The sequence below is a fragment of the Paraburkholderia sp. Tr-20389 genome (genome assembly GCF_017104565.1).
GTDB lineage: Bacteria > Pseudomonadota > Gammaproteobacteria > Burkholderiales > Burkholderiaceae > Paraburkholderia.
On record NZ_JAAGPD010000049.1, the window covers coordinates 1 to 57094 of the forward strand.

General features: G+C 64.7%; 51 protein-coding genes, 1 tRNA gene, 1 pseudogene and 1 riboswitch. Of the genes and pseudogenes, 19 read left to right on the forward strand and 34 right to left on the reverse strand.

Annotated elements, in window-relative coordinates; genetic code table 11:
* Together G3N95_RS33430 and G3N95_RS33435 are read right to left on the reverse strand one after the other, a co-directional pair.
* Positions 1-335: pseudogene (locus G3N95_RS33430) on the reverse strand (peptidase C26); the annotation flags it as partial.
* A 157-nt stretch (positions 336-492) separates the two neighbouring features.
* Positions 493-2250: a cation:proton antiporter gene (locus G3N95_RS33435; protein WP_205974375.1), complete on the reverse strand. Its 1758-nt coding sequence runs from the start codon at positions 2248-2250 to the stop codon at positions 493-495.
* 228 nt (positions 2251-2478) lie between these two features.
* On the opposite strand from G3N95_RS33435, the gene G3N95_RS33440 reads away from it, so the two are divergent.
* The 7 genes from G3N95_RS33440 (at position 2479) to guaD (ending at position 12492) form a co-directional block, all read left to right on the forward strand.
* On the forward strand, positions 2479-3867 hold the full coding sequence (locus tag G3N95_RS33440) for an amidase (protein WP_205974376.1): 1389 nt from the start codon (positions 2479-2481) through the stop codon (positions 3865-3867).
* A gap of 105 nt (positions 3868-3972) precedes the next feature.
* Positions 3973-4479, forward strand: coding sequence for a disulfide bond formation protein B (locus G3N95_RS33445; protein ID WP_205974377.1), 507 nt, complete (start codon positions 3973-3975; stop codon positions 4477-4479).
* Between the two features lie 401 nt (positions 4480-4880).
* Positions 4881-6422 carry a xanthine dehydrogenase small subunit gene (gene xdhA, locus G3N95_RS33450; RefSeq protein WP_205974378.1) on the forward strand — a complete coding sequence of 514 codons (1542 nt, stop codon included), beginning with the start codon at positions 4881-4883 and terminating at the stop codon, positions 6420-6422.
* On the forward strand, positions 6419-8875 hold the full coding sequence (gene xdhB, locus G3N95_RS33455; protein ID WP_205974379.1) for a xanthine dehydrogenase molybdopterin binding subunit: 2457 nt from the start codon (positions 6419-6421) through the stop codon (positions 8873-8875). The genes xdhA and xdhB overlap by 4 nt, the downstream gene beginning before the upstream one ends.
* 94 nt (positions 8876-8969) lie before the next feature.
* The gene (gene xdhC / locus G3N95_RS33460; RefSeq protein ID WP_205974380.1) at positions 8970-9980 is read left to right on the forward strand and encodes a xanthine dehydrogenase accessory protein XdhC; all 1011 of its coding nucleotides are present in this window, start codon (positions 8970-8972) and stop codon (positions 9978-9980) included.
* A gap of 104 nt (positions 9981-10084) precedes the next feature.
* On the forward strand, positions 10085-11125 hold the full coding sequence (locus G3N95_RS33465) for an adenosine deaminase (protein ID WP_205974381.1): 1041 nt from the start codon (positions 10085-10087) through the stop codon (positions 11123-11125).
* Between the two features lie 29 nt (positions 11126-11154).
* Complete coding sequence (gene guaD / locus G3N95_RS33470) at positions 11155-12492, forward strand: guanine deaminase (protein ID WP_205974382.1); 1338 nt, start codon at positions 11155-11157, stop codon at positions 12490-12492.
* 98 nt (positions 12493-12590) lie between these two features.
* On the opposite strand, the gene G3N95_RS33475 is transcribed toward guaD, so the two are convergent.
* The 5 genes from G3N95_RS33475 to G3N95_RS33495 all read right to left on the reverse strand — a co-directional run bounded on the left by G3N95_RS33475 (position 12591) and on the right by G3N95_RS33495 (position 19949).
* Positions 12591-13136 (reverse strand): hypothetical protein, encoded by a 546-nt coding sequence (locus tag G3N95_RS33475; RefSeq protein ID WP_241019098.1) that lies wholly within the window; start codon positions 13134-13136, stop codon positions 12591-12593.
* Entirely contained in the window at positions 13123-14931 is a 1809-nt protein-coding gene (locus G3N95_RS33480; protein WP_205974383.1) for a TIGR02594 family protein, read from the reverse strand. The genes G3N95_RS33475 and G3N95_RS33480 overlap by 14 nt, the downstream gene beginning before the upstream one ends.
* A gap of 45 nt (positions 14932-14976) precedes the next feature.
* Positions 14977-15519 carry a hypothetical protein gene (locus tag G3N95_RS33485; RefSeq protein ID WP_241019099.1) on the reverse strand — a complete coding sequence of 181 codons (543 nt, stop codon included), beginning with the start codon at positions 15517-15519 and terminating at the stop codon, positions 14977-14979.
* A 30-nt stretch (positions 15520-15549) separates the two neighbouring features.
* Positions 15550-18429 (reverse strand): type VI secretion system Vgr family protein, encoded by a 2880-nt coding sequence (locus G3N95_RS33490; RefSeq protein ID WP_205974384.1) that lies wholly within the window; start codon positions 18427-18429, stop codon positions 15550-15552.
* Positions 18430-18701: 272 nt separating this feature from the next.
* On the reverse strand, positions 18702-19949 hold the full coding sequence (locus G3N95_RS33495) for an NAD(P)/FAD-dependent oxidoreductase (protein WP_205974385.1): 1248 nt from the start codon (positions 19947-19949) through the stop codon (positions 18702-18704).
* A 120-nt stretch (positions 19950-20069) separates the two neighbouring features.
* On the opposite strand from G3N95_RS33495, the gene G3N95_RS33500 reads away from it, so the two are divergent.
* Positions 20070-20822 carry a class I SAM-dependent methyltransferase gene (locus G3N95_RS33500; protein WP_205974386.1) on the forward strand — a complete coding sequence of 251 codons (753 nt, stop codon included), beginning with the start codon at positions 20070-20072 and terminating at the stop codon, positions 20820-20822.
* 45 nt (positions 20823-20867) lie between these two features.
* On the opposite strand, the gene G3N95_RS33505 is transcribed toward G3N95_RS33500, so the two are convergent.
* The 18 genes from G3N95_RS33505 to G3N95_RS33590 are packed head-to-tail and all read right to left on the reverse strand — an operon-like array spanning position 20868 to position 37929.
* Positions 20868-21299, reverse strand: a complete 432-nt coding sequence (locus tag G3N95_RS33505) for an excinuclease ABC subunit A (RefSeq protein WP_205974387.1) — start codon at positions 21297-21299, stop codon at positions 20868-20870.
* 27 nt (positions 21300-21326) lie between these two features.
* Positions 21327-21755: a hypothetical protein gene (locus G3N95_RS33510; protein WP_205974388.1), complete on the reverse strand. Its 429-nt coding sequence runs from the start codon at positions 21753-21755 to the stop codon at positions 21327-21329.
* A 43-nt stretch (positions 21756-21798) separates the two neighbouring features.
* The gene (locus G3N95_RS33515) at positions 21799-23025 is read right to left on the reverse strand and encodes a beta-ketoacyl synthase N-terminal-like domain-containing protein (RefSeq protein ID WP_205974389.1); all 1227 of its coding nucleotides are present in this window, start codon (positions 23023-23025) and stop codon (positions 21799-21801) included.
* Entirely contained in the window at positions 23022-24248 is a 1227-nt protein-coding gene (locus tag G3N95_RS33520) for a beta-ketoacyl-ACP synthase (RefSeq protein WP_205974390.1), read from the reverse strand. Before G3N95_RS33520 ends, G3N95_RS33515 begins: the two co-directional genes overlap by 4 nt.
* Entirely contained in the window at positions 24248-24973 is a 726-nt protein-coding gene (locus G3N95_RS33525; RefSeq protein WP_205974391.1) for a 3-ketoacyl-ACP reductase FabG2, read from the reverse strand. Before G3N95_RS33525 ends, G3N95_RS33520 begins: the two co-directional genes overlap by 1 nt.
* Complete coding sequence (locus G3N95_RS33530; RefSeq protein ID WP_205974392.1) at positions 24970-25452, reverse strand: hotdog family protein; 483 nt, start codon at positions 25450-25452, stop codon at positions 24970-24972. Before G3N95_RS33530 ends, G3N95_RS33525 begins: the two co-directional genes overlap by 4 nt.
* 33 nt (positions 25453-25485) lie before the next feature.
* Positions 25486-26667: a beta-ketoacyl-[acyl-carrier-protein] synthase family protein gene (locus G3N95_RS33535; protein ID WP_205974393.1), complete on the reverse strand. Its 1182-nt coding sequence runs from the start codon at positions 26665-26667 to the stop codon at positions 25486-25488.
* Positions 26664-29081: an MMPL family transporter gene (locus G3N95_RS33540; protein ID WP_205974444.1), complete on the reverse strand. Its 2418-nt coding sequence runs from the start codon at positions 29079-29081 to the stop codon at positions 26664-26666. The genes G3N95_RS33535 and G3N95_RS33540 overlap by 4 nt, the downstream gene beginning before the upstream one ends.
* Positions 29081-29749, reverse strand: coding sequence for an outer membrane lipoprotein carrier protein LolA (locus tag G3N95_RS33545; protein WP_205974394.1), 669 nt, complete (start codon positions 29747-29749; stop codon positions 29081-29083). Before G3N95_RS33545 ends, G3N95_RS33540 begins: the two co-directional genes overlap by 1 nt.
* Positions 29737-30174 carry a thioesterase family protein gene (locus G3N95_RS33550; protein ID WP_205974395.1) on the reverse strand — a complete coding sequence of 146 codons (438 nt, stop codon included), beginning with the start codon at positions 30172-30174 and terminating at the stop codon, positions 29737-29739. Before G3N95_RS33550 ends, G3N95_RS33545 begins: the two co-directional genes overlap by 13 nt.
* A complete protein-coding gene (locus G3N95_RS33555) occupies positions 30167-31762 on the reverse strand; it encodes an aromatic amino acid ammonia-lyase (RefSeq protein ID WP_205974396.1) in 1596 nt (531 codons plus the stop codon). The genes G3N95_RS33550 and G3N95_RS33555 overlap by 8 nt, the downstream gene beginning before the upstream one ends.
* On the reverse strand, positions 31749-33527 hold the full coding sequence (locus tag G3N95_RS33560) for a glycosyltransferase family 2 protein (protein WP_205974397.1): 1779 nt from the start codon (positions 33525-33527) through the stop codon (positions 31749-31751). Before G3N95_RS33560 ends, G3N95_RS33555 begins: the two co-directional genes overlap by 14 nt.
* Entirely contained in the window at positions 33524-35212 is a 1689-nt protein-coding gene (locus G3N95_RS33565; protein WP_205974398.1) for an AMP-binding protein, read from the reverse strand. Before G3N95_RS33565 ends, G3N95_RS33560 begins: the two co-directional genes overlap by 4 nt.
* On the reverse strand, positions 35209-35913 hold the full coding sequence (locus G3N95_RS33570; RefSeq protein ID WP_205974399.1) for a hypothetical protein: 705 nt from the start codon (positions 35911-35913) through the stop codon (positions 35209-35211). Before G3N95_RS33570 ends, G3N95_RS33565 begins: the two co-directional genes overlap by 4 nt.
* Positions 35913-36164: an acyl carrier protein gene (locus tag G3N95_RS33575; protein WP_028369852.1), complete on the reverse strand. Its 252-nt coding sequence runs from the start codon at positions 36162-36164 to the stop codon at positions 35913-35915. The genes G3N95_RS33570 and G3N95_RS33575 overlap by 1 nt, the downstream gene beginning before the upstream one ends.
* A 2-nt stretch (positions 36165-36166) precedes the next feature.
* Positions 36167-36466: a phosphopantetheine-binding protein gene (locus G3N95_RS33580; protein WP_012400100.1), complete on the reverse strand. Its 300-nt coding sequence runs from the start codon at positions 36464-36466 to the stop codon at positions 36167-36169.
* On the reverse strand, positions 36447-37241 hold the full coding sequence (locus tag G3N95_RS33585) for a lysophospholipid acyltransferase family protein (RefSeq protein ID WP_205974400.1): 795 nt from the start codon (positions 37239-37241) through the stop codon (positions 36447-36449). Before G3N95_RS33585 ends, G3N95_RS33580 begins: the two co-directional genes overlap by 20 nt.
* The gene (locus G3N95_RS33590; protein WP_205974401.1) at positions 37225-37929 is read right to left on the reverse strand and encodes a beta-ketoacyl synthase chain length factor; all 705 of its coding nucleotides are present in this window, start codon (positions 37927-37929) and stop codon (positions 37225-37227) included. The genes G3N95_RS33585 and G3N95_RS33590 overlap by 17 nt, the downstream gene beginning before the upstream one ends.
* A 528-nt stretch (positions 37930-38457) precedes the next feature.
* Positions 38458-38640, forward strand: a riboswitch (yybP-ykoY riboswitch).
* A gap of 54 nt (positions 38641-38694) precedes the next feature.
* On the opposite strand from G3N95_RS33590, the gene G3N95_RS33595 reads away from it, so the two are divergent.
* Complete coding sequence (locus tag G3N95_RS33595) at positions 38695-39267, forward strand: TMEM165/GDT1 family protein (RefSeq protein ID WP_205974402.1); 573 nt, start codon at positions 38695-38697, stop codon at positions 39265-39267.
* Positions 39268-39375: 108 nt separating this feature from the next.
* Here G3N95_RS33595 and G3N95_RS33600 read toward each other — a convergent pair whose 3' ends face one another.
* Positions 39376-40068 carry a DUF4136 domain-containing protein gene (locus tag G3N95_RS33600; RefSeq protein WP_205974403.1) on the reverse strand — a complete coding sequence of 231 codons (693 nt, stop codon included), beginning with the start codon at positions 40066-40068 and terminating at the stop codon, positions 39376-39378.
* A 195-nt stretch (positions 40069-40263) separates the two neighbouring features.
* Here G3N95_RS33600 and pepN point away from each other — a divergent pair, with 195 nt between their 5' ends.
* The 5 genes from pepN to G3N95_RS33625 all read left to right on the forward strand — a co-directional run bounded on the left by pepN (position 40264) and on the right by G3N95_RS33625 (position 45191).
* Positions 40264-42966 carry an aminopeptidase N gene (pepN, locus tag G3N95_RS33605; RefSeq protein ID WP_205974404.1) on the forward strand — a complete coding sequence of 901 codons (2703 nt, stop codon included), beginning with the start codon at positions 40264-40266 and terminating at the stop codon, positions 42964-42966.
* A gap of 171 nt (positions 42967-43137) precedes the next feature.
* Positions 43138-43419, forward strand: a complete 282-nt coding sequence (locus G3N95_RS33610; RefSeq protein ID WP_205974405.1) for a type II toxin-antitoxin system RelE/ParE family toxin — start codon at positions 43138-43140, stop codon at positions 43417-43419.
* A gap of 17 nt (positions 43420-43436) precedes the next feature.
* Positions 43437-43877, forward strand: coding sequence for a HigA family addiction module antitoxin (locus G3N95_RS33615; RefSeq protein WP_205974406.1), 441 nt, complete (start codon positions 43437-43439; stop codon positions 43875-43877).
* Between the two features lie 140 nt (positions 43878-44017).
* Positions 44018-45034, forward strand: a complete 1017-nt coding sequence (locus G3N95_RS33620; protein ID WP_205974407.1) for a class 1 fructose-bisphosphatase — start codon at positions 44018-44020, stop codon at positions 45032-45034.
* A gap of 81 nt (positions 45035-45115) precedes the next feature.
* Positions 45116-45191, forward strand: a tRNA-Thr gene (locus G3N95_RS33625).
* 105 nt (positions 45192-45296) lie between these two features.
* Here the strand turns inward: G3N95_RS33625 and G3N95_RS33630 are convergent.
* Both G3N95_RS33630 and G3N95_RS33635 read right to left on the reverse strand, forming a co-directional pair.
* Complete coding sequence (locus G3N95_RS33630) at positions 45297-46436, reverse strand: acyl-CoA dehydrogenase family protein (RefSeq protein ID WP_205974408.1); 1140 nt, start codon at positions 46434-46436, stop codon at positions 45297-45299.
* Positions 46429-47679 carry a CoA transferase gene (locus G3N95_RS33635; protein WP_205974409.1) on the reverse strand — a complete coding sequence of 417 codons (1251 nt, stop codon included), beginning with the start codon at positions 47677-47679 and terminating at the stop codon, positions 46429-46431. The genes G3N95_RS33630 and G3N95_RS33635 overlap by 8 nt, the downstream gene beginning before the upstream one ends.
* Before the next feature lie 93 nt (positions 47680-47772).
* Here G3N95_RS33635 and G3N95_RS33640 point away from each other — a divergent pair, with 93 nt between their 5' ends.
* Positions 47773-48720 carry a LysR family transcriptional regulator gene (locus tag G3N95_RS33640; RefSeq protein WP_205974410.1) on the forward strand — a complete coding sequence of 316 codons (948 nt, stop codon included), beginning with the start codon at positions 47773-47775 and terminating at the stop codon, positions 48718-48720.
* 6 nt (positions 48721-48726) lie between these two features.
* Here the strand turns inward: G3N95_RS33640 and G3N95_RS33645 are convergent, their stop codons facing one another.
* The 3 genes from G3N95_RS33645 to G3N95_RS33655 all read right to left on the reverse strand — a co-directional run bounded on the left by G3N95_RS33645 (position 48727) and on the right by G3N95_RS33655 (position 52870).
* Positions 48727-49194, reverse strand: a complete 468-nt coding sequence (locus tag G3N95_RS33645) for a TlpA disulfide reductase family protein (protein WP_205974445.1) — start codon at positions 49192-49194, stop codon at positions 48727-48729.
* Entirely contained in the window at positions 49194-50405 is a 1212-nt protein-coding gene (locus G3N95_RS33650; RefSeq protein ID WP_241019102.1) for a glycoside hydrolase, read from the reverse strand. The genes G3N95_RS33645 and G3N95_RS33650 overlap by 1 nt, the downstream gene beginning before the upstream one ends.
* Before the next feature lie 83 nt (positions 50406-50488).
* A complete protein-coding gene (locus G3N95_RS33655; RefSeq protein ID WP_205974412.1) occupies positions 50489-52870 on the reverse strand; it encodes a TonB-dependent receptor in 2382 nt (793 codons plus the stop codon).
* Between G3N95_RS33655 and G3N95_RS33660 the strand changes: the two genes are divergently transcribed.
* The gene (locus G3N95_RS33660; RefSeq protein WP_205974413.1) at positions 52869-53027 is read left to right on the forward strand and encodes a hypothetical protein; all 159 of its coding nucleotides are present in this window, start codon (positions 52869-52871) and stop codon (positions 53025-53027) included. The two genes, G3N95_RS33655 and G3N95_RS33660, sit on opposite strands and share 2 nt — an antisense overlap.
* Before the next feature lie 7 nt (positions 53028-53034).
* Here the strand turns inward: G3N95_RS33660 and G3N95_RS33665 are convergent, their stop codons facing one another.
* Positions 53035-53415, reverse strand: coding sequence for a DUF2946 domain-containing protein (locus G3N95_RS33665; protein WP_205974414.1), 381 nt, complete (start codon positions 53413-53415; stop codon positions 53035-53037).
* A gap of 223 nt (positions 53416-53638) precedes the next feature.
* Here G3N95_RS33665 and G3N95_RS33670 point away from each other — a divergent pair, with 223 nt between their 5' ends.
* A complete protein-coding gene (locus tag G3N95_RS33670) occupies positions 53639-53788 on the forward strand; it encodes a hypothetical protein (RefSeq protein WP_012400089.1) in 150 nt (49 codons plus the stop codon).
* Positions 53789-54115: 327 nt separating this feature from the next.
* Positions 54116-54712: a chorismate mutase gene (locus G3N95_RS33675; RefSeq protein ID WP_205974415.1), complete on the forward strand. Its 597-nt coding sequence runs from the start codon at positions 54116-54118 to the stop codon at positions 54710-54712.
* On the opposite strand, the gene G3N95_RS33680 is transcribed toward G3N95_RS33675, so the two are convergent.
* Both G3N95_RS33680 and G3N95_RS33685 read right to left on the reverse strand, forming a co-directional pair.
* Positions 54709-55887, reverse strand: coding sequence for an exonuclease domain-containing protein (locus G3N95_RS33680; RefSeq protein ID WP_205974416.1), 1179 nt, complete (start codon positions 55885-55887; stop codon positions 54709-54711). The two genes, G3N95_RS33675 and G3N95_RS33680, sit on opposite strands and share 4 nt — an antisense overlap.
* Before the next feature lie 320 nt (positions 55888-56207).
* On the reverse strand, positions 56208-56411 hold the full coding sequence (locus G3N95_RS33685) for a cold-shock protein (protein WP_205974417.1): 204 nt from the start codon (positions 56409-56411) through the stop codon (positions 56208-56210).
* Between the two features lie 406 nt (positions 56412-56817).
* On the opposite strand from G3N95_RS33685, the gene G3N95_RS33690 reads away from it, so the two are divergent.
* Entirely contained in the window at positions 56818-57060 is a 243-nt protein-coding gene (locus tag G3N95_RS33690; protein WP_205974418.1) for a hypothetical protein, read from the forward strand.
* Positions 57061-57094: the final 34 nt, after the last annotated feature.

The following is a 57094-nucleotide window of genomic DNA, read 5'->3' on the forward strand; positions in this document are numbered from 1 at the left end:
GCCGCCGCTTCCTGCTGCGCGGTCGCCTGCGCGGCGCTCGCGCGCGCCTGCTCGGCTTCGCGGCGCTGTGCTGCGGCGTCGCTGGGCACGTGAGAGGGCGGCTGAGCGGGCGCCTGGGCCGACACCTGAGGCGATTCAGGCGTCACATTGGAGGCGCTTTCGGGGGAATCGGTGGAAGCCGCTTCTTTGGCTTCCCTTGCGGGAGTGGGCGTCGGAGCCGGACCGGGTATCGGCCCAGGAGCCGGAGCCGGCGGCGATCCCGCTGCGCCGGACTGGCCCGTGGAAGAAGATGGATTGCCGGGAGCACCGGCGTTATCGGAATTGTTCTCGCTCATGACTGTTTGACAGACGCGTCTTCGCGCGTGAACGAATAGACATGTCTCATTATCCGCCTCGCGCCCCGCTGCGGCAAACGAGCACACATTTCGTCACATCAGGACACAACATGCAACCTCGCGCAAACGCTTCTCAGCCGGGCGGTCACGCACCGCATCATGGATCCGGCTGTTCCTCGAAAGTCTCGCGCAGCGCGATCTGCATCGTCGCGTGAATCCGCACGCACCAGCGCCACAACAGCGTCAGCAGCAGCGCGGCGCACAGCAGCACGGCGACGAGCAGGCCCGTCGGCGGCAGGATCGTGCTGGAGAGCGCCGCCACGAGCAGAAACACGCCGAGCATTGAGACCACGGGCACGAGATCCGAAATGGCGTAGCGGATCGCACTCGTGAAGCGCCCTGCCTTCGCCGGCTGCACGCTGATTTCGGCGAGCAGCAGCGCCAGCGACTTGGTCTTCCGGTAGACGGCGACGAGAAACGGCATCGACACGAGCAGCGCCGCGCTCCACAGCACGACGCGCTGCATCGGCTCGGACGGCAGCCACTTCTCGACGAAGCCGGTCCCATACGGCGCCCCGTACGACGCGCCCAGAAAGATCGCCGCGACGATCGCCAGATTCACGGCGATCTGCAGAATGATGCGGCGCGTGAGACCGAATATGGTCGGCTCGCCGGACGCCGGCCGCAGGCTGCCGAGCCACTGCCCGTACATGCCGAACACGTTGGCGACCGTACGGGGCATCGCGCGGCCGAGGCGCTGGGTGAGCGGGTCCGCGGCGCGGATCAGGTACGGCGTGAAGAGCGTCGTCAGCGCGGAAACGGCAACGGCGATCGGGTAGAGGAACGCGCTCGTCACCTTCAGCGTGAGGCCGAGCGACGCGATGATGAACGAGAACTCGCCGATCTGCGAAACCGTCATGCCGACGCGCATCGCCGTGCGGCCGTCCTTGCCTGCGAGGAAGGTGCCGAGCCCGCACGAGACGATCTTGCCGAGGATCACCGCGACCGTGATGACGGCGATCGGCCACGCGTAGTCGACCAGCACGGCCGGGTTGAGCATCAGGCCGATGGTCACGAAGAAGATCGCGGAGAACGCGTCGCGCAGCGGCGCGATCAGATGTTCGATCCGGTGCAGATGGCGCGATTCGGCCATGATCGCGCCGATCAGGAACGCACCCAGCGCGATGCTGTAGTCGAGCTTGACGACCAGCAGGCAGAACGCGAAGCAGAAGCCGAGCACCGACACGAGCAGCATCTCGTCGCTTTGCGACTTGGCGACGTAGTTGAGCGCGCGCGGCACGACGAGGATGCCGACCACCAGCGACACCGTCATGAACAGCAGCAGCTTGCCGAGCGTGACGAACGCGATGCCCGCCGACAGCTCGCCCGTCTGCGCGATGCCCGACAGCAGCACCAGCATCGCGATCGCGAGGATGTCCTCGACGATCAGAATGCCGAACACCAGCTGCGCAAAACTTTCGCGCTTCAGGCCCAGTTCGGAGAGCGCCTTGACGATGATCGTCGTCGACGAAATGGCGAGGATCGCGCCGAGGAACAGCGAATCCATCGGGCTCCAGCCAAACGCGCTGCCGATCTCGTAGCCGATCCACAGCATCAGCACGATCTCCGACAGCGCTGCCACGACGGCCGTCGCGCCGACCTTGAACAGCTTGCGCAGGCTGAATTCGAGCCCGAGCGAAAACATCAGGAACACGACGCCCAGCTCGCCGAGCGTCTGGATGGTCTGCTCGTCGTGGATCAGCTGGAACGGCGGCGTATACGGCCCGATGATCACGCCCGCTGCGATATAACCGAGCACCACCGGCTGTCTCAGGCGATGGAACAGCACGGTGACGACGCCGGCAAGCGCCATCACGACTGCCAGATCCTGAATGAAGCCGATGCCGTGGTGCATGGTGTCTTTCCTTACAAAGAGTAATCTTGAAAACGCGATGGTAACGCACGAACGGTTAAAAACGATTTAGCGTGACGCGACGAAAGCACGCAAAACCCGCCGGCGAGCGTTCGCCGCGAAACTCAGGGGCTCCCGCGCGGTCTTCACCCCATTCGCACCGCGCGTGACGCCGAAGCCGCCCGAAGCGTCACAATACGGTTCCCGACTACCGACCTGCCGATTCACGCCATGACCACCGCCACGTCACCCGAACCCACACCGTTTCCGTCGCTCGCCCAACTTGCCGCCGATCTCGCCGCGGGCCGCACGACGAGCCGCGCGCTTGTCGAAGCCGCGCTCGAACGCATCGCCGATCCGGCGGGCCAGGGCGCGGCCGTCTTCATGCAGGTGGACGCCGGCAACGCGCGCGCCACGGCCGACGCGCACGACCGGCTGCGCGCCGCCGGCACCGTGCTGTCGCCGCTCGCGGGCATTCCCGTGTCCGTGAAAGACCTGTTCGACGTCGAAGGACAGGTGACGCGCGCAGGCTCGAAAGTGCTGGCGAACGCCGCGCCCGCGACGGCGGACGCACCCGCCGTCGCGCGCCTGAAGCGCGCGGGCGCGGTGATCGTCGGCCGCACGAACATGAGCGAGTTTGCGTTCTCCGGCCTCGGCCTCAATCCGCACTACGGCAATCCGCTATCGCCCTACCGGCGCGGCGTCACGGGCGACGAACGGGTGTCGGGCGGCTCGTCGTCGGGTGCGGCTGCTTCAGTGGCGGACGGCATGGCGGCTGTCGCGCTCGGCAGCGACACGGGCGGCTCGCTGCGCATTCCCGCCGCGCTGTGCGGCCTCACCGGCTTCAAGCCCACAGCCGACCGCGTGCCGAAACAGGGCGGCGTGCCGCTGTCGCCGACCCTCGATGCATTCGGTCCGATCGGCGCGACGGTCGCGTGCTGCGCGCTGGTCGACCGGATTCTCGCCGGGCTGGAACCCGTCATCCCGGCTGCGCGGCCGCTCGAAGGGGTGCGGCTCGGCGTGCTGAACCATTACGTGACGGATGGCGTCGAGCCGGAAGTCGCCGAGGCTTACGATGCCGCGCTCAAGCATCTGGAAGCGGCGGGCGCGATCGTCAGCGATGTGCGTTTTGCCCCGCTCGACCGTCTCGCCGAGATCAACCGCTTCGGCTTTTCGCCCATCGAAGCCTACGCGTGGCACAGGCCGCTGCTCGACGCGCACCGGGACGCCTACGATCCGCGCGTGCTGACACGCATCCTCAAAGGCCAGCCGGCGACGGCCGCCGACTATCTCGACCTGCTCGCCGAGCGCGCCGCCGTGCTGGCCGAGGCGCGCACCATGTGGCAACGCTTCGATGCCCTCGTCGCGCCGACGGTGCCGATCGTGCCGCCGCGCGTGGCCGAACTGGTGAATGACGACGACGCGTTCTTCCGCGCGAACGGCCTCGTGCTGCGCAATCCGAGCGCGTTCAACTTCCTCGATGCGTGCGCGATCTCGCTGCCGTGTCATCCGCGCGGCGGCGCGCCCGTCGGGCTGATGCTGGCCGCCGCGCCGCATGCCGACGACGCACTGCTGGGAATAGGACGGGCCGTCGAAGCGGTATTGAACACGATCCGCTGACGCGTGCGGCGGAACACGCGCGACCGTTCCGGGGCGCCGGCATGCGCCGCGGGCTTCGGCTAGAATCGCCGCACCCTTTACCGAACTTCCACCGCCAGCAGGATCATGAATATCGATAACGTTAAATTGCGCCGTGAGCGCAGTCTGCTCGTTCTACTGGGTCTCGTCTGTCTCGCGCTCGTGGGTGGCGCGTTGTATCTGCAGTTCGTCGAGCACGAAGATCCGTGCCCGTTGTGCATCATCCAGCGCTATTTCTATCTACTGATCGCGATCTTCGCGTTCCTCGGTGCGCGGATACGCGGCTGGACAGGCGTGCGGCTACTCGAAGTGCTGGCGTTGCTGTCGGCGCTCGGCGGCCTGCTGACGGCCGCGCGCCACGTGTATGTTCAGTCGCATCCGAATTTCAGCTGCGGGTTCGATGCATTGCAGCCGATCGTCGACGGGCTGCCGCCTGCGCACTGGCTGCCTAGTGTGTTCAAGGTCGCGGGGCTGTGCGAAACGCCCTATCCGCCGATTCTCGGCATTTCGCTGCCGGGCTGGTCGCTGATCGGCTTCGTGGTGGTTTTTGTCGCGCTGGCGATCAGCCTCTGGCGTAATCGGCGGGCTCGGTAAGTTCCGGCTTCCTCGCGCCGGGGCCGGCAATTTCGCGGCCCGGCGCGTAGCGCAGCACCAGCGCGCCCTCTTCCCACCTGATGACGCTTCCCCAGCGTCAACGCCAGGCCAGCCAGCTCGCAGCCCCCCCCAACGCCGCTTCCGGCGCCTGGGCACAGCGACCCAATCCCCACCCAGCAAGCCTTTGCGCGAATGACGCCGAGCATCGCGCCGATCCGCACGCTTCATCCGCCCCTCCCGTCATGCCCCACCCCGCATAACCCCCATTCGCGCCGTAAAATATTTTTGGGACAAAGTGGTGTTATGTTCGGGCTTGGATGGCGATCTACGTGCGCGAGGCCGGCTACGGCTCGACCCCATGCGTAACGCGCGCCTGGTCCGCAATGTCTTCAGGATTCGCCGTGACAACGCAAACCATCCGCTTCTATCACCAGGGAACCGTCCGCGAGGTCCGCGGCGTGCCCGCCTCGCGCACCGTGCTCCAGCACCTGCGCGACGACCTGCACTGCACGGGCACCAAGGAAGGCTGCGCCGAAGGCGATTGCGGCGCGTGCACCGTCGTCGTCGGTGAAGCCGATTCGCACGGACAGCTCACGCTCAAGGCCGTCAACGCGTGCATCCAGTTCCTGCCGACGCTCGACGGCAAAGCCCTCTTCACCGTCGAAGACCTGCGCCCGGCCGGCGGCGCGCTGCACCCGGTGCAACAGGCGATGGTCGATTGCCACGGCTCGCAATGCGGCTTCTGTACGCCCGGGTTCGTGATGTCGATGTGGGCGCTCTACGAGAATCAACGCAATGGCGCCGGCCTGCCGACGCGCGACGAGATCAACACCGCGCTATCCGGCAATCTGTGCCGCTGCACGGGCTACCGGCCGATCGTCGAAGCGTCGCAGAAGATGTTCGACGAGCAGCAGTACCCGCGCGTCGCGCTCGACCGCGCGGCTGTCGTCAGGGCGCTCCAGTCGATCCAGCGCAACGGCACGTTCGAATACGTCGCGCCCGACGCGCGCGGCGCCGCGTTCGGCTCGCCGGCGTTCTACGCGCCCGTCACGCTCGACGCCTTCGCCACGCTGCGAGCGCAACATCCGCAAGCCCGGCTGCTCGCAGGCAGCACCGACGTCGGCTTGTGGGTCACGAAGCAGTTCCGCGATCTCGGCGACATCCTGTACATCGGCAACGTCGCCGAACTGAAGACCATCGAACGCGACGCGCAAACGCTGACGATCGGCGCGGCGGCCTCACTGGAAGACGCGTACGCCGCGCTCGCCGTCGACTATCCCGAACTCGCCGAACTGTGGACGCGCTTCGCGTCGCTGCCGATCCGCAACGCGGGCACGCTCGGCGGCAACGTCGCAAACGGCTCGCCCATCGGCGATTCGATGCCCGCGCTGATCGCGCTCGATGCACTCGTCGTGCTGCAGCGCGAGCGCAGGACGCGCACGCTGCCGCTCGATGCGTTCTACCTCGGTTATCAGAAGACGGCGCTCGAAGCAGGCGAATTCGTCGCGGCGATCCGCGTGCCGCGTCCCGCGCCCGATCTGCGCTTTCGCACCTACAAGGTCTCGAAGCGTTACGACCAGGACATCTCGGCCGTATGCGGCGCGTTTGCGCTGCGCATCGCGGACGGCGTGATCGCCGACGCGCGCATCGCGTTCGGCGGCATGGCCGCGACGCCGAAACGCGCGCAGCAGGCAGAAGCCGTGCTCAAGGGCGCGCCATGGGACGCCGCCACGGCGCAACGCGCGATGACGGCGCTCGCCGCCGACTACCAGCCGCTCACCGACATGCGCGCATCGAGTGCGTACCGGCTGAAGGTCGCGTGCAATCTGCTGTGGCGCTTCCATCTGGAAACGCGCGATACCGATCCGCTCGCGCTGTGCGACGTCAATGCATTCGCCTTCGACGCCGCCGCGCTGCAAGCCGCGCAGGAGCCGATGTCATGAACAGGCAGACCGATGCGTTCCTTCATCGCGCAGAACTGACGCAAGCCGCCGGAGACGAGACGCCCACCGCGATCGGTGTGCCGCTGCCGCACGAGTCGGCGGCGCTGCATGTGAGCGGCGAAGCGACCTACACCGACGATATTCCCGAACTCCAGCAGACGCTGCATGCGGCGCTCGGCTTGTCGCGGCATGCGCACGCGCGCATCGTGTCGCTCGATCTCGATAGCGTGCGCGCGGCGCCCGGCGTGGTCGCCGTGCTGACGGCCGACGACATCCCAGGCGAAAACAACTGTGGCCCGGTGCTGCACGACGACCCGATTCTCGCGGACGGCGAAGTGCTGTATCTCGGCCAGCCCGTGTTCATCGTCGTCGCGCACAGCCACGAACTCGCAAGACAGGCGGCGGCGCTTGCGAAGAGCGATGACGTCGTGCGTTACGAACCGCTCGAAGCCGTGCTGACAGCCGCCGAAGCGAAGGCGAAAAAGCAGTATGTGCTGCCGCCGCTGCATCTGAAACGCGGCGCGCCCGCCGAAAAAATCGCCCAGGCGCCGCACCGGATCGCGGGCACGTTCGAGGTCGGCGGACAGGAGCAGTTCTATCTGGAAGGCCAGGTCGCATATGCCGTACCGAAGGAAATGGACAGCATGCTCGTCTACAGCTCGACGCAGCATCCGAGCGAAATGCAGCATGTCGTCGCGCATATGTTCGGCTGGCCGACGCATAGCGTGCTGTGCGAATGCCGCCGGATGGGCGGCGGCTTCGGCGGCAAGGAATCGCAATCGGCGCTCTTTGCGTGCGCGGCGTCGCTGGCCGCGCACCTGCTGCGCCGTCCCGTGAAGCTGCGCGCCGATCGCGACGACGACTTCATGATCACGGGCAAGCGCCACGACGCGATCTACGACTACGAAGCCGGCTTCGACGACGACGGCCGCATTCTCGGCGCGCGGGTCGAGATCGCGCTGCGCGCGGGCTTTTCGGCTGACCTGTCGGGCGCCGTCGCGACGCGCGCCGTGTGCCACTTCGACAACGCGTACTACCTGTCGGACGTCGATATCGTCGCGCTGCCGTGCAAGACGAACACGCAGTCGAACACCGCGTTTCGCGGCTTCGGCGGCCCGCAAGGCGCGCTCGTGATGGAAGTGATGATGGACGGCATCGCGCGCGAACTGCAGCGCGATCCACTCGACGTGCGCCGCGCGAATTTCTACGGTATCGGCGAGCGCAACGTCACGCCCTACGGTCAAACGGTCACGGACAACGTGATCGCGCCGCTCACCGACGAACTGATCGGATCGAGCGGCTATCGCGCGCGGCGCGACGCGATCGCCGCGTTCAATGCGACGAGTCCCGTGCTCAAGCGCGGCATCGCGTATTCGCCCGTCAAGTTCGGCATCTCGTTCAACGTGCCGTTCCTGAACCAGGCCGGTGCGCTCGTGCATGTCTACAAGGACGGCTCGGTGCTCGTGAATCATGGCGGCACCGAAATGGGCCAGGGCTTGAACACGAAGGTCGCGCAAGTGGTCGCGAGCGTGTTCGGGCTGCCGCTGGCTCGCGTGCGCGTGACGGCGACGGATACATCGAAGGTCGCGAACACGTCGGCGACGGCGGCCTCGACGGGCAGCGACCTGAACGGCAAGGCCGCCGAAGCCGCCGCGCACACGATCCGCACGCGCCTGGCCTCGCTCGCCGCGAAAGAACTCGGCGGCACACCCGACGAGGTCAGGTTCGAGCATGGCGAAGCGCATGCGAACGGTGCGTCGATACCGTTCCCGCAACTCGTCAACGCGGCCTATCTCGCGCGCATCCAGCTGTGGTCCGACGGCTTCTATGCGACGCCGAAAGTGCATTGGGACGCGAAGACGCTGACGGGTCATCCGTTCTACTACTTCGCGTACGGCGCGGCCGTCTCCGAAGTCGTGATCGACACGCTGACGGGTGAATGGAAACTGGTGCGCGCCGACGTGCTGCACGACGCCGGCCAGTCGATCAACCCCGCCATCGATCTCGGCCAGGTGGAAGGCGCGTTCATTCAGGGCATGGGCTGGCTCACGACGGAAGAGCTCTGGTGGAATCGCGACGGCCGACTGATGACGCACGCGCCGTCGACGTACAAGATTCCCGCCGTCAGCGACACGCCCGCCGCGTTCAACGTGAAGCTGTACCGCAATGAAAACGCCGAGCCGACCGTGTTCCGCTCGAAGGCCGTCGGCGAGCCGCCTTTGTTGCTGCCGTTCTCGGTGTTTCTCGCGATTCGCGATGCCGTCGCGGCCACCGCGCCCGAAGCCGCGCACGCGCCGCCGTTGCGCGCACCCGCGACGCCCGAAGCGATTCTCGACGCCATCGAAGCCATCGACGCGACTACCGCACTGACGGCTGGCGCGCGTGCTGCAACGAGTTCGGGGGCGACCGGTCCCACTTCGCCGGAACCGGCGGGCGCAGGCACGACGGCATAGCAACTACACAGGTGCTGCGCGACACGACCGCGCCGCGCCTACGATCAACCGGCTGCGCGGCCAACCCGCGCGGCCTTGCATGGAGAACGGCCGGATGCATGCATGGCTCACCGATCTGCAACACCTGCTCGCTCACGGCGACGCCGTCGTGCTCGTGACGGTTGCCCGCGCCGAAGGTTCGGCGCCGCGCGACGCCGGTACGAAGATGATCGTCACGCGCGACTCGGCGCGTCACACGATCGGCGGCGGGCATCTCGAATGGAAAGCGATCGAAAGCGCGCGCCAGGTGCTGCGCGACGGCATGCGCGCGCCGAACATGCGGCGGCTCGAGCGGTTCGCGCTCGGACCGAGCCTCGGCCAGTGCTGCGGCGGCGCCGTGGTGCTCGCCTTCGAACGGCTGGATATCGCCGATCTGGGCTGGGTAACGTCGCTCGCGAAGCGCATCGCGGCGGGTCAATCGGTGGTGCGTAGCGTATCATTCGGGCCCGCCCCCGATGCCGTGATGCTGTCCGATCCGGAGCCGGGCGTCGAAAGCGCCGACTGCCTGCTATGGGACGGCGCCGGTTTCGACGACAGCAGCGCACTGCTCACCGAAACTATCGCGCCGCGCGACTTCCCCGTCGTGCTGTTCGGCGCGGGGCACGTGGGCGCCGCGCTCGTGCGCGTGCTCGCGACCCTGCCCTGCCATGTGCGCTGGGTCGACGAACGCGATGCGCAGTTCCCCGAGCCCGGCATGCTGGGCGCGGCGAACGTGACGATCGACGCGAACGACGCACCCGACGAAGCCGTCGACAAGGCCGCGCCGCACACGTATTTCATCGTGATGACGCACAACCACGCGCGCGACCTCGATCTCGCCGAACGCATCCTGCGGCGCGGCGACTTCGCGTTCTTCGGCATGATCGGCTCGCACACGAAGCGCAAGCAGTTCGAGCACCGGCTCGCCGCGCGCGGCTTCGATCCCGTCGCGATTGCGCGGATGAAATGTCCGCTCGGCGTGGACGGCATCGTCGACAAGTCGCCGGAGATCATTGCGATTTCGGCGGCGGCGCAACTGCTGCAGGCCGTCGAGGCCAACGCGGCGCATGCGGTGCAGACGGCGTGAGCATGAAACCCGCATCGACCCACGCATTGCAAACACATTGGGGACGTCCGACCAGCCATCGGACGTCGAATAAATCCATCGATAACCCGAATCACTGACCGACCATGACGACAACCACACTGTCCCCGCTAGCTCACAAGACCAACGGCGCACCCAAGGCCGAGTTGCACATTCATATCGAAGGCTCGCTGGAACCCGAGCTGATCTTCAAGCTCGCCGAACGCAACGGCGTGAAGCTCGCGTATGAATCGATCGATGCGCTGCGTGCCGCGTACGCGTTCACCGATCTGCAGTCGTTCCTCGACATCTACTACGCGGGCGCCAGCGTGCTGCTGAAGGAAGAGGACTTCTACGACATGACGATGGCTTACGTCGAGCGCGCGCTCGCGGACAACGTCGTGCATACGGAAATCTTCTTCGATCCGCAGACGCATACGGAGCGCGGCGTGCCGATTGCGACCGTGGTCGCGGGCATCGAACGCGCACTGGCCGAAGCCGAAACGCGCGGCCTCACGAGCAAGCTGATCTTGTGCTTCCTGCGGCATCTGTCCGAAGAGGACGCGCTGGCCACGTTCGACGCGGCGCTGCCCCTGTTCGATCAGTACCGGCACCGGCTGATCGGCGTCGGCCTCGATTCGTCGGAGCATGGCCATCCGCCGTCGAAGTTCGAGCGCGTGTTCGCGAAGGCACGCGCCAAAGGGCTGAAGCTCGTCGCGCACGCCGGCGAGGAAGGCCCGCCGTCGTACATCTACGAAGCGCTCGATCTGCTGAAGGTCGACCGCGTCGATCACGGCGTGCGCAGCATCGAAGACCCGGCGCTCGTCACGCGTCTCGCCGATTCGCGCGTCGCGTTGACGGTGTGCCCGCTGTCGAACCTGAAGCTGTGCGTGTTCGACGATCTGACCAAACACACGCTGAAGGCGCTGCTCGACAAGGGCGTCGCCGTCACGGTGAATTCCGACGACCCCGCGTATTTCGGCGGTTACGTCAACGAAAACTACCTCGCGACGATCGACGCCCTCAAGCTCGACGACGCCGAGGTGTACACGATCATCCGCAACGGCTTCGAGGCGTCGTTCGTGACGCCCGCGGAGCGCGACGCGATGATCGCGAAACTCGATGCGCACTGGCGCGCATCCGCTTGATCCTCATAAGTTCGGAGACGGTTTCACTCATGACTCAAACAGCTTTTCGCGCGCAACTGCTGACGTTCAACGGCGATCCTGCGCAATCGTCCAACGCTGCAGTCTTCAACGAAGACGGCCTTTTGATCGTCGAAGACGGACACGTCGTCGCGGCGGGCGCGTATGCGTCCGTCGCTGCACAGCTCGCACCCGGAACGCAGGTGGTCGAGATGCGCGACAAGCTGATCGTCCCCGGTTTCATCGACACGCATATTCATTTCCCGCAGACGGACATGATCGCGTCGCCTGCGCCGGGTCTGCTGCCGTGGCTCGACACCTACACGTTCCCGACCGAGCGCGGGTTCAGCGACACCGCCGTCGCACAGGACACGGCGCGCTTTTTCGTCGACGAGCTGCTCGCGAGCGGCACGACGACGGCGCTGGTCTACTGCACGGTGCACAAGCAATCGGCCGATGCGCTCTTCACGGAAGCGCAGCGGCGCAATGTGCGGATGATCGGCGGCAAGGTGCTGATGGATCGCAACTGCCCCGAGTTTCTGCGCGACACCGCGCAATCGGGCTATGACGACAGCGCCGAGCTGATCGCGCGCTGGCACAACAAGGGACGCCAGATGTACGCGCTCACGCCGCGCTTCGCGCCGACCTCGACGGAAGCGCAACTCGAAGCGACCGGCGCGCTCGCGAAGCTGCATCCCGACGTGTTCATCCAGAGCCACGTCGCGGAGAATCATGACGAAGTGAAGTGGGTGGCGAGCCTGTTTCCCGGTCACCGCAGCTACCTCGACATCTACGATCACTATGGTCTGTTGCGACCGCGCGCCGTGTACGGGCACTGCATTCACCTCGATGCCGAGGACCGTCGCCGGATGGCGGAGACGCGCGCGGTCGCCGCGCACTGCCCGACGTCGAATCTGTTTCTCGGCAGCGGCCTGTTCGATTTCGACAAGGCGGCCGAGTCGGGCATGCCTGTGGCGCTCGCGACCGACGTCGGCGGCGGCACGTCGTTCTCGATGCTGCAGACGATGAACGAAGCGCACAAGGTTGCGCGTCTGGGCGGGCATCATCTGACGGCGACGCGCATGTTCTGGCTGGCGACGGCGGGCGCAGCCGAAGCGCTCGATCTGGGCGACCTGATCGGCACGCTGAAGCCGAAGGCCGAAGCCGACTTCGTGGTGCTCGATCCGCACGCGACGCCGCTGCTCGCGCGACGCACCGCGCGCACCGGGACGCTGGAAGAACTGCTGTTCGCGTTCGCACTGCTGGGCGACGATCGTGCCGTGTATGAGACGTATGCAGCGGGGCAGCGTGTGCATCGGCGCGACGATGCGCGCCAGCATGTGACGGGGAAGGCGCGCATCGCGGCCTGATCTGATGCGATGTTCGCGTAGGCGGGTACGCTGCACAAATAGCAAAACGGCGCTTCACATGAAGCGCCGTTTTGCTTTCTGGCGTCACCGCTTGCCGCTCACGGGCACGCTTCCATCGCGACCTGCACCACGCGCAGCGTGAGCTTGCCTGCTTCCTTCACGAACGACAGGCGCAGCGCACGCACGCGCTGACCCGCGGTGCACTGGCTTTGCGCGAGATCGTAGTGGAACATCGACACGCACTGCCCCGCCGGATACGTCGATACGGTCTTCAGCGCATCGGGATGACGGTCGCGTCCGGGGTAATAGAGAAACGTCGCGTCATGTGCCGTCTTGAACGAGCCGAAGTACTCGGGATGATCGGCGAAAAACGATGCCAGTTGGCCCGCTCGCGCCGGCCCTGTCTTCTGTGTCTCGTTGATGTTCGCGACGTCGGCGACATTGGAGGCGATCTTCATGTCGGGTGCCGCATAGCGCGTGAAGGCGTCGGTGGACGGATAGTGCTTCCAGAAGGTCTCGTCGAGCGACTTGATGTCGGTCTTCGTCACGCACTCGGCGGCATTCGGCGCGGCGAAGGCTACGGCACCGCACCCGAGCAGGGCCAGCAAAACGGTAACGCGTGCAAGCGTATTAGCGATCGGCATGATCTTTCTTCTTCTTGAATTCGATGTGGAAGGCGTCGTTGAGTTCGTCGGCGGTCGAGGTTTCGAGTACGGCGCCCTTGGCAAGTTCAGCCTGCGCGAACTTGAGATAGCTCGCGGGCACATAAAAGCCCTTTAGCTCCGACGCTTTCTGCGTGCCGAAGTTGATCGCGTCGCTCTGGTTGCCGCCCAGCAGGATCGGGCCGCCCGCTTTCGTCTTCGCGTAGACGAAAGCAGCGTGGCCGCCCTTCGGATGCTTGTAGACGGCTACCGCGCCGAACACCGGATGATCGATCTTCACGAAGTTCTTGCTGTTGCGAAACGACTGCGAATCCATCGGGCTCGCGGTGATCGGGTAGCCCGCCTGCATCAGACACCAGTTCACGAACGACGCGCACCACGGATTGCCGTTGCCGACCAGCGACTTCAGATTGCCGCCCACTTCCTTGTGATAGTTGATCGTCTTCGTGATCACGTCTTCCTTCTGGCCATGCCAGAGCTTCGCCTGGTCCAGCGCCTTTTCCATCCACGGCGCCTGCGGCGAGACGGCGGGAATCAGCGCAAGCGGATGTCCCTGCCCCTGCTTGCTGCGGTCCGGCGTCACGGCGGATGAAGCGCCTTGCGGCGCAGCGGCGGCCGATGCAGGCGCGGGTGCGCTGGCGGCGGGCGTACTCTTTGGCGTCGATGCGGGTGTCGATGCCGTTGCAGTAGCCGCTGTCGATGCCGGCGCGGACTTCGGCGCGGACGCATCGTGTCCCAGCGACGACAGACTGCCGTGCGAGCCGCTTTGCATCGCGTCACCGGCTTCGGATGAAGCGGGCTTCGCCTTCGCGGCACTCGCGTGCTCAGGCGCAGCCTGCTCCTGCGGCTTCGAGCCATGAATCGTCAGATAGTCGCCCGCGAAAATGCGCGCCGATTTCAGATGATTGTCCTGCTTCAGCTGATCGACGCTCGTCTTGAACTTCGCGGCGATCTTGCCGAGCGTGTCGCCCGACACGATCTTGTAGCGAAACGGCGTCTTCGCGTCGTTGCGCGTCGAGTCCTTTGCATAGTGAGTCTGCGTGGCCGCCGTGCTGACGAACAGATCGCGGAAGAACACATGCGCCGACGACACCGCCTGCGTCGTGATCGTGCCGATCTCCTTCAGACCGTCCTGCGTGTCGTGCATCAGCAGCTGGATCTGCTGGCCCGCCTGCTCGAACGGCAACAACGGCAACTGGCCGAGAGGGTTGGTCTGCAGCGTCTGCTGCTTGCCGTTCGTCTTCACGACCACGGGCTGATTCGGGATCGGCTGCGCGCCGTTGGACAGCGTGACGGACGCCGTCTTCACCCACTTCTCATGCCGCGTCTCGACCCGCGCGTAGTAGCCCTCGCGCTTTTCCATCGCCGACATCATCGAGTCGAGTTCGCCGTCGTTCATCGAGCTGAGCTGCCGATCGCGTGCAAAGCCGGTGTGATCGCAGATCCACTTGATGTACGCGTCGGTGTCGTTCTCGCTGCGCGGCGCGTAGATTTCCATCGCCGACGCGATCGTCTCGTTGTTGTACTTGCGGCGCAGCAGCGCCTTCTTCTCGGCGCGCCCGGTGTCGTAGTCGGGGAAGATGAAGAACTTGCCGCTCTTCGAATCGCCCACGCCGATCGACGTCGTCACGTATTTCGACGGCGGCCGCATGTTGCCCGGATTGTTGAAGCGCCACGCGATCGTGCCGCCGCTGCGCAACAGGATGTCCCCGTTGTCGGCGACGTATTGCACCGTCAGCGTCGATTTGTCGTGAGTCGCGGATACGAATCTAGTCATGGCGCACCGCACGGGCAGGCATGGGCAAAAGGGAAACCGGCATCATCAGTGCAGCGCTTTCGCCGTTTCGGCCAGCGCGCGCTCCACCGTGTAGTTCTGCTGCTCCGTATAGTCGCCCTTGGCCACGGGCGCGAAGTAGTACTTCCATTGCACCTCGCCGCCCGCGAACAGTCGATACGTCTGCGTGCTGACAGGCCCCGGGCTGTTGTAACCGTGCACGGCATTCTTGTGCGCCGTCACGAGCCATGTGTTGCCCCCTTTCACGACGACCATCGCGTCGGTGATGATGTCGTCGCCGCCGTTGAAGGTCGAGAAGTTCAGGCTGTAGTCGTTGAGCTTCGCCTTGTCCTTGACGATGGGAATCAGCGTCAGCGTGTTGTCGCGCCCTTCCAGATAGAACGCATAGTTGAGGTAGTACAGCCGCGAATTGTCGGTCAGTACGCCGGCGACCAGCATCAGCTTGCCGTCCTTGACGTCCCAGCGGGTCACGCCGCTTTCGTATTGCTCGGCACGCGCGGCGCCGTGCGCGAGCACGCCGCTCGCCAGCAGCAACGCGGCTGCCATCGTTCGAAAGTTGTTTCGCTTCATGCGCTTTATCAGGCTCGTGTGAGGCCTACATCAGGCTTCGCCCCGGCTCGTCTGAGCAAGGACACTGGATGAAAGGAGTGCCGTCAGGTCCGCTTGCGTGAGGAACTGCGCGGCCGTCATATCGACGGGATAGGGGTTGTCGTCTTCGGCCAGTTCCGCCGCTTCGGGGGCATCGTCCACCTGCGCGGCTTGCACGGGATGGGCGTCCCAGTTGTCGGAACCGACCTTCAGCGTGAGCGAATCGGACGCCTCTAGCATCGTGCGCGGCAGACGGCCGTCGCTGGCGATCTGCCCCGACTGCACCACCGTGCCGCTGCCGTCGACGATGCTGAACGGCTTGCCGACCCAGCCGATATCCTGCGCGAGCTGGTCCGAACCGTAAGTCGCAAAACGCAGACTTTGCATGCCCGTCAGCGCGCCCTGCGGCAACGCAGGAAGCGCATAGTCGTTGCTCACGGGACCGGCGAACGCGTGCTGCGCGCCCTTGATGTCGATGTTGCCCGGCGCGTGGATTTCGATGTTGCCGCCCTTGATGCGGATATACGCGCCGCCCGAGGTCAGCAACACCTCCTGCTGCGCGGCGGCCTCGATCGTGTCGGTCGCCGAGATCACTTTCACGCTCTTTTGCGCGGTCAGTTCGATGTTGTCGGAATGCGCGCGAATCTCGATCTTTCCCTTTGCCGCGAACAGCTTCATGCCTGCGTTCTGCACGAACAGGCTGATGCGTTCCGTGACGCCCGCGAGCAGCGACTTGCCCGTCGCAATGTGCACGCTCTGCCCCGCGACGAGGTTCACATGCCGGTCCGCGCTGACCTGCGTGGAAGCCTGCGTCGACAACGCGATGCCCGACGGACTGCCGAACAGCATCACCGGCTTGTCGAACGCATTCGCGCTGCCCGTGCCGCCGCCCGCCGTCAGGCCGCCGCCCGCCGCACCCGTGACGCTGGATTGCGTCGCATCGCTGAAGGCCTTCAGCGCATCGTGCCCATCGTTCAGGCTTTCGGCCTGGTGCGTCTGACTCGCCTGCGACATCGCATCGATCACGCTTTGCGCATTCACCAGTTGCGTGTGCGAGTCGGAGACATCGAGCGGTTGACTCGTCGCGGCTTTCGCATAGGTCGACACGTACAAGCCGCGGCCCGCGCGCACCGCGCCCCATGCGTCCGACTTGAGATCGAAACCCGAGCCCAGATACGCGCCGCGTGTGTTGCCGTTCTGTTCGATCAGATAGCCGAGATGCAGCAGCGAATTGGCGCTGCTGCTGTAGAGTTGCGCGCGGCTCTGCCCGGTGGCGTCGTCCATCACGAAGTGGTTGTAGCCGCTGCCCTGATACTCTTTCGAGCGATAGCCCGACAGCAATCCATTCGAGTGCCACTGCGGACGCTTCGCGCCGTTGTACACGCGGCCCGTGACGATCGGCCGGTCGCAATCGCCGTCTACCCAGTCGACGATCACCTCTTCGCCGACGCGCGGCACGTGCACGCTGCCATAGCCGCTGCCCGTATCGGAGAACGCGACGCGCATCCAGCAGGAAGACTGCGGGCCGTCTTCGGCGCGGCGATCCCAGTGCATGCGTACCTTGATGCGGTTCAGCTCGTCGGTGTAGACCTCTTCGTTTTCCGGTCCGACGACGATCGCCGTCTGCAGCGACATCGCAGGCTTGTGGTGTTCGAGCGGGCTGCGAAAAGGCACCGCGCGCCGCTGCGCTTCGATTTCGACCAGTACGAAGCCGACGCTGCCGTCCGCATGCTCGATGTCCGGAAGGCCCGCCGCGCGTAGTTGCGCCTTCGCCTCCGCGAGACGCGACGCGAGGCTATGCGGGAACGGCTGCGCCGACACGCTGACGGGCAGGTTGTTCTCGATGTACCACGCAACGTCGATCACCGCGAACTTCCGTTCAGCGCGATCGCCGCCACCGTGCTCCGGATGTCCATCGAGCTCGAACCAGTGCCCGACTTCCGCGCGGCGCAGCGCGCCCACGCCATGAAAGCGCTTGGCGCGCGACTCCCACTCTTCCATGCGCAGCGTCGACAACTGATCGCCGCGCGTCTGCTCGCCGTAGGTGTAGGCGCCCGTGTATTCGTAGACCTCGGCCTGGGCCGGCAGCGTGCCCTGGCCCGGATGCGTCGGAACCGACGTGCCCTGCGGATTGAACGCCGACGAGGGCCGCTTGTAGTCGAACGTGCGCGTCGTCAGCGTCGTGCTTTGCAGCGTCCGCGAACCGCTCCATTGCACGAGCGCGTCGGTTTCGCTGTTCGTGCCCGCGCGATAAAAATTCACGGCGGAAGGTTCGAGCGTGTCGAGCGAGCCGATATCGTCGGTCACGATCAATGTATGCGATTTACCGTCTTTCGCCTGCTCGAAATAAGTAAACAGACCTTCGCTTTCCATCAACCGGTGACAGAAATTCCAGTCGTCCTCATATTGGAGACAGAAAGAACGCATCGGCAAAGCTTTTGACAACGCGAACCGAAACGCGCCGCGTGCCTGCGGATGCTCGTTAAAGACGTCAGTGAGAATTTCGTCCGCGGGTTTGTCCTGCCAGATTCGCGCATCTTTTCTGAAGCGCAGAAAATGCAGCCATGAAGCAAAACCGATCTGATAGCTCGTCAAACCGCTATCGGAACCCAGCCGGCGGGCAGTATGCACATAGCCATGATGCGGCAGATAGCTCTTGTCGGCTTGCTGGAGCCACAGCGTGACAGGCTGGGCAATGAGCTTTTTCAGTTCGACGCCGGCAGACAGCGAAATTGCGTCAACCGTGAACTCGTATTGACGGCCAAGCCGTGCGTGACCAATCGCCCTTTGTGCCAATAACGTTTCATCGCATGAGGGCGTGTCGAGTTTTAGCAAGCGATCTTGCTGTGACAAGCCGCCGTTTAATGCACTGATTATGTCTTGTGCCCCCATACCGCCCCGTTATGCTCTGAATACGCAATCGCGCTTGCGCGCAATGGTACAGAGAAATAACCAGAGTCCGCAATCGCCTCATTAAGACGAAATGTTAATTCTTCTTTTAAATTTTTTAATGCATGGCAATGCAATCGGCATAGCGGAAAATAATTCACCATTGCAATGCGGTTGGGTTATTTCTACATCCGCGGCATTGCGCGGCTTTTAAAGCGGAGCATGGCAAGCGGCGCGTCATGGACGCCGCTCGCCGCACATGACGCGCTCTCGCGTCAATGCTGCATACCGATTACTTCATGCAGCGAGTTCAACCGCCGAACGGGATCGGCGACATAAGGATTCGTCTCGTCCCACGCATAGCCCGCCAGCACGGCGCTGATCATGCGCCGGATCAGCGGCGTCTGATGCGGGTAGAAGATGATGTCCTGCAATTCACCCGTGTACCACCGCTCGACGAACGCGCGGAACGTGTCGATGCCCTTGCGCAGCGGAATGTCGTACGCCGACTGCCAGTCGACGGTTTCGCCGTTCAACTGGCGCGCCAGTGTCTGCACGGCCAGATGCGCGGACCGCAGCGCGATCGTCACACCCGACGAGAACACGGGGTCGAGAAACTCGCCCGCGTTGCCGAGCAATGCGTACCCAGGCCCATGCAGCCGCTCGACATTCGCCGAATAGCCGCCGATATGCCGCACGGGCATCAGGAACGGCGCATGGCCGATCAGTCGATTCAGCGTCGGCTCGCTCTGGATCAGCGCACGCAGCTTCGCTTCTCGCTCGGCTTCAGGCACATCGAGGAACGCAGCTTCCGCCACGCAACCTACCGACGAGCGCCCGTTCGCGAGCGGAATCATCCAGTACCACACGTCGCGATGCTCGGGATGCACGGCCACCGTAATCTTGCTGCGATCGTGTGCTTCGACGGGAATACCGTCGCGCACGTGCGTGAAAATCGCGGCGCGGGTCGGCATGCGCGTCGGCGCTTCGAGATTCAGCAGACGCGGCAGCACGCGTCCAAAGCCGCTTGCGTCGAGCACGAAGCGCGCATGTACCTGGTAGGCGTTGCCCGCTTCGTCGACGACGTCGAGCACGGGCTCGTCACCCGTTTTCATCGCGAGCACCGTGTGGCCGAAGCGCACGTCGGCGCCCTGCTCCGCCGCGCAGCGGATCAGCAGGTCATCGAAGACGGCACGCTCGACCTGATACGTCGTGCCCCAACCCGTCGAATGCTTGTCGCGGAAGTCGTACGCACACGCCTGGTCGCGATACACGAAATGCGCGCCGTTCTTGTACTGGAAGCCCGCTTCGACGACGGCCTGCAGCATGCCCGCTTCTTCGAGGTAAGCCATGCTCTGCGGCAACAGGCTCTCGCCGATCGAAAAGCGCGGAAAGTGCTGGCGCTCCAGCACGAGCACCGACCGCCCCGCCTTGCGCAGCAGCGCCGCAGCGACGGCGCCCGACGGTCCTGCTCCGATGATGGCCACATCCACCGCTGCGTTCATCGACGAATCCATATTCATTGAATTTCCTTCAAATAGCGTATTGCGCGCGCAACGCTTTGCATCCTTACCAGCGATTACAATGTCGCACAACCATTCCAATCAAAGACCACCCAGCACCATCACCGTCCGGGGAATAACGTGCAGTCCACCGAAACAGCCAGCGTATCGAGCGGCGTGCCCTTCGTACCGGAGACGTCGTTCGGCGTCTGGTTCCTCCGTACTCACACGTGGGAACACCACGTGCTGCGCGTCGCGATCAACGACCTCAAACGCCTGATCGACACGCCGATTCCCACGTCGCCCGTGATCGTCGATGTCGGTTGCGGCCAGGGCATTTCATTCCGGCTGCTCGCGCAAACGTTCAAACCAGAACGCATCGTCGGCATCGACTTTCACGAGCCGTCGCTCGAACTGGCGATGAACGCCGCGCGCGCCTGCCGCGATCATGCCGACACGCGCGCGACCAGCATCGACGTGCTGCATGGCGACTGCGCCAGCCTGCCGCTGCCCGATGCCAGCGCCGACATCGTGTTCTGCCACCAGACGTTTCATCATCTCGTCGAGCAGGAACGCGCGCTCGCTGAGTTCCGTCGTGTGCTGAAGCCGGGCGGCGTGCTGCTGTTCGCCGAATCGACGGATGCGTACATCAAGTCGTGGGTGATCCGCCTGCTCTTTCGTCATCCGATGCAGGTGCAGAAGAGCGCGGACGGCTATCTCGACATGATCCGTCACGGCGGCTTCGCCTTCGGTGCGCACAACGTGTCGCTGCCGTACCTGTGGTGGAGCCGCGCAAAAGACTTCGGCCTGCTGGAGCGCCTCGGCATCTACACGCCGAAGGTCGGCAAGCGCCGCGAAACCCTCGTTAACGTCGCGGCCGTCAAGACGGACTGACACGACAGGCGGCAACCGCGCACGCGCGATGCCGCCTCTTCAGCCTTACTTCTTCAGCGTCACCACTTCGCCCTTCAACGCGACACCAGCAATCACCGCACCCGCCCCACAGGTGAACTCCGTCGCGCTCTCGCGCACTTCGTTCTTGTAGTTGCTCTTGATGTTGATGACGGCATTGCCGCCTTCCTTGCGCGCGCGCTCCTGAAGCTCGATCACGGCCGACAGGAACACGTGCTGGCACGCCGTCTCGTCGCTCTTGCCGAATGCGTTGGTCTTCTTGTTCGTCGCGAACTCGCCGAAGTTCTTCACGACGCCGGGATGTTTCTGACCCGCGAAATACAGCGGAATATCGTCGCCGACTTTACCCGGCTCGCTCGTCAGCGCTTCGGCGACGGGATAGTTGGCGACGGTGTCGCGCGCGAACGCGTGCGAGGCGAGACATGCGACGACAGCTGCACAGATCAGGTGACGCTTCATGGTTATTACCCTCGTGGTTGGATATTCTTATTGCGTTTCCAGCTTGACGACGTCGCCGCGCACGGCGAGTGTCGATCCGTTCAGGCTTGCGCCGCACGTGAACTCGGTCGACGAAGCCGATTCGTTGTGTTGAAAGCGTGTCTTGATGCCGATGACGGCATTCGCGTGCTGCGCGCGTGCGTAGTCGCGCAGGTCTTGCAGCGCCTTCGCGAGCGCGTTGTTGCAGTTGGCCTCGGGGCTGACATCGGGCTTGCGCGGCACGCGCGCGGCGAACTCCTTGCTGCCGAACGACTGCTGCACCGACGCATGCGCCTGATCGCCGAAATAAAGCGCCACGTCCTGGCCGCTCTGCGTCTGGACCGAGGCCGGCATCGGCAGCGACTTGATCTTCGTGGTACAGCCCGCCTGCGTCAGCACGACGGCCGCCACCAACCCCATTGCGATTCTGTTCTTCATTCTTCGTATTCCCTTTGTCGTTGTTTATTGTGCGTACTACGTTTCAAACCCTGGCGAACATCAGGCTCGCGCAACTACCCCCGAAACCGAACGACACCGACAACGCGCGATCGATCGTCGCTTCGCGCGTGGCTTGCACCAGCGGCAACTGTTGCGCGAGCGGCTCGATCTGTTCGATGCCCGCCGTCCCCGCGATGAAACCGTCGCGCATCATCAGCAGCGTGTAGATCGCTTCATGTGCGCCGCACGCGCCGAGCGGATGCCCCGTCAGCCCCTTCGTCGACGAAAACGGCGGCACGTCTGCGCCGAACACCGTTTGCAACGCGCGCAGTTCCTCGATGTCGCCGAGCGGCGTCGACGGCGCGTGCGCATTCACGTAATCGGGCATCGCGCCCGCTTCGTCGAGTGCGGCCTGCATCGCGCGCGCGATGCCCGGCGCGTGCGGCGACACCATGCTCGCGCCATCCGTGCCGTGGCCGAACCCCGTCAGCTCTGCGTAGATGCGCGCGCCGCGCGCGAGCGCATGATCGAGCGCTTCGAGCACGAGCACACCGCCGCCCGACGCGATCACGAAGCCGTCGCGCGCCGTATCGTAGGGTCGCGACGCGCGCGCGGGCGTGTCGTTGAAGCGGCGCGACAGCGCATGCATCGCGTCGAACATCAGCGTCATGTTGTCGTGCAGGCACTCGCTGCCGCCTGCGAGAACGATCCGTTGACGTCCCGTTTGAATCAGTTGCATTGCCTGGCCGATCGCGAGCGCCGACGTCGTGCACGCCGACGACGGCGAATACGTGACGCCTTCGATGCCGAACACCTGCGCGACATTCGCGGAGGCCGTGCTGCTCATCGCCTGCGGCACGGTGTACGGCGGCGTTTTCTCGACACCACGCGTGTTCGCAACGGCCATCGCCGCGTCATACGCGGACATCGTGCCGACACCCGAGCCCAGCACCGCACCGACTTCGGGCGAACGCAGCGCGGCGAGATCGAGACCTGCGTCGTCGATGGCCTTGCGCGCCGCATGGCAGGCGAAGCGCGCGGTATCGCCCATGAAGCGTTCCAGCTTGCGGTCAAACGGCGGCTCGCCGTTCACCGACGCCACGCCCGCGACCTGCGTGCCGAAGCCGCGCTCGCGCCACGCGTCGATTCGCGTGATGCCGCTGCGCCCATCGCGCAACGCGGCGCTCACGTCGTCGAGCGTATTGCCGATGCACGACACGATGCCCATGCCCGTGACGACGACGCGTTGCAAGCCTTGCACACGCGTCATCGAACGCGCCTGAAAATCAGCGACGTGTTGATGCCGCCAAACGCGAAGTTGTTGCTCATCACGTATTCGGCATCGATCGCACGTGCTTCGCCTCGAATGTAATCGAGCGGCGCGCAGGCGGGATCGATCTCCGTCAAATTAAGCGTCGGTGCGTACCAGTTGCGCTTCATCATTTCGATCGTCCACCACGCTTCGAGTGCGCCGCATGCGCCGAGCGTATGGCCGACGTAGCTTTTCAGCGACGAGATCGGCATGCGCTCGCCGAAGGTCTGGGCCGTTGCCTGGCTCTCCGCAACGTCGCCGCGATCCGTCGACGTGCCATGCGCATTCACATACGCAATCGCGCTTGCGTCGAGCTTCGCGTCGTCGAGCGCGAGCTGCATCGCGCGCGCCATCGTGTTCGCCGTCGGCTGCGTCATGTGCGCGCCGTCCGAATTGCAGCCGAAGCCGACGATCTCCGCGTGGATCGTCGCGCCGCGCGCCTTCGCGTGCTCGTATTCTTCGAGTACGAGCGTCGCCGCGCCCTCGCCGACCACGAGACCGTCGCGCTTCGCGTCGAACGGACGCGGCGTCAGGTGCGGCTCGTCGTTGCGCGTGCTGGTCGCATAGAGCGTGTCGAACACGGCGACGGCCGGCCCCGACAATTCTTCCGCACCGCCCGCGAGCATCAGCGTCTGCTTGCCCATGGCGATGTTCTCGTACGCGTAGCCGATCGCCTGGCTGCCCGACGCACACGCCGACGAGGTCGGCAAGATACGTCCCTTCAGATCCCAGAACAGGCTCACGTTGACGGCCGTCGTGTGCGGCATCATCTGCACGTAGCTGTTCGACGTGACATCGGCCATCGAGCCCGATTCGAGCATCGTGCCGAATGCGCGGATCGGCTCGACGGAACCCGACGACGAGCCGTATGCGACGCCCATGCGGCCGTCGCTGATCGATTCGTCGCCCGCGAGACCCGCGTCGGCGAGCGCCAGTTCGCTTGCGCGTACCGCGTACATCGATACCGTGCCCATCGAGCGCGTCTTCTTGCGCGGCCAGGCGGCGGGCTGTGCGAATGCAGGCAGCGGCGCAGCGAGGCGCGTATGCAGCGACTCGAAGTAATCCCACTCCGGCATGCGCCGCACCGCGTTGCGGCCCGCCTTCAATGCCGCTTCGATCTCGTCCCAGCGGCTGCCGAGCGCCGTGACGCCCCCCATGCCCGTAATGACGACGCGCTTCATCAGATCATCCCGCCATTGACGCCGATCACCTGGCGCGTCACGTAAGAGGCTGCATCCGACATCAGAAAGCTGACGACTGACGCGACTTCAGCCGGCTGACCGACACGGTTCATCGGCACGGTCTTCAATGCATGTTCGAGCGGCATGTCTTCGAGCATGCCCGTTTCGATCAGCCCCGGCGCCACGCAGTTGACCGTGATGCTGCGCGATGCAAGTTCGACGGCCAGCGCCTTCGTCGCGCCGATCAGCCCCGCTTTCGCCGCGCTGTAGTTGACCTGCCCGCGATTGCCGATCACGCCGGACACCGATGCGATCGTCACGATGCGGCCGCCTTTTTTCGCGCGAACCATCGGCATGGTGAGCGGATGGATCACGTTGTAGAACGCATCGAGGCCCGTTTCGATCACCACGTCCCAGTCTTCGTCGGTGAGCGCGGGGAAGGCCGCGTCGCGCGTCACGCCCGCGCTGCTCACGATGCCGTAGTAAGGGCCATGCGCGGCGACATCCGCTTCGAGCGCGTCGCGGCACGCGGTGCGGTCGCGCACGTCGAACTGCAGCACGCGCGCCGAGCCGCCCTGCGCCGCAATGCCCGCCGTGACGGCTTCGGCTTCCGTGCGACCCGTGCGGCAATGCACGGACACGGCGAAACCGTCGGCAGCGAGCTGATAGGCAATCGCGCGGCCGATGCCGCGGCTCGCGCCCGTTACGAGAACTCGGCGGCTCATGAACTGATACTCCCTTCGATGAACGTCTGAAAATCGCCCGGTTGAAACACCTTGATGACGGCGTCCGCATAACGCGCGCCTTGGTGATCGATCGTGCATTCGTAGGCGCTGTGGCCTTCGTCGCCGCGCAGCACTTCCTGCACGTTGACGCTCAGATGCGCGTCGCGCGCGAATGCGCTCGCGTGCGCCTTGTAGCTGCGCGTGCCGAGCAGCACGCCGGGACGCGCGCGGCCGCCCGCGCGCATGGCCAGCAACGCGATATGCGCGGCGACACCCTGCGCCATCAGCTCGATGCCGATCCACGCGGGCATCGCGCCGCTTTCGTCCGCATACCATGCGTCGCCGCGCACGGCCGTGTAGGCCGTCAGCGTTTCGTCGCCGCATGCGCTCACGCCGTCGAGCAACAGCATCGTGCCGCGATGCGGCAGGATCGTCTCGATGGGCGGAAATACTTCCTTGGTCTCAGGTGTGGCCTTCATGTCGTTATGTTTGTCGCGTCGCGTTCGAACCGTTCAGCGCGCCAGTATCAGGCTGACGTTGCTGCCGCCGAACGCGAACGAATTGCTCATCACGTATTGCGTGCCGCCGCGTGGAATGCGCCGCTCGTTCTGCACGAGATCGAGCATGGGCAACGCCGGGTCCGCCTCGCCGTCCCACTGATGACGCGGCATCGGCACGTCGTCGCGCGCGAGCGTGAGCCACGCGAAGCCCAGTTCCGTCGCGCCCGCCGCGCCGAGCTGATGCCCCGTGAGCGGCTTCGTGCCGCTGACGGGCACGCCGTCCGCGAACACGCGCGACATCAGATGCGCTTCCATGTCGTCGTTCTTGCGCGTGGCCGTTGCGTGCAGATTCACATACGCAATCGCCGGCGGTTCGACGCCCGCATCCCTGAGCGCCTCGCGCAGCGCCAGTTCGCCGCCGACACCTTGCGGGTCCGGTGCCGACACATGATGCGCGTCGCTCGATTCGCCCGCGCCCGCCAGCCGCACCGCCCCTTCTTCGCGCGTCATCAGGAACACGGCGGCGCCTTCGCCGACGTTGATGCCGTTGCGGTTGCGGCTCATCGGATTGGTGCGCGTGACGCTCGTCGATTCGAGTGACGCGAAGCCCTGCACCGTCAGCTCGCACAGCGTATCCACACCGCCGACGACCATCGCGTCGCACAGTCCAAGCTGTAGTAAACGGCGCGCCGACACGAAGGCTTTAGCGCTCGACGTGCAAGCCGTCGACACCGTGAACGCCGGCCCCTGCACATTCAGCGCAGCGGCCGCGAACGGCGCAGCCGTGCCGATCTCCATCTGCCGGTAGTTGAAGTCTTCGGGTAGCTGGCCCGCCTGCGCCTGATGCACGAACGCGACTTCGGCCGCGTCGATGCCCGATGTGCTCGTGCCGAGCACGATGCCGATGCGGTGCGAACCATAACGCTCGCGCGCCGCCTCGAGCTCCGGACGGATCTGTTCGAGCGCGGCGAGCAGCATGCGATTGTTGCGGCAATCGAAGCGCTTGAGCGCGGCGGGCGGCGCGATGTCGAGCGGCGTCGCGACGCGGCCCACATACGCATCGCCGATACCCGTATGCATCAGTCCCATGCCGGGCGAATGCGCGGCGCCGAGCGCGGGCACGATCGAAGCGACGTCGCCGCCGAGCGCGTTGACCATGCCGAGCGCATGCAGATAAACGGGTGGCAAGGTCATACGACTCTCCTTCTTTCCGGCGGCATGCCGATCGGCGCGAGCAGCACCGACACGAGAATACCGAGCGCCAGCGTGGCGCCGAAACTCTTCAGGGCGGGCATTGCGCTTAAGGCCAGCATGCCGAACGACAGCAATGTGGTCGCCGCGGACAGCAGCACGCCCGTCCAGACCGCGCCGAGATCGGCGTGATCGCGCAGGCAGCCTTCGCGCAGGAATACCGCATAGTTTGCGCCGACGCCGAGCACGAGCATGAGCGCGAGGCAGTTGAACAGATTCAGCGGCACGCGTGCATAGCCGAACGCGGCGAGCGTCACGCCGATCGCGAGCAGCACGGGCAGCGTCGTCACGATGCCGCCGCGCGGCGTGTAGCGCACCATCAGCAGAATCAGCACGAGCAGCAGCGCGCCCGCGAGCCAGATGCCGCTATCGATGCGATACGCGCCGAACAGCTTCGACACGCTCGCGGCCTTGTCGACGAATACGACGCCTTCGAGCGAACGCGCGGTGTCGATCAGCGCCGTCACGTTTTGCGGCGTCACACGCTGCGGAATCACGATGGCCGCGTAGCCATGCCCGCCGCGTGCATCGACCTCGCCGAGCCACAGATGACGATACGGCTGCGACCACGGCGTGGCGAGCCAGCGTTCGACCGTCAGCGGCGCGGCGTTCGACTTCGCGTAGGAAGCAAGCCACGCATCGGCGACTTCATCGCGAAAGCCCGCTTGCAGCAGCATCGAGCGAAGCGCGGCGGGATCGTTGAACACATGTTGCGCGAGGGTCGCGCGCGCATCGGCCTGACGTCGCGCCGACGGCACGAACTGCGTCACCGATTGCCAGCCGTTCACCGATTGCGCGCCGCTCAACACATCGAGCTTCGCGCCGAGCGCTTCCGCACGCTGCAACACGACTTCCTGCGACGCACCGCGCACGACGAAGAACTGCGCGGTGTTGTCGACACCGATCGCATTGCGCACCTGATCTTCCTGCGCAACCAACGCAGGGTCGCGCTGGATCAGCAGATGGATATCGTCGTCGCTGGCGAGGCGCAGCCAGCCCGGAATCGCGATCAGCACCAGCACACCCGCGACGATCCATGCACGTCTCCCGCCGATCGTCGCGTGCCAGCGCGCGAGCAACGTCGCGGCGCGCAGGAAGAGACGCCGTTGCGCGCGCTTCGGCCCCTTCACGAGCAGCACGGGCAGCAGCCACAGCACGGACGCGAACGCGGTGCAAATGCCGACGATCGCGAAGCACGCGATCTGCTTGAGCGCCGGGAACGGCACCCACGCGAGGATCGCGTAGCCGAGCAGGCTCGTCGCAAGCGCCACGCTCAGCGCGGCACGCACCGAGCGCGCGCCCTGCCGTGCGTTCCAGCCGCCGCGTTGCCCAGGCCCTGCGCCGAGATAAACAACGAAGTATTGAATCGAATAATCGACGGCCTCGCCGATCAGACTCGCGCCGAACACCAGCGTCAGCAGATGCAGCTTGCCGAACACGAGCATCGTCGCGGCCAGCGCGCACACGATGCCGAGCGCCGTCGACACGAAGCCGAACAGCAGCAGGCGCGGCGAGCGGAACACCCACAGCATCAGCAACGCAATGCCGCAGGCGGACGCGACGCCGATCAGGTGCACTTCGCGCTCCGATGCGCTGCGCGCCGATTCCGCATAGAACACGGCGCCCGTGCGCGCGACGCTCGCATCGGGCCACGCCGTCTTCAGCTGATCCTGCGCCGCTGCAACGACCGACAGCACCGCGCGCTGTGTTTGCGTTTCATACGCGGAGCCCGGCAGCGTCGTGACGACGAGCACGCTCGTCGTGTCGCCGCGATGCGCGACCAGCATGTTGTCTTCGAGATCGAGATTCGACGTGGCGAGCGGCAGCGCCGACAGCCAATGTTCCAGCCAGCCGAACGGATCGTCGGCGAGTTGCGTCGCGAGCGGGCCGCGCACCGGATTGTAGAGGCGCTGCATCAGTGCATCGCGCAGCGATGCGGTGTTGGTCGCGAGCGCGTCTCGGTCATCGCGCGTCAGCAGATTGAAGCGATACGGCATGTACAGCGCGCCGATCTGCGACATGTCGAACGGCGGCAACTCCGCCGTCACCGATGCGAACGCCCCGCTCTTCTGCAAGGCGGCGCCGAACTGCTTCGCCGCCGCCTTCGCATGATCGGCGTTCCTGCTCGTCACAAGAAACACCGTGCGATCGCCGAGCGCGTTGGCAAGCGTATCGACGGCTTTCTCCGCGACGGGATCGGCTTCCGTCGCGGGCAACAGCGCGAGCAGGTTCGTCTCCAGCGGAGACGGCCCGATGAAGCGCCAGGCGCAGTACAGCGAAGCGACGAGCGCGAGCACGAGCCATGCGGCCCGCATGCTCCACAACTGCGTCTTCGTCCACTGTCGCGCCATCAGCATCATTGTGCTCCTAGCAGCGAGCGCTCGCCGGGCGCCAGATCGGTGATCGCCTCGCTCTTCGCGAAGTCGATCTGCGTGACGTCGCCGTTCGCGAGCGTGATGCGCAGCGTCTGCAGGAATTCGCCGCCCGTCATCTGCAGGCCTTTGATCGATTGCGCGAGCTGCGGCTGGTTCGGCTTCAGGTCGAGCCTCCATTGCGACGGCGTGCCCTGCGCGTCGACGTCGAACTGCGAATACAGCGCGGACAGATCGCCGCCGAGCATCGCGCGCATCATCTTCGAAACCTGCGCGACGCCGCGCACGCCCTGCGCGCTCTTCGTATTGATGCGCTTGCCGTTCGCGTCGACTTCGCTCACGCCGGCATCGCCGATCACGTAGGTGGCCTTGTACGGCGTATCCACGCGCCAGATCACGCCGCGCTCGCGGAAGAACACGAGCGTGCCCGTGCTGACGAGCGGCTGCTTCATCGCGGAGAGCGTCTGCGTCTGCGTGAACTGCGCGCGCACGCCTTTGGCTTGTGCGAGTCGCGCCGCAACCTGCGACACGAGCGCCGCATTGCCGTTCTGCGCCTGCGCTTGCGTGGCTGCCTGCACGGCGCCGAACGGACTCCCGCTTGCAGCGACGAGCAGCGCCGCAGTCAACGCAGCGCGAAGATTCAACGTGCCCATGCGCGCTCCAGCTTCTCGAACACGACGGGCGGTGACACGAACTGCGTTTCCTGGGTGGCGGCTTCGATCGCGACCTGGATCGTGTAGCCCTTCGTCAGCCGCGTGCCCGTCGCGCAATCGACGATTTCATAGCCTATTTTCAGGCGGTTTTCGAATTCGAGCAGCTCGGTGCGCACGTCGATCTGCTGGCCATACGTCGCGGGCCGCACGTACTTGAGATGCGCCTCGACGATCGGCCATAGATAACCCGAGGCCTGCATCTCGCGATAGTCGTAATCGAAGGCACGCAACAGCGCCGCGCGGCCGATCTCGAAGTACTTCAGATAGTGGCCGTGCCAGCAGACGTTCATCGCGTCGACATCATGAAACGGCACTTCGACGATCGCACTTGCCTTCAGTGTCTTGTGCGGATGGCGTTCATTCATGCTGCGCGCCTCCTTCGATCAATGCGCAATCGGCGATGCGCGCCGTCAACGCACGCAGATCGCTTTCGAGCGCGCGGTCTTCGTCGACGAACGGCGACAGCGCCGCGACGCTGTCCGCGAACGCGCGCAGCGGCGCGGGCACGAGCGTCGCTTCGTTGAGACGCACACGCAGTTTCAGCGCCTGCACGGCGGCTAGCGTGTGCGCGGCAGCGACCTGCTCCGTCAGTTCGAGCACGCGCAGGCAGTCGCGCGCGGCGATCGTGCCCATGCTGACCTTGTCCTGATTGTGCGCTTCCGTCGAACGCGAGAACACGCTCGCGGGCATCGTGTGCTTCAGCGCTTCCGCCGTCCATGCCGACGACGAAATCTGCACTGCCTTGAAGCCGTGATTGATCGGCGCACGCGCCGAGGTCGCGCCCGTCAGATTGCGCGGCAAACCGTTGTTGAACTTGTCGTCGACGATCAGCGCGAGTTGCCGGTCCATCAGATCGGCGAGATTGGCGACGGCCGTCTTCAACGCGTCCATCGCGAACGCGATATGGCCGCCGTAGAAGTTGCCGCCATGCAGCACGCGCTCGCCATCGGGATCGATCAGCGGATTGTCGTTCGCGCTATTGAGTTCGTTCTCGACGTCGCGTCGCACCCACGACAGCGCATCGACTGCCACGCCGATCACATGCGGCGCGCAGCGGATCGAATAACGATCCTGCAACCGGTGGCCCGGCGTATCGTCGCGGCCCGCGAGGTCCGCGCGGATCCATGCAGCGGCATCGGCCTGGCCCGCGTGCGGCTTCGCTTCGAAAATCATCGCGTCGAAGTGCGCTGCGCGGCCGTCGAGCGCGACCGTCGACAGCGCCGTCAAACGCGCCGCCAGACGCGCGAGATGTTCGGCGCGCGCGAACGCGAGACAGGCAAGCCCTGTCATCACGGCCGTACCGTTCATCAACGCGAGACCTTCCTTCGGCGCGAGCGTCAACGGCGCGTGGCCGAGTTGTGCCCACACGCCGGCGGCATCGCGCAGCGTGCCGTCGAACATCACGTCGCGTTCGCCGACGAGCGCGGCGGCCACATACGACAGCGGCGTCAGATCGCCGCTCGCGCCTACCGAACCTTCGGACGGAATGCGCGGCAGCACGCGATGATTGACGAGATCGGCGAGCCGTTCGAGCAGCACCGGGCGCACGCCGGAAAAGCCATACGCGAGCGAGTTCAGGCGCGCGGCGATCACCGCGAGCGTTTGTGCGTCGTCGAGATACGCGCCCATCCCGCAGCCGTGATAGCGCGTGAGCTGCAGCGGCAGCGCTTCGACGAGTTCCATCGGCACGTCGACCACGCACGCGTCGCCATAACCCGTGTTCACGCCGTACACCGTTTCGCCTGCGGCGAGATGACGGCGCAGAAAATCCGCGCCGCGCTGGATGCGCGAACGCCATGCGGGATCGCCGCTCAGCGCGACCTGCGCGCGTCCCTTTGCAATCGCGACGACCTCTTCGATCGACAGCTTGCGCCCGCCGATCGTCACCTTGCGTGACGCGGCAGCGCGTGCAGCATGCGTGTGTGCATCGTCGATCAGATCATGTTCCGACATTCGCGTCTCCGTTCGGGATTGCACCCGTTATCGCTTTTCGGGGACGCGCCCAGAAATCGAAAAAATTGAACCATTGATACGGTGCCTTGCGGCAATAGTGTTCGAGCCGTGACGCATAGCGCTGCGCCCATGCCGCAATATGCTGCGCGCGTTCGCGGCGCGGCAGGTCGATGCGCTCGGCGAACGGCTCGAAGTACAGCCTGTAGCGCTCGCGCTTGCGCTCATCGCGCTCTTTCAGGCAGAAGAACAGATACACCGGGCAGCCAAGCGCATGCGCGAGCACATACGGTCCCTGCGCAAACGGCGCGGTCGCGCCGAGGAATTGCGCTTCCGTCGTGCGGCCCGATTCGCGCGCGGGCACACGGTCGCCGACGATCACCAGCAGTTCGCCTGCATCGATGCGCTCCTGCATCATCATCGACGTCTCGGGTCCGAAGTCGCTCACCTGCACGAGCCGCTTCGCAAAGTCGCTGCTCGCCGTCGACAGCACGCTGTTGAAGCGCTTCGCGTGCTCGGTATAGACGATGGCCGTGACCTTCGCGTGGCCGCCGTGCGCAGCAAGTGCGCGCGTCATTTCGAGGTTGCCCAGGTGCGCGCCGATCACGAGCGCGCCCCGGCCGCTGGTGACGAGCGCTTCGAACGCGGCGGAATCGTCGAAGACCACGTCGTCAGAATCGATGCGGCCGGACCATGCGGCCAGTTTGTCGAGTCCGGATTGCGCGAACGCGAGCATCTGCCGGTATGCGGAGCGCCAACCGGGACGTGGCGTGCGCTCGCCTGGCGCGGCCTGTTCGAGATGCGTGAAGTAGGCGCGCGACGCGGCGCGTGCATCGCGGCCCGTCAACAGAAAATACGCGACCACGGGATGCAGCCACAGCGCGGTGAAGCGCATGCCGAACAGCTTGCAACTGAGCGCGAGCAGCGTCATGCCGAGGCGGCTGCCGCGTTCGGCGACACGCCACCACTTTGCGCCATCGGCGTTCGAACCCGACGCTGCCGACTTACGCGGCATGACCTTGTGCGCGAGCAGCATCGGCAGACGCAGCAGCATCCCGCAGACGAGCCGCGTATGGCTCGCGCTGATGCGCACGTTGTCCCACAGCACGTCGAAGTGCGACACGCCATCCGTCGCATAGACGACGCGCGTCGGAATCGCGCGGAACGCAAGACGCCGCCAGTACAGGCGCACGAGAATCTCGATGTCGAAGTCCATGCGCGTCGGCAGTTGAACGCTGTCGATCAGCGCGCAGGCGGCATCGAGCGGATAGAGGCGGAAGCCGCACATCGAATCGCGGATCGTGAACGACAGCGTTTCGATCCACACCCACACGTGCGTCAGATAGCGGCCATAGAGGCGCGACTTCGGCACGCTCTCGTCATAGACGGGACGGCCGAGGATCACGGCGGCCGGCTCGGCGCGCGCGGCATCGAGGAAGAGCGGCACGTCGCTCGCGTCATGCTGGCCGTCGGCATCGATCTGCAACGCATGCGTGTAGCCGGCGCGCTTCGCTGCACGCAAGCCCGCCATCACGGCCGCGCCCTTACCGCCGTTGACGGGCAGACGCAGCAGCGTCATCTGCTCGCGATACTGGCAGGCGAGCTTCGCGAGCACGGCTTGCGTCGCCTCGTCGCTGCCGTCGTCGACGACGAAGATGGGCAGTTTGTGGACGAGAAGACGCTCGACGGTGCCGCCGATCGCATCCTTGTGGTTGTAGATCGGAATGACGACGCACGGCGCAAAAGCCACCTCGGCTACTTCGCTCATGCGCGCTCCCGGTACACGATCACGCCCGACGAACTGTCGCGACCATCGACGCGATACGCGAACTGCACGCGCCGCCGCGCGGCATCGTGCGACAGCTTCAGGTCGAGCACGGCGCCCGGCATCACGGGTGCCGTGAACTTCAGGCGATCGACGGATTCGATTTCACGTACACCCGTCACGTGTTCGGCGGCGAGACGGATCGCCCAGTCGAGCTGCACGACGCCGGGCAGGATCGGCAAGCCTGGAAAGTGGCCTTCGAAATGCACGAGCGAAGGCGGCACGCGCAGTTCGTAATGCAGGTCGTCGCCATTGCGCGTTTCGGACAGCACTTCGAAGCCTTCGCTGCGCGGCTCGAATGCGGCAGCGACGGCCGCGACGGGCAGCTTGCCGCGCGGATCGAACGGCAACGCAATGCGAAAGCGCCAATGACGCGGCAGCACGACCACGTCGAAATACGCGGCGAGGTGGCGGCGCAGCGTCTTCGCCAGCGCGACGCGCCCTTCGCTGCGCAGCGCTTCGCTGCCGGCTTCGTTGAGCGCGACGACGGCGCCCACGCGCTCGCGTGAGGCGCCAGCCAGCTTCACCACGGCCGCCTGCGCGACATACGGATGCAGCGCGAGACGCGCTTCGACCTCGGGCAGCGACACACGCTTGCCGTCGAGCTTGATCACGCGATCCAGACGTCCCAGCAGACGGAAGCGGCCTTCGTCGTCGAACGCGATGGCGTCGTCGGTGCGATGCCAGTCGTCGTGACCCAGATGCGCCGAGCGCACGTTCAACGCGCCGTCCTCGCCGCGCCGTACGTCGACGCCGTTGACGGGACGCCACGCCGACGTGTCGTTCTGACGGCGCCACGCGATGCCGCCCGTTTCGGTACTGCCGTAAATCTCGATCGGCGCGGCGCCGAACGCGGCCGCGTATTCAGCGGCGGCTTCGGCGGAGAGCGGGCCGCCCGATGAAAAGAAGGCGCGCGGCACGGGCGCGAGCGCCGCGAAGCCGGGCAATGCGGGCCAGCGCGACAGTTGCGCGGGCGACGACACGACCACCGTCGCGCCGCACTGGCCGATGCGCGCCTGCACATGCTGCGGTTCGATGCAGACGGCCCGGTCGAACGCGCGCCCTGCCGCGAGCGGCCACATCACGCGAAACAGCAGCCCGTAAATGTGGTGATGCGGGACGCTCGCGAGCATCGTCGCATCGCCGACGAGTTCGCCCCACTCGCGTTCGAGCGTATGCACTTCGGCGTCGAACTGCGCGAGCGTCTTGTGGATCGGCTTCGGCGTGCCGCTGCTGCCCGACGTGTAGAGCGTGAGCGGCGCGTTCGGATCGATATGAAGCGGCAGCGCCGACGGCGGTTGCGTTGCCGCATGCGCGCGAATGTCGGCGTCGGTGAGCACGGCGTCGTACGCATCGGCGAGATCGGCGAGATAGCCGGGCGTCGAGTTCGCCGGAATCACGGGCGTCTTGCCGCACGCGAAGAGCGCGAACAACGCGCACGCGAAGTCGAACGGATCGTCGATGCACAACGCGTAGCGACGCGCGCCGGTTTCGCGCAACTGGCATGCGATCGCGAAGACGCGCGCGCGGAACGCGGCGAACTCGATCGTGCTATCGGATTCGTCGTCGCGGCAGACGGGCACGTGTGCGGCGCGCGCGCACGACAGCAGTTCGTGCAGCGCGATCATGCCGCCTCCGAGCGCCGGGCGCGCGGCAGGATCACGAGATAGCGCCATGCGATTTCACCCACCAGCAGCACGCCGACGAGCCCATACGCAATCGCGCCGTTATACAGCGACCACGCCTCGCGCGGCCAGTACAGCGCGGTATAGAGAGAGAACACGCCATTGGCGAGGAAGAACGCACACCAGATCTGCGTCACGCGGCGCGTGTGGCGGATCGCGGGCTCGCTCAGATTGGGCGTGCCGATGCGCGCGAATTTTTCGATCATCGTCGGGCCGCGCACGAGCGTCGCGCCGAACGCGATCAGCAAACCGAGATTCACCAGCGACGGATAGATGCGCAGCAACAGTTCGCTGTTCGTCCACACGATGGCGGCCGACGCGACGCTCAGCATGAACGCGACGCCCCAGTCGATGCGCGTGAGCCTGCGCAGCGACGCGCCGAACGCGCCCGTTCCCGCGCAGCGCTGCAGCCACAGCAGCGCGAACAGCAGACAGCCGACGAAGCGCGGCTGGTCCCAGAACCACGCGCACAGAATGACGGCGGGATACGCGAGCTTCGCGAGCACGCCGAGCGCGAAACCGGCCCCGCCGCGCGAGCGCTCGCCGCCGTTCACAGACTGTGACCCGGCCGGCGGCGTTTCCGCTGCGTGCGGCGTCTGCGTGTCGTCCGAAGCGCCGTGCGCGTGCGAACGTGGCGCGTGCATCAGCCCTGCGCCGCGAGCAGCGATTCGACAGCGACGATCACGTCGCCGACCGTGCGCACCGACTTGAACTCCTCCGGCTTGATCCGGCGGCCCGTCATCTCCTGCAGCTTGATCGCGAGATCGACGGCGTCGATGCTGTCCAGATCGAGCTCTTCGAACAGGTGCGCTTCGGGCGTCACGCGTTCGGGCTCGATCGCGAAGTTTTCTTTGAAGATGGCGCGGATGCGCTCAAGGATCTCGGTGTCGGTCACGGTCATTCCCCTTTCTTTGTGGTGTCGCCCGATTCATGCGCAAGCTCGCGCTGGCTCGCCACCAGCGCCGCAAGCGTATTGATCGAGCGGAAGTGCTCTCGCGTGCGTTCATCGTTCGCCGCGATCGTCAATTGATAGTGTTTGCGCAGCACGATGCCGATTTCGAGCGCGTCGATCGAATCGAGACCGACGCCGTCGGTATCGAAGAGCGGCGCGTCGTCGTCGATGTCGGCGGGCGTCAGGTCTTCCAGATCGAGCGCTTCGATCAGAAGCTGTTTGATTTCAAGCTTTAAAGAATCCATAGTCGAACAGGTGCTGGGTGATGTGTGCTTCGATGGCGCTCGTCACCGTGCGGGCAGCCAGCGCGGGCGGTTCGTCGTGCGTCGCGAATGCGTCCGTGCCGAGCGGGTCGAGCACGTTGACGCGCATGCGGAACGCACGCTCGGGCACGTTGTACCAGCGCATGCCCTTCGTGAAGGCGGGCGGATCGCAGTCCATCAGGACGGGCAGAATCGGCGCGCCGGACTTGAGCGCCATGTGCGCGAAACCGCGCGAAAACGCATGCATCCGGTTGCGCGCCGGGCTGCGCGTGCCTTCCGGAAAAATGATCATCGTGTAGCCGCGCGCGAGTTGCCGCGCGCCCGCCTCGACGAGTTCGAGGGGATCGGCGTTGCTCACGTACTCGGCCGCGCGCACGACGCCCCAGAAAAACGGATTGCCCCAGTGCGCGCTCTTGACGACGCAGCACGCGCGCGGGGTCAGCGACAGCAGCACCATCACGTCGAGCCAGGTCGGGTGATTCGCGACGACGATGGCCGGGTCGCTGGCCTTGCGACGCAGCGCCGCGACACCGTGCGCATCGAGTTCCATCACGCCGACCCAGCGCAGCACCGCGACGAGCGCGCGGAAGAACGCGTGAATGATCGCGGTGATCGCCAGCTGTTTCGACGCGCGATGCGGCCACAGCCAGGCAATCGGAAACAGGATCAGCGAAAAGCCGAGCCCGCAGATGCCGAATGCGGTGAACGCGAGCGCCGTCGCGATGAGACGCCAGTGGTAGTCAAGCCACGCCTTCATCCCAGCTCCATTCCCAGACGGCGTACTCGCTGCGCCACTGCGCGGCCGTACGCGTGTCGAGGCAGTGATGCACAGCCTGACTCTGCGTTGCAAAGAGAGTGCCCGCGGGATCCGCCGGCGCGTTTTCCGCTGTCGCGGCCGCGCGCGAGCAGGTCAGCCGCCCCGCCGGCGCGTCGTCGAGCAGGATCGCGAGCGCGCCGCCCTGCACTTCTTCTTCGATCGTTCCGTAGGCGGGATCGGCCGGTTCATCGGCATAGACGAGCAAAACGGGGGTCGAAGTGTCGGTCGCGTATTGCGCGTGCGCTTCGAGCAGCGCATAACCGAGCGTTTCGGCGCCCGCCGACAGCGCGCTCGCAGCCGAACGGTCGCCGCGCGAAATGCCGAACACGCCCGTCATCGCGTTGAGCACGGAAAGACTGAAGGAAGTCGGCGACACCGGCTCACCGGCGCTGATGTTGCGCAGGATGTCCGTGGTGCGGCGCAGCTCGCCGTGGCGCGACGCGAACACGATCCGGACGCTGGGTTTGTCGGCGGCGCAGTCGTGCGCGACTTTCAGCGCAATGCGCGACAGCGTGCTGAGACGACGCCGCACCATCGGCTCGATAAAGCCAACGTCGGGGGCGGCGGCTGCGACGGCGGGCCACGAAGACCAGCGAGCAACCGGAATTGTCCAGTGCAGATCGGGCATATCGGTGTTCGCGCGTGAAGGCTGCTGGCGCCAGAGGCGCGCCTGCCGTCGACAGCACGTGAAGCGCGCTACCCGGGCGGGGCGCGACGCCAGTTTGATGAGTCCACTTTTCTTTTAAGGAGTCACCAAAATAACGGCACGCAGCGGTGATTATTTAGGGGCGGGACGCCAAAACGGGCTTTCGTCTGGTCATTACCACGGCCGCCCGAAATGATACAGAGCATTCTGGCCGAAATCAGCCAGAAAAGACGTATCCATCTGTATCCGTCTCTTGCGCGCGACGAAACCCCTCCGCCGCCTCGCGGAGCCATCTACGACGGGCCTTCCCGCGGCCGGACCGTGCACGTGGACATGCGGGAAATCACCCGAAGTGTTACCGCGCATTCCCATTGGACCCGGCCACGAATACGTTAAAAAACGATAATTGCGACTGGTTTTGCAACGACCTGCTGCAAACCGGCAAAAAAGCACAAGTAAGCAGCAAGCAGCGCTCAATCTTCGCTTTTATGCAGGCTGCCGTGCTATACTCCGCCGCTCATTGGGGAGTAGCCGCCCCGCCTCATACCCGCGCAACGGCCAGGCTCATGGCCGGCGAGCGCAGCGTGTGTGATTCGCGGGGGCGCCTGTCAACAGACTTGACCGTTGTGGTCATGGCAGACGCAGCCTCTGGCCTGGCGAGACCGATGATCCACTACCGCCGCTCTAGGGCCCGGCGCGTCGTGGGTCGTCGCTCGCACACATCTCGGCCCGGGGAATCTATCAAACGTGGAACAAGCTTTTCTGATCTCGACCGGCGCGGTCGCGCTCGCTGAAATCGGCGACAAGACGCAACTGCTGTCGCTCGTCCTCGCGGCCCGCTATCGCAAGCCGCTGCCCATCATTCTCGGCGTGCTCGTCGCCACTCTCGTCAATCACGCTGGCGCCGGCGCACTCGGCGCGTGGCTCGGCTCGCTCGTCACGCCCACCGTGATGCGCTGGGCGCTGGCCGCGTCCTTTATCGGCATGGGTCTGTGGATTCTCGTGCCCGACAAGCTCGACGACGCCGAAGCGAACACCAACCGCACGCACTTCGGCGTGTTCGGCGCGACCGTGGTCACCTTCTTTCTCGCCGAAATGGGCGACAAGACGCAGATCGCAACCGTGGCCCTCGCCGCGCGCTTCCACGATTTCTTCGGCGTGGTCGCGGGCACGACGCTCGGCATGATGCTCGCGAACGTCCCCGCGATCCTGCTCGGCGACCGCTTCGCGCACAAGCTGCCGACGAAGCTCGTGCACGGGATTGCCGCCGTCATGTTCGTCGTGCTGGGCGCGATGGCGCTGATGGGCATCGGCGTCTGATTGTTCGACTGCGCAGCGATTTGACAATCGCTGCCGCAAATTGCAACGGCCGCATCGCTCACACGATGCGGCCGTTTTTTTGCCTGAACGCGGAGAACGAAGACGCCGCTACTGAACCGTCTTCGCGCCCGACGCCGGCACGGGCGGCGCGGCGCTGTCGGCGGCGACTTCGTTGGACATGCCGCCCTTTCCGTCGACGGGCAGCTTCACGGTGCGCACCACGCCGTTGGCCATCGGGAAATCGGACATCGCGCTGCGCGCCAGAAACGGCATGGCGGCGATCAGTGACGACTCCTCGTCCGTGTTGCGCGCCGTCACGTTGTACATTTCCTTGCCCGTCGCGCGATCCGTGATGCGGATGCCGAGCAGATGCGTGTACACGGGGTAGCTCTGGTTCACATAGCCCGTCGGATACGGACCCCAAGGGCCCCACGGCCCCCACGGATCGAACGGACGGCCCCAGTAGTACGGGCCCGGCCACGGGCTGTAGTAGACGGGCTGCGCGACGGTCACGGTGTCCGAGCGCATGCCGTAAGCGAGTGCCACCAGATAGTGCGCGTCGCGCTCGTCGGTCTGCCGGAACGCGTGCAGCGCGAGTTCGTTTGCGACGATCTGCTCGTACGTGGCCTGTTCGAGATTGTTCTTTTGATCCAGTGTGCGCGTGAACGCGTAAGTGCGCGTCGCGTCGCTGCCGCTCCAGTCGGAAAAGGCTGTGACCTGCGTCGTCACGTAGGTCGTGCAGCCGGCCAGCAGCGTGGCGAGCACGAGTGCCGCGTGGCGGGTCAATCGGTCGAGCTTCATGGTCGTCCTCGTTGGCATCGTCGCCCGCATCTGCCGCGCGGGCGGCCCGATAATACGCTGACTGCGCACGACGGTAAAAAGTTCTGTCCGCACGATCGGCCGAGGCTTTGTACAATGGTCCGATCACCCGGCGCGCTGCCCGTTGTTGCGCTGTATACAACGCGCCGGCTTCGAGCTTATTCCCGAACGCACATCATGGCCGATACCGAAACGCCTCAAGTGATCCGCCGCGCCGACTACGCGCCGCCCGCCTTTCTCATCGATACCGTCGCGCTCGAGTTCGATCTCGTGCCGGAGCGCACGGTCGTCAGGAATACGATGCGCATCCGCCGCAATCCCGACGCGGTGCGCGCCACGCATCTCGACCTGATGGGCGAAGATCTGACGTTCGTCGAAGCGTCGCTCGACGGCAAGCCGTATGCAGACGTGCATGCGCACGAGCACGGCCTGACCGTCGACAACGTACCCGATTCGTTCGAACTGACGCTGACGGGCATCTGCAACCCTGCCGCGAACACCACGCTGTCGGGTCTCTATGTATCGAGCGGCAACTTTTTCACGCAGTGCGAGGCCGAGGGCTTCCGCCGCATCACGTGGTTCCTCGACCGCCCGGACGTGATGGCCACCTATACGGTCACACTGCGCGCCGACAAGGCCGCGTACCCAGTGCTGCTGTCCAACGGCAACCTGCTCGAGCAGGGCGAGCTGCCCGACGGCCGCCATTTCGCGCGCTGGGAAGATCCGTTCAGGAAGCCGAGCTATCTGTTCGCGCTCGTCGCGGGCAAGCTCGTTGCGCTGGAAGAGCGCGTGAAGTCGGGCTCGGGCAAGGAAAAGCTGCTGCAGGTCTGGGTCGAGCCTCATGATCTCGACAAGACCCGTCACGCGATGGATTCGCTGATCCATTCCATTCGCTGGGACGAAGCGCGCTTTGGTCTCGAACTCGATCTGGACCGCTTCATGATCGTCGCCGTGAGCGACTTCAACATGGGCGCGATGGAGAACAAGGGGCTCAATATCTTCAACACGAAGTACGTGCTGGCGAACCCCGAAACGGCAACTGACACCGACTTCTCCAACATCGAAGCCGTAGTCGGCCACGAATACTTCCACAACTGGACGGGCAATCGCGTCACGTGCCGCGACTGGTTCCAGCTGAGCCTGAAGGAAGGGCTGACGGTGTTCCGCGACCAGGAATTCTCCGCGGACATGGCAAGCGGCGGCAGTTCCGGCGAGGACCAGGCAGCGCGCGCAACCAAGCGCATCGAAGACGTGCGTGTACTGCGCCAGATGCAGTTCGCCGAAGACGCGGGTCCGATGGCGCATCCCGTACGCCCGGAAAGCTACGTCGAGATCAACAACTTCTACACGATGACCGTCTACGAGAAAGGCTCGGAAGTCGTGCGGATGTATCAGACGCTGTTCGGCCGCGAAGGCTTCCGGCGCGGCATGGATCTGTACTTCAAGCGCCACGACGGCCAGGCGGTGACCTGCGACGACTTCCGTCACGCGATGGCCGACGCGAACGGCCGCGATCTCGCGCAATACGAACGCTGGTACAGCCAGGCGGGCACGCCGCGCATCAGCGTCGATACGCATTACGACGCCGCGCAGAAGCGCTACACGGTGAAGCTCAGGCAAGGCTACGGCGACGGCTCGCCCGCTGCACGCGACACGCAGAAGGGCCCGCTGCTGATTCCGTTTGCGATCGGCCTGATCGGCGATGACGGCAACGACATGCCGCTGCGTCTCGAAGGCGAAGCATCGGCGTCGCCGCACACCACGCGCGTGCTCGAGTTCACGCAGACCGAACAGAGCTTCACGTTCGTCGACGTCGCCGAGAAGCCGCTGCCGTCGTTGCTGCGCAATTTTTCGGCCCCCGTCGTGGTCGAGTACGACTACACGGCCGACGAACTCGCGTTCCTGCTCGCGCACGACAGCGATCCGTTCAACCGCTGGGAAGCCGGACAGCGCCTCGCAACGCGCGAGCTGCTGACGCTCGCCGAACACGCGGCAACGGGCAAGGCGCTGGAAGTGGATGACACGGTGGTCGCCGCCTTCGGCCGTGTGCTGAACGACGAGACGCTGTCGCCGGCGTTCCGCGAACTCGCGCTGATGCTGCCGTCGGAGGCGTATCTCGCCGAGCAGATGGAAGAGTCGAATCCCGCCGCCGTGCACAGCGCGCGCCAGTTCGTTCGCAAGCGCCTCGCATCGGCGCTCAAGGGCGACTGGCTCGCGATCTACGAACGTCATCAGACGCCGGGCGCTTATGAGCCGACGCCCACGGCGGCCGGCCGTCGTGCGCTGAAGAACCTGGCGCTGGCGTATCTCGCCGAACTCGACGATCCCGCCGACGCCGTGCGTCTCGCCAAGGCGCAGTACGACGCGGCGAACAACATGACGGATCGCGCGTCGGCTTTGTCCGCGCTGCTGACCGCGGCGGCGTCGAACGGCGGCGCGGCCGCAGCCGGGGCGCTCGACGACTTCTACCGCCGCTTCGAAAACGAGCCGCTCGTGATCGACAAGTGGTTCGCGCTGCAGGCGATGCAACGCGGCGCGAAGCAGCGCCCCGTCATCGAGATCGTGCGCAAGCTGATGACGCATCCCGCGTTCAACCTGAAGAACCCGAACCGCGCGCGTTCGCTGATCTTCAGCTTCTGCTCGGCGAACCCCGCGCAGTTCCACGCGGAAGACGGCTCGGGCTATGCGTTCTGGGCCGACCAGGTGATCGCGCTCGACGCGCTCAATCCGCAGGTTGCCGCGCGTCTCGCGCGGGCGCTGGAACTGTGGCGGCGCTTCACGCCCAGGCTGCGCGACCAGATGCGCGCGGCGCTCGAAAAAGTCGCGGCGCAGGCGAAGTCGCGCGATGTGCGCGAAATCGTCGAGAAAGCATTGGCCTGATTCTGCGCTTTATCAGTGAAGTCGAAAGCCGGCACGTGTGCCGGCTTTTTTATTTGCGGCTTGCCATTTCACCTACGCCTTTCGTCCGACTCGTTTCACCAGATCATCGGGATCACACTGAACGTGTTCACATAATGGTTTACGTTTAACATGACACGTTATACACTTCCCATGATATCAACGTTCGGCGACAAGGAAACGGCCGCTGTCTTCAAAGGCATTTTCGTGCAGTCGCTGCCGCGCGAAGTGCAACTGATCGCACGCCGCAAACTGCTGTTGATCGATGCCGCAAGGTCGATCAAGGACATATTCGCACCGCCCGGCAACCGGCTCGAACTGCTGCAAGGCAGGCGCAGCGGGCAATGGAGCATCCGTATCAACGCGCAGTGGCGCATCTGTTTCCTCTACCTCGACGGCGACGCGCTCAATGTCGAAATCGTCGACTATCACTGATTCGTGAGAAAGCCATCATGGTCATCAAACGCTCTGAACTGAACAACGCCGACTTCTCCGACGTTTCCACCGGCGAACACATGCCGGAAACCACGCCTGGCGACGTCCTGCGCAGTGAGTTCCTCGAACCGCTCGGCATGTCGGCCCATGCGCTATCGCTGGAACTGCGCGTGCCGGCGCCGCGCATCAACGACATCGTGCGCGGCAAACGGGCCATTTCGTCGGAAACGGCCTTGCGCCTGTCGCGCTATTTCGGCAATAGCGCACACTTCTGGCTCAACCTTCAGATCGCGTACGACTTGCGCATTGCGATTGCGGAATCGGGCGAGCGGATCGAGCGCGAGATCGAACCGCTACCGCCCTCGCGGCAACCGAAGCATGCCAGGCTGGCGCGCGAACAGCTAAAGGCCGCCGAAGACGCAGCGGCCGCCACGCGCCGGGTTGCCGGGTCGCGCTGACGCGCCTTTGTCGTGCCGTCGTGAAGCGCGGCGATCGCGACGCCAGGCGAGCCTGCAACACGTGGATTATTTAAAGTCACGGAACCCGAACATCGAAAGGTTAAAATCGGGGAATTCCCAAGCCTCTCCGGAGTACTGCAATGTCTTTGCAACGTCGTACCACTCTCACGAAGTACCTGATCGAGCAGCAGCGCGAGAACAACAATCTGCCCGCCGATCTGCGCCTGCTGATCGAAGTCGTCGCGCGAGCGTGCAAGGCCATCAGCTATCACGTCAGCAAGGGCGCACTCGGCGATGCGCTCGGCACGGCCGGTAGCGAAAACGTGCAGGGCGAAGTGCAGAAGAAGCTCGACATCCTGTCGAACGAAATTCTGCTCGAAGCCAACGAATGGGGCGGCAACCTCGCCGGCATGGCATCGGAAGAAATGGAACAGTTCTTCCCGATCCCCGCGAATTATCCGAAGGGCGAATACCTGCTCGTGTTCGATCCGCTCGACGGCTCGTCGAACATCGACGTCAATGTGTCGATCGGCACGATCTTCTCGGTGCTGCGCTGCCCGGACGGCCAGCAACCCACGGAACAGTCGTTCCTGCAAAAGGGCACGCAGCAGGTCGCAGCCGGTTATGCCGTGTACGGCCCGCAAACCGTGCTCGTGCTGACCACGGGCAACGGCGTCAACTGCTTCACGCTCGATCGCGAACTGGGCTCGTGGGTGCTCACGCAGAGCGACATGCGCATCCCCGTCGAAACACGCGAATACGCAATCAACGCATCGAACCAACGCCACTGGTATGAGCCTGTGCAGCAGTACATCGGCGAACTGAACGCGGGCAAGGATGGTCCACGCCAGGCCGACTTCAACATGCGCTGGATCGCATCGATGGTCGCGGATGTGCACCGCATCCTGAACCGCGGCGGCATCTTCATGTACCCCGCCGACATGCGTGATCCATCGAAGCCCGGCAAGCTGCGCCTGATGTACGAGGCGAACCCGATGTCGTTCATCGTCGAGCAGGCAGGCGGCGCGGCGACCAACGGCGAAAAGCGCATTCTCGACATTCAGCCGAAGAGCCTGCATGAACGCGTCGCCGTGTTCCTCGGCTCGAAGAACGAAGTGGATCGCGTGACCCGCTACCACCTCGAAAAGAAAAGTTGAGAAAGCACTTGCCAAGTCGGAAAAGAGGCTCCATAATCTCACTTCTTCGTTGCTGACGAATTAAACGAAAGCAACAACGGAGCCGGAATAGCTCAGACGGTAGAGCAGCGCATTCGTAATGCGAAGGTCGGGGGTTCGATTCCTCTTTCCGGCACCAGCAGAATCAAACAAAAAGCCCAGTCCTCGCGACTGGGCTTTTTGTTTTGCGCGTCGAATTCGACGTGCGCTTCATCGCTATAGCAAAGCGAAGTGCCTTTCCCATTCACCCCAGCACCGTCCGCGCGATCACCGTCCGCTGGATCTCGGACGAACCTTCGTAGATACGCAGAATCCGCGCATCGCGAACGAAGCGCTCCAGCGGCATCTCGCGAGTGAAGCCGTATCCACCGTGCATCTGCAATGCCGCATCGGTGACGAACGCGACCATCTCCGATGCATAAAGCTTCGCCATCGACGCATCCTGCGTGAACGGCACGCCTGCCGCGCGCTTTACGGCCGCCTGCAACGTCAGCAGCCACGCAGCCTCGAGCCGCGTCTTCATATCAGCGATCGTCCACTGCAAACCTTGGCGGCTGGACAGCGGCTCGCCGCCCACGCGCCGTTCTTTCAACCAGCCGATGGCCGCCGACATCGCCGCTTCCGCAATGCCGAGACTCGTTGCGGCCACATCGAGCCGGCTGTTGTCGAGCACCTTCATGGCCGTCCTGAATCCGCTGCCTTCCGGGCCAAGACGGTTCGCAGCGGGAACGAAGCAATCGAGCGCCACTTCATGCGCGGGCGCGCCGCGAATGCCCATCAGCTTCTCGGCGGGCGCGACATCGACGCCCGGCGCGTGCCTGTCGACCACGAACGCGCTGATGCCCCGCGTGCCCGCATCGGCATCGGTCTTCGCATACACGACGATGAATCCCGCCGCGTCGGCGTTCGAAATGAAGTGCTTGACGCCCGTGATCCGGTAGCCGTCGCCTTCGCGCATCGCACGTGTCGCCATGTCGGCGGGATTGGAACCCGCGCGCGGCTCCGTCAACGCGAACGCGCCGAGCTTGTTGCCGCTGGCCGCGTCGGGCAGATAGCGATCGCGCAACGCATCGTCGCCGCCGATCAGTATCGAATCGGTCGCGAGATAATGCGCGCCGATCATCGACGACGTCGACGCGCACGCTTTCGCGATCTCCACCAGTGACAGCACGATCGCCACCGGCGACGCCTCGACGCCGCCCCACCGCTCCGGCAGGTTCATGCCCATCACACCTAGCTCGGCGAGCTGCGCGACATGGCGCGCCGTCGACAGCTCGTCGCGGTCGACCTGCGCGGCGCGCGGCGCGAGTTCGCTTTGCGCAAAGCGCGAGATCGCATCGGCGATTTCGAGGTCGCTGTCTTCGATACCCAGCCGCTTATGCATGATCCCGCTCCTCTTTGCGATTGACAGCGCTCGTCGTCGCCACACGGGCGCCGAACGCGCCACGTTCCCGCAACGACTCGATGTCTTCAGCGTCGTAACCGAGCGCTTGCAAGAGCGCGTCGGCATGTTCGCCGAGCATCGGCGCAGGCGACACGCGATTGACGCCGTATGCAGAGAACTTCACCGGCTGCGATGGCAGACGCGTCGCAGGTCTGCCGTCGCGATGCACGTCCGTCAGCAGTGCGCGATGCGTCGCGTGCTCGCTTTCGAGCGCTTCCGACAGATTGCGGATCGGCGCGACGGGAATGCCCGCGGCACCAAGCGCCGCGTTGACCTCCTCGACCGTTCGAGTACACGACCATGCCTCGATCGTCGCGCGCAGATCAGCTTCGTGCGTGCAGCGCGATGCGTCGCTGGCAAAACGCGGATCGCCCTTCAGATGCGGCGCGCCGATCGCATCCGCGAAAGCGGCAAAGAGCTTGTTGTTCAGCACCGCGACCACATAGAAGCCATCGGCTGCGCGATATGCGCCGAACGGCGCCGACGACGGATGCCGGTTGCCAACGCGGCGCGGCGCGAGGCCGGTCGCAGCGTAGCGCGCGACGAGCGTCGCGCTCAGGCCGAGCGTCGCATCGAACATCGACACGTCGACATGCGTGCCCTTGCCTGTCTTCTCGCGCGCGAGCAACGCGGCGAGCACGCCCCATGACGCGAACAAGCCGCTGACGACGTCCGACACCGACTCGCCGATCATCGTCGGCGCTCCGTCCGGCGAACCTGTCGCGTCCATCAGCCCGCACATCGCCTGCAGGATGATGTCGTAGGCGGGTCGATGCGATTCGGGCCCCGTCTGCCCGAAGCCCGACACGCTTGCGTACACCAGCGACGGATTGATCGCACTCAAGTCCGCGTAGCCGATCCCCAGCTTGCCGGCGACACCCGGCCTGAAATTCTCGACGACGACATCGGCGTCCGCGCACAATGCGCGCGCGAGTTCGCGCCCGGCTTCCGTCTTGAGATCGAGCACGATGCTGCGCTTGTTGCGGTTCATCGCGGCGAACAGGCCGCTTTCGCCATCCGCGCCGAATGGACCGACGACACGATAATCGTCGCCCGCGGGCGGCTCGATCTTGATCACATCCGCACCCAGATCGCCGAGCAGCGCGGCGCAATACGGGCCCGCCAGCACACGCGAAAAGTCGATCACGCGCAGGCCTTCCAGCGGCAGAGTCGAACGTTGCATCGAACGCTCCTTTCATCAGAGATGAATTGATTCTGGGCGGTGGAGCCTATCAAGTAAAATATTGAATTGAATTAGCACCTATAGGTTTTTTTGATGCGTATCTCGTTGCGGCTTCTGCGTTATTTCACGGCGGCGGCCGAAACGGGCAGCACGACGGCGGCTGCAAAACAGCTGAACGTGTCGCAGCCCTCCATTTCCGTCGCCATTCGCGAGCTGGAAGCACTGTTCGACGACACGCTGTTCACGCGCGAGTCGGGCGCGAAGATGACGCTGACACGTTTCGGTGTGCGCAAGCTCGCGGAGGCGCATCAATTGCTGAACGCGGCCGCATCGTTCGAAGCCGACGACACCGGCAACGCCGCCGCAGGTGAAGTACAGATCGGCGTGTTCAGCACGATTGCGCCCGTCTATCTGCCCGTGCTGCTGCGCATCGCGCGCGAGCGCTTTCCCGATCTGTCGATCCGCTTCATCGAAGGCGATCTGATGCAGCTCGAAGACGCATTGCGCAGCAGCCGGATCGAACTCGCGCTGATGTACGACGTCGGCCTGCCCGCCGATATCGAGCGCGAATGCCTCGCGGAACTCCGCCCGTATGCGCTGGTGCCGGCGTCATCGAAGCTCGCTAAAAAGACAGGCAAGCTGTCGCTGCACGATCTCGCGAAAGAGCCGCTGATCCTGATCGATCTGCCGCACAGCCGCGAGTTTCTGATGGCGCCGTTCTGGCAATGCGGACTCGCGCCTGAAGTGCGTTATCGGGCGACCTCGCTCGAACTGGTGCGCGGCATGGTGGCGAACGGCCTCGGCGTGTCGCTGCTGATCACGCAAGGCGAAGCGAACGCGGCGTCGGCGAGTGCGATCGAGCGCCCCATTCGCGAAGAGACCATCCGTCAGCCGCTGGTGATTGCCCGGCCGGTGCGCGCGTCGCGTACCAAAGCGGCGGAACTCGTCGCGCAATGCATGCGCGACGCAGTCGACGAAGCGATGGCGAAACGCGCCGGGAAAGCCGTTCGCACGCGCCACCGCACCACTCGCCCCGATTAGTACGCGTCAGCGACGCCACGCATCGAGCGTCGCGGGCTGCAACAACCCGCTCGACGCCTGCCGCGCACCGCGCGCATCGATCAGCAGCGTGCGCGGCATCTCGCCATGCCAGTTGGCGTCGAGCGCGCGGCGCAGCTTTTCGGGCATCGCCTCGGCATTCGCGTAGAGCGCCGTGTGCGACGGCAGCGGCAGCGACGCGAGCACCTGCGACAGCGCCGCCGCGTTCTCGTCGATCGGATCCATTGCGACCATCGTCAGGCGCACATCACGATGCTTCTTTTGCCACTCGACGATACGCGCCGTGTTCTCGCGGCAATAGCCGCAATCGAGCGACCAGATTTCGACGATCTGCGGCTTGCCTTGCGACGCGCCAAGTACTGCGTCGACTTCCGATGCGCGCAGCGGCTGGAGATCGGCAGCGTGGGCCGAAACCGCAAGCACGCACGCCGCCAGCGTCATTAACGTTCGCTTGATCATTGTCCACTCTCTCCATCGACGGGCACGAGCATGTAGCCGTCGTTCTGTGTGCGCCACGACAGATAGATGCGGCCCGCGTCGTCCAGCAACTGCGGGTTGTCGCTGCCGCCCGCCGTCTGCGCCAGCGTGCGCGGCGGGCTCCAGTGCGCGCCTTCGTCGTCGGAGCGGCGCAGCATCAGGCGCATCGTGTCCCCGTCGAAGTCCTTCCATGCGAGCCACAGCGTCTTGCCGCGCGCGACCAGCGCCGCATGCGACGCCTGTTCGTCCGGCTTGCCCGTGTCGCCGAACGCCCACGGTTCGCCCATCGGTTTGCCTTCGGCGGAAAGGCGCGAATAGTAGACGTCCGCGCGTCCGTCGACCACGCTGAACCAGGCCATGTGCCGCACGCCGTCGGGCGTGATCGCGAGGGCCGGACCGTGTTCGGGACACGCTTCCATATGCCAGCCGGAAAAGGTCGCGCGGATCGGGACGACCGGCTGCGCCGCGTCGGCGGGCAGCACGGCGAGCGCGTGATCGCGGATCTGGCCTTCGAATACGTTGCGCCACATCGCCTCTACGCGGCCTTCGTTGTCTAGCGCCAGCGCGATCCGGCAGCATTCGCACGTATGGTCGGCGACCTTGCGCTCGGGCTGGAACGTCTGCCCGCCATCCGTCGATACCGCGTAGTAGACGGCCGCGCCGTCGTACCGCTTGCCCGCTTTTTTCGCGAGCGTGAGATCTCGCTTGTCGATCCACGTGACGAAGCTGCGCCCCTGCCCATCGACGATCAGCGAATCGAAGCGATGCGTGATCGGCTGACGGTCGCCGTGCACGGTGGCGGGCACGCTCCACGTCGCGCCGCCGTCCGTCGAGCGCGAAAAGCGGACCATACCCGTGTACGGCGCGTCGAGCGGCATCGACCAGGTGACGTAAATCGTCTTCGCGTCGGGACTCGCTGCGATCTTCGGACGATTCTCCGCGCTGGTATAGATCGGCTCCGGCATCGCGTTGACCGTGACGGGCGGCGTCAGCGCGAGGCGCTTGCCGTCCGCCTTGTCCGCATGCGCGACGACGACGTGCTGCCCCTCGACCCACGTTACCCACAGACGATGCTTCGAATCGAACGCTGCGCCCGTTGCGAGCGGCGTCTTCACGGCTTGCGACGCTTTGGCCGCGCCGCCGCTCATGCTCATGCCACCGCCCTGTGTGTCCATCTGCATGCCATGCATGGCATGCGAGTCACCCGCTGCCTCGTGCGCCATCAGTGGCTGAATCAGCGAGAAGCCGGCGGCCCATGCCGCCGCCCATTTTCTTAAAGCGACCATTTGAGTTCTCCGTAGAACGTGCGGCCCGGATACGGGTGAAAGACGTAGTAGCGGCGGTCCGTCAGGTTGTCGATGCCGACTGACGCCAGCCAGTGTTTGCCCATCTGATAGCGCGCCTTCAGGTCGATCACGAAGAACGAACTGGTGCCGCCGTAGACGTCGGGATTGATGTCGCTGTTGTCGAGCGTGTTGTACTGGCGCCCCGAATAGCGCATCCCCACGCTGCCTTGCCACTGTTGCGTGAAGTGATAGTTCGCGAGCAGATTGGCCCGCACGACGGGAATGCGCGGAAAGCGCTTGCCGACGTACGACGGGTTCGCCGAATCGGCCAGGATGCGCGAGTTCGTCGCCGACACGTTCGCGTCGAGGTCGAGTCCGTGCAGCAGCACGTTCTGCCCGGAGAATGCGAGTTCGACGCCGCGCACCCGCACGCGGTCGACGTTCGAGATGTTCGTGACCGTCGTCGCGCCGCTGACGGTGGTCTGGCTGTAGATCGAGTCGCGCTGGTCGCTCTGGAACACGCTCGCCCGCACGACGCCGACGCCGACATCGCGCTCAGCCGTGAAGTCCCAGTCGATTGCCTTCTCCGGACGCAGGCCCGGGTTGTTGTTGACGATCGCGTTGTTCAAGACCGTTCCCTGGAACAGTTCGGCGACGGTCGGAAAGCGCGTGCCCGTCGCGAACGACAGCCTGAACAACCAGTCCTGCGTCGCCTGCCACTGAACCGATGCCTTCGGCGACAGCGCGTTCGCGCTGCGGTCCGCATAGCCGAAGGTCGACGCGCTGTTGCCGAGCGCGCCATCGTAGGCGTCCCAACGCTCGTAGCGCAGGCCCAGCGTCGCCAGCCAGCCCGGTGCGAAATGCCATGCGTCCTGTCCGTAGAGCGCCTGAGTACGCGTGTCGCCGCGATAGGTGCTGGCGAGCGTCGACGGCGAGCCGTTCAGCCAGTCGGATGTGTTGTAGGTCTCGTTGCGCAGGAAGTAGTTGTCGAAGTGATAGCCCACGGTGAGCGTGTGGCCCGCGTATGAAGGCGACTCCCCTTTCAGGTCGAAGGTGCGCCAGCCGGTGCCGTCGCCGTAGAAGATCGTGCCGGGGCCGCCGGCGTACGCGGCTGGCGGCGCCGTCGTCGACGAGCGCAGCACGTCGCGCGATACGTCATAGGCAGACACGATGCCCGACAGCTTCCAGCCCGAATCGAGCCGCGCGTTCAGCCCAAACGCGTAGAGCCAGTTCTCCTGATCGCCGTTGGCGGGCGAAAACGCGGTCGGTGCGATCGTGTAGTTCTTCCCGCCGATCGTCACGTTGCCCGCATACACGGGATTGCCCGCGGCGTCCGTGAGAAACGTCTGGGCGCGGTCCTTGTAGTGGTTTTCCCAGTGGCCGAGCGTGAACGTGGCGTCGACGTGGTCGGTCAGCGCATATCCCATGCGCACGCTTTCGTTGATCTGCTCGGTGCGCTCCATCATCTGCGGGCCGACGATCACGCGCGGCTGGCCGTTCGGGCCGATGTCGGACGCCGCACCCGTCACGGCGACGGGCGTGCCTAGCTTTGCGTTGTACGTGCTGCTCGGGCTCGCGTACTGCAGCGGCTGGCTGTTGTTCTCGAGCCGGTCGAGCGTCAGGGAATACCAGAACCGGCCGACGCGATCGGCGATATGCGCCGTCTCGTGATTGCCGCCGAAGTTTTTCGAGAAGCCATACGCATCGTCGTAGTGCTGCGTGAAGAGCTGCGTGTCCAGCGACGCTTCGAGCTTCTCCGGCTTGCGTGTCGTGATCTGCACGGTCGAACCGATCGAGTTGCCCGGATACAGCGCCGAGAACGGGCCATACAGCACTTCGACCTGCGCGATATCGTCGGGCGCGATCAACGACCAGCGCGGCGGATACGCATAGCTCGAACCCAGCAGGTTCGACAGCAGCAGACCGTCGGCATAGACGAGACCGCGTGCGCTCTGCAGTTCGTTGAAGTCGCGGCCCGCGAACACAGAGTTGCGGTCGCCCGTGAAGCGCTTGCGCACCATCACGTTCGGCGCGTACTTGAGCGCGTCTTCCGTGTTGACGATGTTGCGCGCGTCGATCTGCTCGCGCGTGACGGTTTCGACGACACCGGGCGTGTCGGGCGCGAACGCGGGCGCGGTGCGCGCGGCCGTCACGCTCACAGCCTGCAACGTGTTGGCGGATGCCGTCAACGAATTCGCGGAACTGTTCGTTACAGAAGAATGGGAGACCGAAGTATCGGACGCGGGATGGTCGATAGCGGCACGATCGGTCGTACTTTCATCGGCCCATGCTGGATGGACGGCGAACACTGTCGCACACGCGAGCGAAAGCGGCGTGCGAGCGGACAGCGCAGCGGAAACGATGCGCATGAAGAATCCTGGAAACGTGATCGAAGGCGCCATGCCGATGCCGATGTCCGACGCGATCCGCCGCATCGAGGATGCGGACTGCAGACCGGGACACGGGCACGCACGGCGGCTCGCCGCCCGCTACGCACTAGCGGCGTCGGGCGAACGAGTTGACTGAAAGCGCTTCAGATCGACGAGACAGGAGGGGCGCGAGGCTGTGCGACGCGGACGCTGCGGCGCACAAAGACGGCTTCCGGCGATGCGGCTTGCGCGTAGGCAAGCGTACGGACGGGAGGCGCGATGAACGGGACACTGGCGCCAAGCGCGAAGTTGGCGGCGAAGCCCGGACAGTAGACACAGTGGGGAGCGACGACGTGCGACTTGGACGTGCTGTCGTGCGAATCACCTAGATCGACGACAACGTTCTGCGCACCGGCCGCATGACAGAGTTCGACGGAGAGCGTGCCTTGATTGCCCGGCGCACGCGCATAGCCGATGACAGGCGACAGTACATTGAGTACCAGCGCCAGCCATACGAGACTGATCCAGCGTGTCGAACGTGTCATCGCGACTTGAAAAAGTGAGCGCGCAGTATAGCAAGCGCCCGCGAGACAGTGGTTAGAGGTACTGCAATAGGGACAATCGTTAAATTGTAAACATGGCGCTTGAATCCCTGGGACCGTGTGCCGTTAAAGCAACAAAGAGAGCGCCAAAACATCGCCTGTGTGCGGCAGCGCTGGTGCGGTCAATGCACCAAAGAAGATAATGAATTCGTAAAGGAGAACCATCATGGATACCAAACCGCCGAAGATTCCGACCCCCGACAAGGTGTTCAGCCCGGATCCGGAACCGGCAGGCGTTGAGTTTCTGGGCGCGGAACTGCCTGAGCACGTTCGCGCGTTCTTTGACGAACAACGCAAGTCGTGCGACCCGAAGTAACGGTCGACGTGCGTATTGCAGCATCGGGGTTCGCGCAGCATCTGCGTGCGCGTGGTGTTGACGCGCGTCTGTGCGCTTCGTTTAATGAGGCGTCGGGTGTTTGCGCGCGTGCGTTTTTGTTCGGCTTGCCGCTGATTTCGTTCTGCTGAGCGCCGGCGACGACGCGACATCGTCTCGCGCGCGTAGGCGTGCGTTCGTTCAGCTGAAGGTCCGTTTGCTCTTCGCCGTTCAGGCACACGTTGCGCATGCGTCACGCATACTCACGCGCTTCGTCTATTCTTCTGTCTTTTCCTTTTCTCGATGCAGCCGCATGCTGCAGCACGCTCAATGACCCGTCCGAATCTCATCGGCGCGCTCGGCGCGATCCTGCTTTGTTCGACGCTCGCTTTCGCGCCCGCATCCGCCCGCGCCGACGGCGACGACACATCCCTCACGAATCTGATCGCGCTCGTGTCCCAGCGGCTCGCGCTGGCCGAGCCCGTTGCGCGATACAAGTGGGCGCATCATCAGCCGATCACCGATACACCGCGTGAACAGGCGCTGCTGGCCGACGTCGAGAAGCGCGCCGCGCGCGCGGGCGTCGATCCAGCGTTTGCACATGCATTCTTCCAGGATCAGATCGATGCGAGCAAGGACGTGCAGAACGCGCTGTTCGACACGTGGCGCACGACCCGGCCGCCCGAAGGCGCTGCGCCCGATCTCGCGACGAGCCTCCGGCCGCAACTCGACAAGCTGACGCAATCGCTGATCGCTGCGCTTGCGCGCGTGCAGACGCTGCGCGCGCAGGATGATTGCCCGACCCGGGTGGCGCGCGGCATCGACAACTGGAAATCCCTCACCCGCTACGACAACACCCGTAACGCCGCGCTGACGCGGGCGCTCGGGCATGTGTGCGAATCGGGCGGAGTCGGGGCGACGGGTTAGGCGGCGTCGGCGGGCGCTGCTGCGGGAGTGACGGCGCTAGTGGTCTGCATAACCGGACGGCTCAGCGGCAGCACATGTAGACCGCGCGACAGATGCGACTGGAGGATGCGCCACGTCGACAGTTCGAACGCGCCCGGCACGCTGGCGGCGAGCAGCGTCGCGGCCTCGGCGAGCGACGGCGCGTGCCCCAGATAGCGCCATCTGTCGACGATATGAAAGACTCGCGCGCCTTCTGCCGCGTCCCGTTCTTCGAAGACGATTGCGCCGTCGTAGGGCCAAGGTGCGTCGACGGGATCGCCGCGGCTCACGCGCGGCACGCGATTGTTCGGTGGACGCAACGCGGCGATCAACTGCGCTTCGGCGAGCAGCGCACCAATTTCGCCCCCCGTCGCGCGCCACTCCACACGCCGCACCTGCTGCGCGAGCTTCGTCTCTTTCGATGAACGGCGTTCGCCCGTCAGATGCGACCGCAAACGCTGACGTACCCGCACGCTGCGTCCGACATAGAGCGGCGCGTCGCTCTCGCCATAGAACGCGTATACGCCGCAACCTGCGGGTGCCGTGTCGATCAGGTCTTCCGTGATGTCTCCCGCCAGCCGGAAACGTCGCATCGTCTTGTCGATCTGCGCGCGTAGTACGTCCACAGGAACGAGGCCATGCAGGCGCTGCCAGAACTGCCAGAGCAGATCGGCGTCGGCAAGTGCGCGGTGCCGGTCCGAAGGCACGAGCGCATGCCGCTCGACCAGCGCGTCGAGACCGTGGCGCTTTTCGGCGGGAAACAACGCCCGCGACAGGCGCACAGTGCACAGCACGTCGGGATTGAACGCGAAGCCGGCCCGCTGGAACTCGCTGCGCAGGAAGCCGCGATCGAAGCTCGCGTTGTGCGCGATGAAAAGCTTGCCGTCGAGCCGCGCGAACAGATCGGCGGCGATGGCTTCGAACGTCGGCGCGCCGCGCACCATGTCGTTGGTGATGCCCGTCAGTTGCTGGATGAACGGCGGGATCGGCTGACCGGGGTCAACCAAGGTGGTCCAGCTGGACGCACCATTCGGCCCCACTTCCACGACGCCGACTTCCGTGATTCTGTGATCGCCTACGGAGCCGCCCGTGGTTTCAAGGTCGACGAAAACAATCGGCACATCGAGCGCCGGCTCAGACAGAAACGGTTCGGACATGAGAAAAACAGAAGATGCTGGACGTGGCAGAAGTATGCCCTATCGGCGGCAAGGCTTGCGCGCCATCTCAATCAATGGATATTGGCGAGCGATCACTTCGCCTGGCGAGGAATATCTTTATTCCGCACATCCGCCATAAATAAACCATCAATCAGGGATTACACCGATTAATGAATCGACGAAAGTAATCGCCGAAAACGTTTACGCACCGGCGGTTATTACCAGACGCCCCGGCTCATGCATTAATACGGCGCGCGACGGGCAATAAAAAACCCCCGCAAAGCGAGGGTTTATCCTGGGAGCCAACGGCTCGACAGCAATTACAGCGGCTGGATGTTCGCAGCCTGGCGACCCTTCGGGCCAGCCTTCACGTCGAACGACACGCGCTGGTTCTCCTTCAGCGACTTGAAGCCATCCGCGCGGATCTCCGAGAAGTGCGCGAAGAGATCTTCGCCGCCCGCGTCGGACGTGATGAAGCCGAAGCCTTTAGCATCGTTGAACCATTTGACGATACCAGTTTCCATGTTCCACTTTCCTCGATTTGAATAAGTCAGGCGATGCCGTTAATGCCGATTACGATCAACGAGTCCGAAAAGCCGAAATATATGCAGCGCACGCTATTAACGTTCGGTCATCGAAAATCCAGCACGGCATTTATACGGGGAAGCGACTCCATGCGTCAAGCGGTTTCAAATCGAATCCTGGATGCCCGTCAAATGACTGGTTAAAGCGAACGCAGAGTCGGTTATTAATCAGCAGATACGGAATTGATTCGGTCTGCATTGCCGACTCGAAGGTGCTATAACAAATAGAGATCAGAAAGTTTTTCCGACATGTAACAAATCGTGTTTTTCGTAAGTGTTTTCACGAGTTGTTAAGGTGCATTCTGAACCGCAAGATTTTGCCAGCAGTTTGCAATTGGAGAATGCCATGCTGTTCGACACCCTTCGCCGCCTCGCAGCCCACCTGTTCCACTCCACGAAGGGCGCGCCGCTCTCCGACACCACGGCGCAACGCGCGTCGGCACTGGAGTTCGACCCAATGTGGCATGGCGATCATTGGCAGAACCTGCTGTCTTCCCCAATGGACGCGCGCCACTATGTGATCGAAGATTGGAGCCTGACGCCGGGACTCGAATTCGCGCCCGTCGGTGCAGATGGAAAGCATCAATAAATGACGCTGTAAGCAGGGCAAAAAAAAGCGCGAC

Coding starts and splice junctions, on each gene's coding strand:
- G3N95_RS33640 (WP_205974410.1), top strand. CDS start 47,773: ATGCGTATCTCGTTGCGGCTTCTGCGTTATTTCACGGCGGCGGCCGAA.
- G3N95_RS33520 (WP_205974390.1), bottom strand. CDS start 24,248: ATGAAGCGCGTCGTCATTACGGGCATGGGGGGCGTCACGGCGCTCGGC.
- G3N95_RS33670 (WP_012400089.1), top strand. CDS start 53,639: ATGGATACCAAACCGCCGAAGATTCCGACCCCCGACAAGGTGTTCAGC.
- G3N95_RS33565 (WP_205974398.1), bottom strand. CDS start 35,212: ATGATCGCGCTGCACGAACTGCTGTCGTGCGCGCGCGCCGCACACGTG.
- G3N95_RS33465 (WP_205974381.1), top strand. CDS start 10,085: ATGACGACAACCACACTGTCCCCGCTAGCTCACAAGACCAACGGCGCA.
- G3N95_RS33655 (WP_205974412.1), bottom strand. CDS start 52,870: ATGCGCATCGTTTCCGCTGCGCTGTCCGCTCGCACGCCGCTTTCGCTC.
- G3N95_RS33555 (WP_205974396.1), bottom strand. CDS start 31,762: ATGTCGGAACATGATCTGATCGACGATGCACACACGCATGCTGCACGC.
- G3N95_RS33475 (WP_241019098.1), bottom strand. CDS start 13,136: ATGCCGATCGCTAATACGCTTGCACGCGTTACCGTTTTGCTGGCCCTG.
- G3N95_RS33505 (WP_205974387.1), bottom strand. CDS start 21,299: ATGAAGCGTCACCTGATCTGTGCAGCTGTCGTCGCATGTCTCGCCTCG.
- G3N95_RS33685 (WP_205974417.1), bottom strand. CDS start 56,411: ATGGAAACTGGTATCGTCAAATGGTTCAACGATGCTAAAGGCTTCGGC.
- G3N95_RS33615 (WP_205974406.1), top strand. CDS start 43,437: ATGGTCATCAAACGCTCTGAACTGAACAACGCCGACTTCTCCGACGTT.
- G3N95_RS33550 (WP_205974395.1), bottom strand. CDS start 30,174: ATGAATGAACGCCATCCGCACAAGACACTGAAGGCAAGTGCGATCGTC.
- G3N95_RS33590 (WP_205974401.1), bottom strand. CDS start 37,929: ATGCCCGATCTGCACTGGACAATTCCGGTTGCTCGCTGGTCTTCGTGG.
- G3N95_RS33530 (WP_205974392.1), bottom strand. CDS start 25,452: ATGAAGGCCACACCTGAGACCAAGGAAGTATTTCCGCCCATCGAGACG.
- G3N95_RS33600 (WP_205974403.1), bottom strand. CDS start 40,068: ATGAAGCTCGACCGATTGACCCGCCACGCGGCACTCGTGCTCGCCACG.
- G3N95_RS33690 (WP_205974418.1), top strand. CDS start 56,818: ATGCTGTTCGACACCCTTCGCCGCCTCGCAGCCCACCTGTTCCACTCC.
- G3N95_RS33675 (WP_205974415.1), top strand. CDS start 54,116: ATGACCCGTCCGAATCTCATCGGCGCGCTCGGCGCGATCCTGCTTTGT.
- guaD (WP_205974382.1), top strand. CDS start 11,155: ATGACTCAAACAGCTTTTCGCGCGCAACTGCTGACGTTCAACGGCGAT.
- G3N95_RS33610 (WP_205974405.1), top strand. CDS start 43,138: ATGATATCAACGTTCGGCGACAAGGAAACGGCCGCTGTCTTCAAAGGC.
- G3N95_RS33630 (WP_205974408.1), bottom strand. CDS start 46,436: ATGCATAAGCGGCTGGGTATCGAAGACAGCGACCTCGAAATCGCCGAT.
- G3N95_RS33665 (WP_205974414.1), bottom strand. CDS start 53,415: ATGACACGTTCGACACGCTGGATCAGTCTCGTATGGCTGGCGCTGGTA.
- G3N95_RS33570 (WP_205974399.1), bottom strand. CDS start 35,913: ATGCACGCGCCACGTTCGCACGCGCACGGCGCTTCGGACGACACGCAG.
- G3N95_RS33490 (WP_205974384.1), bottom strand. CDS start 18,429: ATGGGGGCACAAGACATAATCAGTGCATTAAACGGCGGCTTGTCACAG.
- xdhB (WP_205974379.1), top strand. CDS start 6,419: ATGAACAGGCAGACCGATGCGTTCCTTCATCGCGCAGAACTGACGCAA.
- G3N95_RS33510 (WP_205974388.1), bottom strand. CDS start 21,755: ATGAAGAACAGAATCGCAATGGGGTTGGTGGCGGCCGTCGTGCTGACG.
- G3N95_RS33620 (WP_205974407.1), top strand. CDS start 44,018: ATGTCTTTGCAACGTCGTACCACTCTCACGAAGTACCTGATCGAGCAG.
- G3N95_RS33445 (WP_205974377.1), top strand. CDS start 3,973: ATGAATATCGATAACGTTAAATTGCGCCGTGAGCGCAGTCTGCTCGTT.
- G3N95_RS33540 (WP_205974444.1), bottom strand. CDS start 29,081: ATGCTGATGGCGCGACAGTGGACGAAGACGCAGTTGTGGAGCATGCGG.
- G3N95_RS33545 (WP_205974394.1), bottom strand. CDS start 29,749: ATGGGCACGTTGAATCTTCGCGCTGCGTTGACTGCGGCGCTGCTCGTC.
- G3N95_RS33680 (WP_205974416.1), bottom strand. CDS start 55,887: ATGTCCGAACCGTTTCTGTCTGAGCCGGCGCTCGATGTGCCGATTGTT.
- G3N95_RS33585 (WP_205974400.1), bottom strand. CDS start 37,241: ATGAAGGCGTGGCTTGACTACCACTGGCGTCTCATCGCGACGGCGCTC.
- G3N95_RS33560 (WP_205974397.1), bottom strand. CDS start 33,527: ATGAGCGAAGTAGCCGAGGTGGCTTTTGCGCCGTGCGTCGTCATTCCG.
- G3N95_RS33485 (WP_241019099.1), bottom strand. CDS start 15,519: ATGAAGCGAAACAACTTTCGAACGATGGCAGCCGCGTTGCTGCTGGCG.
- G3N95_RS33660 (WP_205974413.1), top strand. CDS start 52,869: ATGAAGAATCCTGGAAACGTGATCGAAGGCGCCATGCCGATGCCGATG.
- G3N95_RS33635 (WP_205974409.1), bottom strand. CDS start 47,679: ATGCAACGTTCGACTCTGCCGCTGGAAGGCCTGCGCGTGATCGACTTT.
- G3N95_RS33440 (WP_205974376.1), top strand. CDS start 2,479: ATGACCACCGCCACGTCACCCGAACCCACACCGTTTCCGTCGCTCGCC.
- G3N95_RS33515 (WP_205974389.1), bottom strand. CDS start 23,025: ATGACGCGTGTGCAAGGCTTGCAACGCGTCGTCGTCACGGGCATGGGC.
- xdhC (WP_205974380.1), top strand. CDS start 8,970: ATGCATGCATGGCTCACCGATCTGCAACACCTGCTCGCTCACGGCGAC.
- G3N95_RS33650 (WP_241019102.1), bottom strand. CDS start 50,405: ATGCATGGCATGCAGATGGACACACAGGGCGGTGGCATGAGCATGAGC.
- G3N95_RS33495 (WP_205974385.1), bottom strand. CDS start 19,949: ATGAATATGGATTCGTCGATGAACGCAGCGGTGGATGTGGCCATCATC.
- G3N95_RS33435 (WP_205974375.1), bottom strand. CDS start 2,250: ATGCACCACGGCATCGGCTTCATTCAGGATCTGGCAGTCGTGATGGCG.
- G3N95_RS33535 (WP_205974393.1), bottom strand. CDS start 26,667: ATGACCTTGCCACCCGTTTATCTGCATGCGCTCGGCATGGTCAACGCG.
- G3N95_RS33480 (WP_205974383.1), bottom strand. CDS start 14,931: ATGACTAGATTCGTATCCGCGACTCACGACAAATCGACGCTGACGGTG.
- pepN (WP_205974404.1), top strand. CDS start 40,264: ATGGCCGATACCGAAACGCCTCAAGTGATCCGCCGCGCCGACTACGCG.
- G3N95_RS33525 (WP_205974391.1), bottom strand. CDS start 24,973: ATGAGCCGCCGAGTTCTCGTAACGGGCGCGAGCCGCGGCATCGGCCGC.
- G3N95_RS33580 (WP_012400100.1), bottom strand. CDS start 36,466: ATGGATTCTTTAAAGCTTGAAATCAAACAGCTTCTGATCGAAGCGCTC.